At 37.3% G+C, this 57671-nt stretch carries 54 protein-coding genes, 4 tRNA genes, 1 rRNA gene and 1 riboswitch (1 of these 60 running past the window's edge); of the genes, 31 read left to right on the forward strand and 28 right to left on the reverse strand.

Annotated elements, in window-relative coordinates:
• From PCY11_RS05490 to ychF, 13 genes are all read right to left on the reverse strand, one after another.
• Window positions 1–61: ribosomal RNA gene (locus PCY11_RS05490) — 16S ribosomal RNA — on the reverse strand; the annotation flags it as partial.
• Between the two features lie 242 nt (window positions 62–303).
• Entirely contained in the window at window positions 304–783 is a 480-nt protein-coding gene (locus tag PCY11_RS05495; protein ID WP_003009261.1) for a sigma-70 family RNA polymerase sigma factor, read from the reverse strand.
• 154 nt (window positions 784–937) lie between these two features.
• Window positions 938–1009: transfer RNA gene (locus PCY11_RS05500), tRNA-Glu, on the reverse strand.
• A gap of 92 nt (window positions 1010–1101) precedes the next feature.
• Window positions 1102–3075 carry an ATP-dependent zinc metalloprotease FtsH gene (gene ftsH, locus PCY11_RS05505; protein ID WP_049485696.1) on the reverse strand — a complete coding sequence of 658 codons (1974 nt, stop codon included), beginning with the start codon at window positions 3073–3075 and terminating at the stop codon, window positions 1102–1104.
• A 10-nt stretch (window positions 3076–3085) separates the two neighbouring features.
• On the reverse strand, window positions 3086–3628 hold the full coding sequence (gene hpt, locus PCY11_RS05510; protein WP_021154179.1) for a hypoxanthine phosphoribosyltransferase: 543 nt from the start codon (window positions 3626–3628) through the stop codon (window positions 3086–3088).
• A gap of 4 nt (window positions 3629–3632) precedes the next feature.
• Window positions 3633–4907: a tRNA lysidine(34) synthetase TilS gene (gene tilS, locus PCY11_RS05515; RefSeq protein WP_023920007.1), complete on the reverse strand. Its 1275-nt coding sequence runs from the start codon at window positions 4905–4907 to the stop codon at window positions 3633–3635.
• On the reverse strand, window positions 4907–6172 hold the full coding sequence (locus PCY11_RS05520; RefSeq protein WP_231065220.1) for a serine hydrolase: 1266 nt from the start codon (window positions 6170–6172) through the stop codon (window positions 4907–4909). The genes tilS and PCY11_RS05520 overlap by 1 nt, the downstream gene beginning before the upstream one ends.
• Entirely contained in the window at window positions 6165–6293 is a 129-nt protein-coding gene (locus PCY11_RS05525; protein ID WP_003009253.1) for an SP_0009 family protein, read from the reverse strand. Before PCY11_RS05525 ends, PCY11_RS05520 begins: the two co-directional genes overlap by 8 nt.
• Before the next feature lie 3 nt (window positions 6294–6296).
• On the reverse strand, window positions 6297–6665 hold the full coding sequence (locus PCY11_RS05530) for a septum formation initiator family protein (RefSeq protein ID WP_003009251.1): 369 nt from the start codon (window positions 6663–6665) through the stop codon (window positions 6297–6299).
• Window positions 6658–6924, reverse strand: coding sequence for an RNA-binding S4 domain-containing protein (locus tag PCY11_RS05535; RefSeq protein WP_003002258.1), 267 nt, complete (start codon window positions 6922–6924; stop codon window positions 6658–6660). The genes PCY11_RS05530 and PCY11_RS05535 overlap by 8 nt, the downstream gene beginning before the upstream one ends.
• A gap of 68 nt (window positions 6925–6992) precedes the next feature.
• Window positions 6993–10487, reverse strand: coding sequence for a transcription-repair coupling factor (gene mfd / locus PCY11_RS05540; RefSeq protein WP_061590651.1), 3495 nt, complete (start codon window positions 10485–10487; stop codon window positions 6993–6995).
• A gap of 4 nt (window positions 10488–10491) precedes the next feature.
• Window positions 10492–11061, reverse strand: a complete 570-nt coding sequence (pth, locus tag PCY11_RS05545) for an aminoacyl-tRNA hydrolase (RefSeq protein ID WP_021154173.1) — start codon at window positions 11059–11061, stop codon at window positions 10492–10494.
• Window positions 11062–11129: 68 nt separating this feature from the next.
• Window positions 11130–12245: a redox-regulated ATPase YchF gene (ychF, locus tag PCY11_RS05550; protein ID WP_049523091.1), complete on the reverse strand. Its 1116-nt coding sequence runs from the start codon at window positions 12243–12245 to the stop codon at window positions 11130–11132.
• A 178-nt stretch (window positions 12246–12423) separates the two neighbouring features.
• On the opposite strand from ychF, the gene PCY11_RS05555 reads away from it, so the two are divergent.
• Window positions 12424–12921 (forward strand): DUF1307 domain-containing protein, encoded by a 498-nt coding sequence (locus tag PCY11_RS05555; protein ID WP_049507418.1) that lies wholly within the window; start codon window positions 12424–12426, stop codon window positions 12919–12921.
• Between the two features lie 35 nt (window positions 12922–12956).
• Here the strand turns inward: PCY11_RS05555 and PCY11_RS05560 are convergent, their stop codons facing one another.
• The 5 genes from PCY11_RS05560 to PCY11_RS05580 all read right to left on the reverse strand — a co-directional run bounded on the left by PCY11_RS05560 (window position 12957) and on the right by PCY11_RS05580 (window position 18097).
• Window positions 12957–13148: a DUF951 domain-containing protein gene (locus tag PCY11_RS05560; RefSeq protein WP_003002008.1), complete on the reverse strand. Its 192-nt coding sequence runs from the start codon at window positions 13146–13148 to the stop codon at window positions 12957–12959.
• Window positions 13149–13160: 12 nt separating this feature from the next.
• On the reverse strand, window positions 13161–14297 hold the full coding sequence (gene dnaN, locus PCY11_RS05565; protein ID WP_021154169.1) for a DNA polymerase III subunit beta: 1137 nt from the start codon (window positions 14295–14297) through the stop codon (window positions 13161–13163).
• Between the two features lie 159 nt (window positions 14298–14456).
• Window positions 14457–15815, reverse strand: coding sequence for a chromosomal replication initiator protein DnaA (gene dnaA / locus PCY11_RS05570; protein ID WP_070449645.1), 1359 nt, complete (start codon window positions 15813–15815; stop codon window positions 14457–14459).
• A 267-nt stretch (window positions 15816–16082) separates the two neighbouring features.
• Window positions 16083–16844, reverse strand: coding sequence for a ParB/RepB/Spo0J family partition protein (locus tag PCY11_RS05575; protein ID WP_049495811.1), 762 nt, complete (start codon window positions 16842–16844; stop codon window positions 16083–16085).
• A gap of 71 nt (window positions 16845–16915) precedes the next feature.
• Window positions 16916–18097 (reverse strand): S1C family serine protease, encoded by a 1182-nt coding sequence (locus PCY11_RS05580; RefSeq protein ID WP_021154166.1) that lies wholly within the window; start codon window positions 18095–18097, stop codon window positions 16916–16918.
• A 204-nt stretch (window positions 18098–18301) separates the two neighbouring features.
• On the opposite strand from PCY11_RS05580, the gene rlmH reads away from it, so the two are divergent.
• From rlmH to PCY11_RS05610, 6 genes are all read left to right on the forward strand, one after another.
• On the forward strand, window positions 18302–18781 hold the full coding sequence (rlmH, locus tag PCY11_RS05585) for a 23S rRNA (pseudouridine(1915)-N(3))-methyltransferase RlmH (protein WP_021154165.1): 480 nt from the start codon (window positions 18302–18304) through the stop codon (window positions 18779–18781).
• A gap of 42 nt (window positions 18782–18823) precedes the next feature.
• Window positions 18824–18897, forward strand: a tRNA-Arg gene (locus tag PCY11_RS05590).
• 349 nt (window positions 18898–19246) lie between these two features.
• On the forward strand, window positions 19247–20587 hold the full coding sequence (locus PCY11_RS05595; protein WP_021154164.1) for a GHKL domain-containing protein: 1341 nt from the start codon (window positions 19247–19249) through the stop codon (window positions 20585–20587).
• Window positions 20584–21342, forward strand: a complete 759-nt coding sequence (locus PCY11_RS05600) for a LytTR family DNA-binding domain-containing protein (RefSeq protein WP_070449643.1) — start codon at window positions 20584–20586, stop codon at window positions 21340–21342. Before PCY11_RS05595 ends, PCY11_RS05600 begins: the two co-directional genes overlap by 4 nt.
• A 50-nt stretch (window positions 21343–21392) precedes the next feature.
• Window positions 21393–21464, forward strand: a tRNA-Glu gene (locus PCY11_RS05605).
• Window positions 21465–21472: 8 nt separating this feature from the next.
• Window positions 21473–21546: transfer RNA gene (locus PCY11_RS05610), tRNA-Asn, on the forward strand.
• A 98-nt stretch (window positions 21547–21644) separates the two neighbouring features.
• Here the strand turns inward: PCY11_RS05610 and PCY11_RS05615 are convergent.
• Together PCY11_RS05615 and PCY11_RS05620 are read right to left on the reverse strand one after the other, a co-directional pair.
• Window positions 21645–24212: a YfhO family protein gene (locus PCY11_RS05615; protein ID WP_070449637.1), complete on the reverse strand. Its 2568-nt coding sequence runs from the start codon at window positions 24210–24212 to the stop codon at window positions 21645–21647.
• A 49-nt stretch (window positions 24213–24261) separates the two neighbouring features.
• Window positions 24262–25887 carry an ATP-binding cassette domain-containing protein gene (locus tag PCY11_RS05620; protein ID WP_049486042.1) on the reverse strand — a complete coding sequence of 542 codons (1626 nt, stop codon included), beginning with the start codon at window positions 25885–25887 and terminating at the stop codon, window positions 24262–24264.
• A 205-nt stretch (window positions 25888–26092) separates the two neighbouring features.
• Between PCY11_RS05620 and trpS the strand changes: the two genes are divergently transcribed.
• Together trpS and guaB are read left to right on the forward strand one after the other, a co-directional pair.
• Window positions 26093–27121 carry a tryptophan--tRNA ligase gene (gene trpS / locus PCY11_RS05625; RefSeq protein WP_021154159.1) on the forward strand — a complete coding sequence of 343 codons (1029 nt, stop codon included), beginning with the start codon at window positions 26093–26095 and terminating at the stop codon, window positions 27119–27121.
• Between the two features lie 141 nt (window positions 27122–27262).
• A complete protein-coding gene (guaB, locus tag PCY11_RS05630) occupies window positions 27263–28744 on the forward strand; it encodes an IMP dehydrogenase (protein WP_003009220.1) in 1482 nt (493 codons plus the stop codon).
• A gap of 45 nt (window positions 28745–28789) precedes the next feature.
• Here guaB and recF read toward each other — a convergent pair whose 3' ends face one another.
• On the reverse strand, window positions 28790–29884 hold the full coding sequence (gene recF / locus PCY11_RS05635; protein ID WP_024054764.1) for a DNA replication/repair protein RecF: 1095 nt from the start codon (window positions 29882–29884) through the stop codon (window positions 28790–28792).
• Entirely contained in the window at window positions 29884–30246 is a 363-nt protein-coding gene (gene yaaA / locus PCY11_RS05640) for a S4 domain-containing protein YaaA (RefSeq protein WP_024054765.1), read from the reverse strand. The genes recF and yaaA overlap by 1 nt, the downstream gene beginning before the upstream one ends.
• 155 nt (window positions 30247–30401) lie before the next feature.
• Between yaaA and PCY11_RS05645 the strand changes: the two genes are divergently transcribed.
• The 8 genes from PCY11_RS05645 (at window position 30402) to PCY11_RS05680 (ending at window position 37181) form a co-directional block, all read left to right on the forward strand.
• A complete protein-coding gene (locus PCY11_RS05645; RefSeq protein WP_049522633.1) occupies window positions 30402–31649 on the forward strand; it encodes a pitrilysin family protein in 1248 nt (415 codons plus the stop codon).
• 8 nt (window positions 31650–31657) lie between these two features.
• Window positions 31658–32932, forward strand: coding sequence for a pitrilysin family protein (locus PCY11_RS05650; RefSeq protein WP_024054767.1), 1275 nt, complete (start codon window positions 31658–31660; stop codon window positions 32930–32932).
• Between the two features lie 26 nt (window positions 32933–32958).
• Entirely contained in the window at window positions 32959–33366 is a 408-nt protein-coding gene (locus tag PCY11_RS05655; protein WP_023919990.1) for a helix-turn-helix domain-containing protein, read from the forward strand.
• Between the two features lie 31 nt (window positions 33367–33397).
• On the forward strand, window positions 33398–33937 hold the full coding sequence (pgsA, locus tag PCY11_RS05660) for a CDP-diacylglycerol--glycerol-3-phosphate 3-phosphatidyltransferase (RefSeq protein WP_003009208.1): 540 nt from the start codon (window positions 33398–33400) through the stop codon (window positions 33935–33937).
• Window positions 33938–34762, forward strand: coding sequence for an energy-coupling factor ABC transporter ATP-binding protein (locus PCY11_RS05665; protein WP_021154153.1), 825 nt, complete (start codon window positions 33938–33940; stop codon window positions 34760–34762).
• Window positions 34747–35589: an energy-coupling factor transporter ATPase gene (locus PCY11_RS05670; protein ID WP_021154152.1), complete on the forward strand. Its 843-nt coding sequence runs from the start codon at window positions 34747–34749 to the stop codon at window positions 35587–35589. Before PCY11_RS05665 ends, PCY11_RS05670 begins: the two co-directional genes overlap by 16 nt.
• Window positions 35582–36379, forward strand: a complete 798-nt coding sequence (locus tag PCY11_RS05675; RefSeq protein ID WP_024054768.1) for an energy-coupling factor transporter transmembrane protein EcfT — start codon at window positions 35582–35584, stop codon at window positions 36377–36379. Before PCY11_RS05670 ends, PCY11_RS05675 begins: the two co-directional genes overlap by 8 nt.
• 157 nt (window positions 36380–36536) lie before the next feature.
• Window positions 36537–37181, forward strand: coding sequence for a LysM peptidoglycan-binding domain-containing protein (locus tag PCY11_RS05680; RefSeq protein WP_021154150.1), 645 nt, complete (start codon window positions 36537–36539; stop codon window positions 37179–37181).
• Between the two features lie 25 nt (window positions 37182–37206).
• On the opposite strand, the gene PCY11_RS05685 is transcribed toward PCY11_RS05680, so the two are convergent.
• From PCY11_RS05685 to sdaAB, 3 genes are read right to left on the reverse strand one after another with little or no spacing between them, the layout of a single operon-like run.
• Window positions 37207–37836, reverse strand: a complete 630-nt coding sequence (locus PCY11_RS05685; protein WP_049522615.1) for an HAD hydrolase-like protein — start codon at window positions 37834–37836, stop codon at window positions 37207–37209.
• A gap of 1 nt (window position 37837) precedes the next feature.
• Complete coding sequence (sdaAA, locus tag PCY11_RS05690; protein ID WP_003002222.1) at window positions 37838–38710, reverse strand: L-serine ammonia-lyase, iron-sulfur-dependent, subunit alpha; 873 nt, start codon at window positions 38708–38710, stop codon at window positions 37838–37840.
• 9 nt (window positions 38711–38719) lie between these two features.
• A complete protein-coding gene (gene sdaAB / locus PCY11_RS05695) occupies window positions 38720–39391 on the reverse strand; it encodes an L-serine ammonia-lyase, iron-sulfur-dependent subunit beta (protein ID WP_003002135.1) in 672 nt (223 codons plus the stop codon).
• 228 nt (window positions 39392–39619) lie between these two features.
• On the opposite strand from sdaAB, the gene PCY11_RS05700 reads away from it, so the two are divergent.
• The 13 genes from PCY11_RS05700 (at window position 39620) to rpsD (ending at window position 52299) form a co-directional block, all read left to right on the forward strand.
• Window positions 39620–40162 (forward strand): LysM peptidoglycan-binding domain-containing protein, encoded by a 543-nt coding sequence (locus tag PCY11_RS05700; protein ID WP_003009194.1) that lies wholly within the window; start codon window positions 39620–39622, stop codon window positions 40160–40162.
• Between the two features lie 204 nt (window positions 40163–40366).
• Window positions 40367–41488, forward strand: coding sequence for a tRNA 2-thiouridine(34) synthase MnmA (mnmA, locus tag PCY11_RS05705; RefSeq protein WP_024056473.1), 1122 nt, complete (start codon window positions 40367–40369; stop codon window positions 41486–41488).
• A 21-nt stretch (window positions 41489–41509) separates the two neighbouring features.
• Window positions 41510–41932, forward strand: a complete 423-nt coding sequence (locus tag PCY11_RS05710; protein ID WP_024056474.1) for an SseB family protein — start codon at window positions 41510–41512, stop codon at window positions 41930–41932.
• 146 nt (window positions 41933–42078) lie between these two features.
• The gene (locus PCY11_RS05715) at window positions 42079–42534 is read left to right on the forward strand and encodes an NUDIX hydrolase (RefSeq protein WP_024056476.1); all 456 of its coding nucleotides are present in this window, start codon (window positions 42079–42081) and stop codon (window positions 42532–42534) included.
• 10 nt (window positions 42535–42544) lie between these two features.
• The gene (gene mnmG, locus PCY11_RS05720; protein WP_024056477.1) at window positions 42545–44455 is read left to right on the forward strand and encodes a tRNA uridine-5-carboxymethylaminomethyl(34) synthesis enzyme MnmG; all 1911 of its coding nucleotides are present in this window, start codon (window positions 42545–42547) and stop codon (window positions 44453–44455) included.
• Between the two features lie 194 nt (window positions 44456–44649).
• On the forward strand, window positions 44650–46629 hold the full coding sequence (locus PCY11_RS05725) for a DHH family phosphoesterase (RefSeq protein ID WP_042760252.1): 1980 nt from the start codon (window positions 44650–44652) through the stop codon (window positions 46627–46629).
• On the forward strand, window positions 46626–47078 hold the full coding sequence (gene rplI / locus PCY11_RS05730; RefSeq protein WP_024056479.1) for a 50S ribosomal protein L9: 453 nt from the start codon (window positions 46626–46628) through the stop codon (window positions 47076–47078). Before PCY11_RS05725 ends, rplI begins: the two co-directional genes overlap by 4 nt.
• A 25-nt stretch (window positions 47079–47103) precedes the next feature.
• Window positions 47104–48462: a replicative DNA helicase gene (gene dnaB, locus PCY11_RS05735; RefSeq protein ID WP_014714093.1), complete on the forward strand. Its 1359-nt coding sequence runs from the start codon at window positions 47104–47106 to the stop codon at window positions 48460–48462.
• 1 nt (window position 48463) lies between these two features.
• Window positions 48464–48736, forward strand: coding sequence for a Veg family protein (locus PCY11_RS05740; protein WP_003009183.1), 273 nt, complete (start codon window positions 48464–48466; stop codon window positions 48734–48736).
• 34 nt (window positions 48737–48770) lie between these two features.
• A riboswitch (TPP riboswitch) is annotated at window positions 48771–48872 on the forward strand.
• Between the two features lie 74 nt (window positions 48873–48946).
• Window positions 48947–49705, forward strand: coding sequence for an ABC transporter permease (locus PCY11_RS05745; RefSeq protein ID WP_021154138.1), 759 nt, complete (start codon window positions 48947–48949; stop codon window positions 49703–49705).
• 57 nt (window positions 49706–49762) lie between these two features.
• Window positions 49763–50758, forward strand: coding sequence for an ABC transporter substrate-binding protein (locus tag PCY11_RS05750; protein WP_049475071.1), 996 nt, complete (start codon window positions 49763–49765; stop codon window positions 50756–50758).
• Complete coding sequence (locus tag PCY11_RS05755; RefSeq protein WP_024056481.1) at window positions 50751–51482, forward strand: ABC transporter ATP-binding protein; 732 nt, start codon at window positions 50751–50753, stop codon at window positions 51480–51482. Before PCY11_RS05750 ends, PCY11_RS05755 begins: the two co-directional genes overlap by 8 nt.
• Window positions 51483–51687: 205 nt before the next feature.
• Window positions 51688–52299 (forward strand): 30S ribosomal protein S4, encoded by a 612-nt coding sequence (rpsD, locus tag PCY11_RS05760; RefSeq protein ID WP_003002210.1) that lies wholly within the window; start codon window positions 51688–51690, stop codon window positions 52297–52299.
• A gap of 151 nt (window positions 52300–52450) precedes the next feature.
• Here rpsD and PCY11_RS05765 read toward each other — a convergent pair whose 3' ends face one another.
• Complete coding sequence (locus PCY11_RS05765) at window positions 52451–52984, reverse strand: TetR/AcrR family transcriptional regulator (protein ID WP_003001962.1); 534 nt, start codon at window positions 52982–52984, stop codon at window positions 52451–52453.
• Between the two features lie 134 nt (window positions 52985–53118).
• Between PCY11_RS05765 and PCY11_RS05770 the strand changes: the two genes are divergently transcribed.
• On the forward strand, window positions 53119–55914 hold the full coding sequence (locus tag PCY11_RS05770; protein WP_024055447.1) for a YhgE/Pip domain-containing protein: 2796 nt from the start codon (window positions 53119–53121) through the stop codon (window positions 55912–55914).
• A gap of 86 nt (window positions 55915–56000) precedes the next feature.
• Here PCY11_RS05770 and PCY11_RS05775 read toward each other — a convergent pair whose 3' ends face one another.
• Window positions 56001–56684 carry a DUF4947 domain-containing protein gene (locus tag PCY11_RS05775; protein ID WP_083324087.1) on the reverse strand — a complete coding sequence of 228 codons (684 nt, stop codon included), beginning with the start codon at window positions 56682–56684 and terminating at the stop codon, window positions 56001–56003.
• Between the two features lie 89 nt (window positions 56685–56773).
• Window positions 56774–57671, reverse strand: partial view of a carbohydrate-binding domain-containing protein gene (locus PCY11_RS05780; RefSeq protein WP_070846093.1) — the 3' portion only. Its footprint extends 350 nt past the window's final position; only the last 898 of its 1248 coding nucleotides appear in the window; its start codon lies off the right edge, out of view; it ends in the stop codon at window positions 56774–56776.

A 57671-nucleotide genomic window follows, 5' to 3' on the forward strand; every position in this document is an offset into this window, starting at 1 on the left:
CTTGCATGTATTAGGCACGCCGCCAGCGTTCATCCTGAGCCAGGATCAAACTCTCATTAAAATAATTGTTTGTCTTAAACTCATTCTGTCACTGACAGATTTATTGTTTTTTATTGTTCAGTTACTACAACTTTTGTTGTAGCGCCCTGCACATTGGTTCGTCTTGTTCAGTTTTCAAAGGTCTTTGTCGCTCTCGCGCGACAACTATATTAGTATATCATGACCTTCTCTTACTGTCAATACTTTTTTCCAAAAAATTTTATTTTTTTGAAAGTTCATTTATTCACTGTCAACTTTCAGTTTTTAAATTGAATTTTTAAAGTCCTTTAAATAGTTCTCTAATTTCTTTTTCATTTTTGTTTTTCCTAGACATCTTCTGTTTGCTAGTAATGCTTCATATTGTTCTTTTTCTTTTACGGTTAATTTTTCTTTAAAACGTTTTAATGCATCTCTCAGAACAACCAGCTCATCTAAATATATTTTTCTTGATGAAATTCTGTGACTAATTTCTCCAATTTCAATATATGGAAGTCTATTAATTTTTCTTTTATCACTTTCCTGTTGTCTTATTTTATCTTTAATATGATTTCTAAATTTTGTTTTGAAATATGTATAAAGTAATTCTTCATTTGTTTCAATTTCAGGATTTTTTTGATAAAGTTCAAAGAGTGTTAGCTGTCCTTCTTGTTCCCAATCATCCTTTTCCCATAATTGAATATAATATTCTTTTTCACATTTTCTTACGATATATTTTACTTTTTGATACATTTTATTAAATTCCATAAGCTCTCCTTTACTTTTATCTGTATTTTATAAAAATAAAGAAGCCCATTGGACTTTTTTTCTATTCTGCACGTTTTTTTAACTATTTGGTTATTATTTTTAGCTATTTTGTCCAAATACACAAAAAAACTGCCACTTGGTGACAGTTTATCGATAGTCCGTACGGGATTCGAACCCGTGTTACCGCCGTGAAAAGGCGGTGTCTTAACCCCTTGACCAACGGACCATTTTTACAACATATTCTATTATACAGAATATTTTTACTCTGTCAACACTTTTTTTAATAAAAAAAGAAGGAAATATTTTCCTTCTTTTGAATTAGTTATTTTCTTCTAATTTTGACTTAATCTCATCATATGATAGAGGTTTTGCTTCTTCTTCTAATTCATGCTCTGAATTTTCAGGCATTTTTCCTGTTTCATATAATGATTTAATTTGAACACTATCCAAGGTTTCATATTTTAATAGAGCTTCCGCAATTAATTTATGCGTTTCTCTATTTCCTTGAATAATTTCTGCCGCTTTATTACGGGCTTCATTCAACAGACTACGAACTTCTTCATCAATTTCGTAAGCTGTTCGTTCTGAAATCATTTTTTGTGGACTTTGAGCACCAAACATTGCATGATTTCCTTCATATTGGACCGGTCCAAGTTTTTCACTCATACCATATTCTGTCACCATTGCACGCGCCATTTGGGTAGCTTGTTCAAAGTCATTTGAAGCACCCGTTGTTTGCGAATTGAAAATAATTTCTTCGGCAACACGTCCTCCCATGAGCCCAGCTAATTGTTCTTTCATATCTTCTTTAGAAAGTAACATTTGATCTTCTTTAGGAAGGGCAATCATGTAACCGCCTGCACGACCACGTGGAACAATCGTAACTTTATGAACTACACGAGCATTTGATAAGACCAGACCAACAATTGTATGACCAGCTTCGTGATAAGCAACCATTTCACGTTCTTTTTGTGAAATCGTCCGATCTTTCTTAGATGGACCTGCAATAACACGATCTTCTGCTTCATCGATATCAGCAGCATCAATTACTTTTTTATTTCGACGAGCTGCAACCAAGGCTGCTTCGTTCAAAACATTTTCGAGATCAGCACCGACAAATCCTGGTGTTTGTTGAGCAACCAATTTCAAGTCCACATCTTGAGCAAGTGGCTTATTCTTAGCATGAACACGAAGAATTGCCTCACGACCTTTCACATCTGGACGTCCAACCAATACTTTACGGTCAAAACGGCCAGGACGAAGAAGGGCAGGGTCAAGGACATCAGAACGGTTAGTTGCTGCGATAACAATGATTCCTTCGTTGCCTTCAAAACCATCCATCTCAATCAAGAGCTGGTTAAGGGTTTGTTCACGTTCATCATTTCCGCCACCAAGACCTACACCACGTTGGCGCCCAACAGCATCAATTTCATCGATAAAGATAATGGCTGGTGCTGCTTTTTTAGCATCTTCAAAAAGTGAACGAACCCGGCTAGCGCCGACTCCGACAAACATTTCAACGAAGTCAGAACCAGAAATACTGAAGAATGGCACTCCAGCTTCACCAGCTACTGCTTTTGCTAAAAGGGTTTTACCAGTTCCGGGAGGGCCTTCAAGAAGCACACCTGCTGGGATTCTTGCACCCAATTTAGTAAAGCGTTTTGGATCTTTTAAAAATTCAACAACTTCAACAAGTTCTTGTTTTTCTTCTTCAGCTCCTGCTACATCTGAAAAACGAACTTTAATATCTTCTTTATTAGCAGCGCGGGCTTTATTACGACCAAAGTTCATGGCACCGCGGGCACCTCCGCCACCGCCTTGGTTCATCATTGAGAAGAAGAAGAACATGACGATAACAAATGGAACAATTGAAGTCAGAATGGTTATCCACATGCCACTTGAGCTTTCACGTTTGATAGTGATTTCCGCTTTGTGGTCAGCTGCTAATTTTTGTAATTCATTGACAGTGATGTCAGATGGAAGGATGACACTAGTAAAGCGAGATACTTTTTGAACACTTGGGGTAAAAAATTGAATTCCTGTATCATCTTTTGATTCTTTAGCTTTATTATAGGTCCCTGCAATTTCAATCACACTACCATTTGGTTGGTAACTGATCGTTTTTACATTATCATTTTTAATTTCTTTGACCAATTCTGTGTAGTTGATTTGCTGACTTTGACCAACTCCATTACCCGCAAAAAAGTACTGGAACCCTGTCACAGCCGCTACAATAATCAACAAATACAGAAATGGATTTCGAACAAAACCGTTATTTTTTCTGTTATTCATCTAGTCTCCTCTATTTTGAGTACACTTCCTCTTTTAATACACCAACATAGGGTAGGTTACGATAATTTTCATCATAGTCTAAACCATATCCTACAACAAACTCATTTGGAATCGTAAAGCAGGTATAATCTGCTTCAATCTCAACCAAACGTCCTTCAGGTTTATCCAGTAAGGTAGCAATCTTCACAGATCCTGCATTTCGTTCTTCAAAGAGTTCTTTTAGACTCTTGAGGGTTTTACCTGTATCGATAATATCTTCTACAAATAAAATATCTCTACCAGTAATATCTTGGTCGATATCCTTGATAATATTAATAATACCTGAGCTTGCTGTACCACCATGATAACTTGAAACCAGCATAAAATCCAATTCAATATGTGTATCCACGTGGTTGATCAACTCTGCCATAAATGGAACAGAGCCTTTCAAAATTCCAACAAAAATTGGATTTTTTCCTTGGTACTCTTTTGTTAGGGTTTCCCCCAATTTCTTTGCTGCTTCTACAATTTCATCATGTGAAACCAATACTTTTTTTATATCTTTTTCTAACATGTTTTTACCTATCTATTTTTTGAATATAAAGATCATCTTTCATTATACCACTTTTTGAGGGCTTACTCAAATCACTCGTTACCAATCCCACTACAGAAAGAATATTATGATTCTGTTCTATAATGAGAGCCTTTTGCCGAAGAGAAATTGGAATTTTATGGTTGATAAACCACCGCCTTAATTTTTGATGGTGGCCATTAACAAGCAGCTGATCTCCTTCCTTTCTCCTTCTAATTAAGATGGGAGTTTCGCGTGAAACAGAAAGAATTTCTACATTTTCCCCTACTAATGGTTGTCCAAAAGATAGTTTATAATTTGCAATTTCAAAAATATTCCCAAATTCTAACAAAAATGGGAGGGGTTGGTCATCCGACTTTTGACTGATTTTTTGTATTTCAAAGAAATCATATTCTTGATGTAGTTCATAATTCGACTTTAAATAATGAACGCAATTTCTTTTTTTTCGCAGTAAATCTAATAATTCTTGAAACTGTACCCTACCAAGTTGCAAATCTGGAAATTGTGCCAAATACTCTTCTAATAAGAATGATTGTACAGAATCAGAATACGTTCTAAAAGAAGCTAAATCTTGAATACTTAACTCGCTAGTCAATTCTTTCAGGGCTTGGTGCCAATGAGTCACTTCCTCTGCTAAATAACGAAGACTTGCTTGCATTTGAGGATTTTCTTTTTCAAATTCAGGAAGGTATTGATGGCGTACACGATTTCGGAAATAGTCCTGTGAGTCATTGCTACTATCTTCAAAGTGAGGGATTTCCATCAACTCATCTTTGGTAAAAATTAACAAAGGACGGATTAGCTCACCCTTGCCAAATGGTTGGCGTACAGGAATGCCACTTAAATGGCGTAATTTTGTTCCTCGTATCAAGCGCATGAAAGTTGTTTCAGCTTGATCATTTGCATGATGACCTGTTACTAAAGCAGTGCAATCTTCTTTCTCCATAATCTGTTTAAAAAAATCATAACGAAAGGTACGAGCTTTTGCTTCCGTAAAATCACCCGAATAGTGAGCCACATGAATACGTGTCTCTCGCCTATCAGCTAGCGTTCGAAGTTCACTTTCTTCTAAATCTGATTCTGGTCTTTGTCCATGATTGATATGAGCGAGTACCAGATGGATTTTCAATCGTTCTTTATTCTTATATAAAAGTTCATACAGATTCATTGAATCCAATCCACCAGATAAGGCAACTAAAACACGGCGATGGGGAGTAAATAGATCTTGTTTTTCACAAAACTCTAAAAATCGCTTTTCCATTATTTCAATACCTCATAGATATCCTTTGAAATGTTGGAAATCGTATCATAATTCGAATGATCTGTAAAAACGACTAGTACATAGGGTGAATTTGTGTATACAATCGCAACATCATGTCTAAAATCATAGGCATCTCCAATTTTATGAGCAACTTTTACTGGAAGGTCACGCGCAATCCGTTGATCATCATATTTTGTAGAGGAGAGTGCATCAATAATAGAGCCATTTTGTTGATAGACAGCCTCCATGACATTGCCAGCCATTTCAGCGGATGCTTCTCTTTTTTCAACATCCCAATGTTTCTTTGCAATTTTATCCAAAGTTTTTTGGAAGTCTTGATCTGATTGATGAGTGACATAATAATTCAAGATATTATGTCCAACATTATCTGATTCTTTTGCAATTTTATCTACCAACTCTTGAACACTATATTCTTTTCCATCTGGTGTTTTTGAAAGGCTACCACTTCCTTCTGGTTCATAGCCACCTTTGAAATCATTGACTTCTGGAATATATTTGTAGGTTGTAGTTGGAGAAATGGCTTTTTTATTGAGCTGTTCTTGGACGTAGTACAAGTATGGTAATTTCGTTACACTGGCAGAATACATTTCTTTTTGCGGATTGATTCCAGCAGTATTTCCAGTCTCTAATTGTTTTACATAGATTCCATACGAAGGAGAATTGTATTTACTATTTAACAAGTCCTGGACTTTTTCCATTCGATTATCTTTTTCAGTAACGAATGGTTTGTTCACCCAGCCCTGACCTTCAATCTCCACAAATTCATCTCGTAAAGTCTTAGCTGTACGTAAGACTGTCACTTTTGTATAAGGAGAAAGAGGTGTATTTTTTTCTTTTGCACCATTTATTAAGGGTCGGTCATACACTTTAAAACCAGGTTTTAGCCACATGTCTTGTTTTTTTTCTTGTGTTTCTTGTACAACATCAGAAAAAATGACAGAAGAATCTGCTAATACATATCCTTTATCTACTATTTTAAATACAGCTTTCCCTTCATCATTTACAAAGAGTTGTTCGATTGTAAACGGTGTGTTGGGAAGAATTTCTCCTTTTGCTTTTTTCAACTGAGGATCAGAAAAAACAGAAATTTTGCGATAGACATTCGGGTTCGCTGGAATTGAAGAAAAATAAAGTTCTGATGGATGAGCCATTGTCTGAGAAGACTCAGACTGCTCGATACTCGCTGCTTGAGACCCAATAAATAAAATTGGAACTAACAATAGGAGCAGAAATCGTTTAGACACCTGTATTCCTTTCCTTTTCATCCTTTTGAAGTTTAATCATTTGGTTTTTCTTTTTTAATTCCTCTAATTTTTCATCCGAAAATTCAAGGAATTGTTTAACTGTTTGTAAGATATTTTCCATCGGTTATTGGGGGAGTAAATCTGGGATGGTATAAACATATTCACCATCTTTTGAAAAAGAATACTTAGCGCGTGCATATTTTGTTGCATAATCATCGTCTTTTAATTTTTTAGCGATGTCTTGTTGGTATTCTTTTTGTTCACTTGTTTCTTTATACTCTTTTTCCAACTGTTTGTATTGTTCTTTTTTATCTTGTAGCGATTGATAGCTCTGGGCTAAATTATAAGTTGGAAGAATAAACAATAACATGACCAATATCAAAACGAGCCCCAGAAAACGATTGCGTTTTTTTCTTTCTTCTTCTAAAAAACGTTTTCGCTGACTTTCGTCTTTGATATATTTATTGTTCATTTGAACGATATTTTTAGGCATCTTCTTCTATCCTTGTTTCACTAATTATTTCGTACATTTTGGATGCATCTTCTTTTTTTGTACTATCCAACATTTCCAAGACTTTAACCGTCAATACTTTATTTCCAAAACGAACTTCAATTTGATCATTCACTTTCAAATCCGTTGAACTTTTGGCTAATACTCCATTAACTTTGATCCGCCCTTTATCTGCAACTTCCTTTGCAACAGGGCGACGCTTAATAATGCGAGAAACTTTTAAATATTTATCTAATCTCATACTGTCACCTCTAACATAGTATTGTATCATTTTTTATACATAAAATGCGAAAAATGAGCTGAGAACTGCTAGTTCTCTTCTTTTTCCTGTTTAATTTCCAATAAGGTTTGACCAAATTGCTTCAGAGCTTCTAAAATTTCAAAATCTTTCTTGTTTCGAATATCAAAGATCACTTCAATCAATCCCTTTTCTTCTGCAATCTGTGCCTTCAACTGTGTCATTGACAGAGCTTTGAAATAATCCTGTGTTAAAAACAGTTGTTTGGCAATAGGTTCAAATTTCACTGTCACTTTTTGTTGTTTTCTCTCAACAAGACGGACAAAGACTTGATCTAAGTAAGCTTTCACTAAACCAATTTCAAGTAGATAGGCCACAACATCTGGGTATTCTCCAAAACGATCAATCAATTCATCTTGCAAGTATTCATAGTCCGTTGTAGAATTCATTTCACGAATTTGTTTGTAAATTTCAATTTTTTGACGTTGATCTGAAATATATTCATTAGGTAAATACGCATCTATTTGAAGGTTCAACTCTGCATTGCTCTTTTGCCGACGATGCTCTTGGCCTTGTTTCTTAGCAATAGCTTCTTCTAACAATTGAGAATACATTTCAAAACCAACTGAATCGATGAAACCAGATTGAGAAGCTCCAAGGATATTCCCTGCTCCACGGATCGATAAATCTCGCATAGCAATTTTAAATCCAGACCCCAACTCAGTAAAACCTTTAATCGCTTCTAAACGTTTTTCAGACACTTCTGTAAGAGATTTGTCTGGACGATACATCAAATAGGCATAAGCAATTCGATTGCTTCGTCCCACACGACCTCTTAGTTGATAAAGCGTTGAAAGTCCCATATGATCCGCATTTTCAATAAAGAGCGTATTGGCATTTGGAATATCCACACCTGTCTCAATAATGGTTGTCGTCACTAAGACATCGTATTCGCCATTAATGAAATCCAACAGGGTATTTTCTAAGCGAACCTCACTCATCTGACCATGAACAAAGCCAATCGAAGCCTCTGGAATCAACTCTTTTAATTCAGACACCTTTTGTTCAATTGTATCTACCTTGTTGTAAAGATAATAGGCTTGTCCTCCACGATCCATCTCCCGCAACACAGCGTCTCGAATAATGGTTGGATTGGTCTCTAATACAAAAGTTTGCACAGGATACCGATTGGTCGGAGGTGTTTCGATGACAGACAAATCTCGAATTCCTAGCATAGACATGTGAAGAGTTCGAGGTATAGGGGTAGCTGTCAAGGTAAGCACATCCACCTTTTTTTTCAATTCTTTCAAGGTTTCTTTGTGCTTCACTCCAAAACGTTGTTCTTCATCGATCACGATTAAACCTAAGTCTGAAAAAACAACATCTTTGGACAAGAGACGGTGAGTTCCAATAATAATATCCACTCGTCCTTTTTTCAACTTTTCAAGCGTTTCTTTCTGCTCTGCCTTACTCTGGAAACGACTTAAAACAGCAACCTCTACTGCAAAAGATTCAAAACGCTCCTTAAAATTGGCATAATGTTGTTGGGCAAGAACAGTGGTAGGAACCAGCACTGCTACTTGTTTATGATCATTTACTGCCTTAAAGGCTGCTCGCATAGCGACCTCTGTTTTTCCAAAACCGACGTCTCCAACCAGCAATCGGTCCATCGGACGATTCGATTCCATATCTTTTTTAATTTCTTCAATGGAACGTAATTGGTCATCTGTTTCAATATATGGAAAATCTTGTTCAAAAGCCTCTTGATTTTCATCATCTTGGGAATAGGCAAAGCCTTCTAATTGACTACGCTCCGCATAAAGTTTTATCAAATCATCCGCAATGTCCTCTACCTGGGTCTGAACCTTTTGCTTCGTTTTTTGGAAACGCCCATCGTTTAACTTGTTAATTTTTGGCGTTTTTCCATCACTTGCAACGTATTTGGACAACATCTGAATCTGATCGACAGGAATCGAGATGCGATCTCCATTTTGATATTGAATTGAAACATAATCACGATGGACACCCGAAATTTCAATCGTTTCAATTCCCAAATATTGACCAATACCATGAACTTGGTGAACAACATAGTCCCCTTTTTCCAATTCATTATAATTTTTTAGGCGTTCTGCATTGGAAATATTTTGCCTGCGAATCTTTCGTTTGATCTTTTTCTGATAAATCTCTGATTCTGTAATGTAGACAATTTTTTCATCAACAAATTGAAAACCGTGAGCTAATCCTCCAACGACTAATTGACTAGCTTGAGGAATGATCGTATCCCCATCAATATAATCTAATCGAATCCCATACTCTTCTAAATTTTTATGGAGCTGTTGAAGATTGTGATGAGAAGTTGCTTGGACAATAACAGTATAGTTTGATTTTCGATACCGTTCAATTTCCTCTTTTAGTAAATCAAATTGTCCAAAAAACTCCTGCATGGGATATTGATTGAATTGATACAAATGATCAAACTTCAGATTTCCTAATCCTTTTTGAAAGTTTGAAAAATAAGTTGCAGGCGTATATTTTCGTAATGTTGTACTGGTGTCTGCAAAATACACTTGGCGAGAAGAAGCTCTATTTTTATGTAAATCTTCCGTCAAGAGATTAGCTGTATCTAGTTCAAATCTCGCTATTTGGTCTGCTATTTTTTGATAATCATCCAGAAAGACTGGAGTATGTTTAGGGAGATAATCGAATAGGGTATATTGCTTTTTGTAAAAGAAACTAATAAATTTCCTAAGATCCGGATGGAGTTTCCTTTGAGAAATATCTCCCAGAATTTCTGCTAGATAAGATTTAAATTCTTCATTTGCACTCTGTTCTTGCAATTGTTCTATTTGCTGCTGACCACGGATAAAATCTTCCTCTTGCAACAATAGATCACTCACTGCCTTCAGTTGAACTTCTTCAACATTTTCAACAGAACGCTGACTTTCTGGGTCAAAGATTCGGATTCCATCAATCTCATCTCCGAAAAATTCAATCCGATAGGGTTGGAGTTGGTCGATCTCAAAGATATCTAAAATATCTCCTCGTAGACTAAACTCTCCCTGTTGCAAAACTTGGCTCACCTTTTGGTAGCCAATTTTCTGTAATGTTTCACTCAGAGTAGTTAAGTCTATTTCTTGACCAACCTTCAATTGAAAAATGCTAGATGCAAAAACTTTAGGAGAAGGTAATAGTAGTTTTATACCACTCACATTGGTCACAAGGATGCCTTGACGATCTTCTTGGCATAAAAAGTTCAAAGCCTCTAATCGTGCAAATTGCCTTTCTTGTGAAGCAAAAACAAATTCTGCTAAAGGGTTATCATCTCCCAAAAATGTATGGACTTTCTCTTCTCCAAGTAAGGCAATAAAATCACTGGCCAATCGTTCTGCTTCGTTATAACTGGAAGTGATGAGGACTGCTTTTTCAATAGAATCAAAGGCTGAAGCCATTACAATAGCCTTTGTGGTCGCAGATAATCCTAAGATCAATTCCCTATTATTTTTTTGCAAACCTTGTTGCCAGGATAGAAGGTTGGAGTTTTGACTCACTAAATCAATTACATTCATCTACTTACCCGTTGTATTTCTGCATGCTTCTTTCAAAATTTTCTTCTACCAAGTAATCGTTAACCGCTTCTTCTACTCGATCGATTGTTTGTAGAATAGTGATGTAATCGCCTTTATCAAATTTTCCTAAGACATGATGAACAACTGACATGCCCTGCTTAGGTCTTCCAATTCCAATCTTAATTCGATAAAAAGTCTGAGTTCCAATATGATTGATAATCGATTTGATTCCGTTATGACCTCCAGCTGATCCTTTAGCTCGAAGACGAATCTTACCAACTTCCATATCTAAATCATCGTAAATAACCAAAAGATCTTCAATATCCAGACCATAATAAGTCAGAAGGGCATGGACTGCTTTTCCACTCTCATTCATGAAAGTGGTCGGCTTTACAAAATAGACCTTTTCTCCATTCAAAAATGTTGAGGCGATATCAGCTTGAAAAATCTTATCATGGGAGAAAGTAAGATTTAAAGACTTTGCCATTTGATCAACTAACATAAAGCCTACATTGTGTTTCGTTTCAAAATACTTATCACCTGGATTTCCCAATCCAACAATTAATTTCGTCATCTCTTTCCTTTCAAAACACTAAAAGGGTTGGAAATATTTTTTCCAACCTTTACATTTTTTTAACTATCTTATACATTAAAACGGAATTCCATGATGTCCCCGTCTTGGACAACATATTCTTTTCCTTCTTCGCGCAAGCGTCCTGCTTCTTTTACAGCCTTTTCAGAACCGTATTTAACTAAATCATCATAGGACATGGTCACGGCACGAATAAATCCTTTTTCAAAATCAGAGTGGATGATTCCAGCAGCTTGAGGAGCTTTCATACCACGTTTGAAGGTCCAAGCACGCACTTCTTTTTCACCAGCTGTGAAATAAGTGCCAAGTCCCAACAAGTGGTAAGCTGCACGCGTGAGTTTATCAACTCCAGACTCTGTTAGGCCAATTGCCTCTAAAAATTCTTGTTTATCTGCATCATCTAGCTCAGAAATTTCTTCCTCAGCACGCGCAGAAATCACCACGACTTCCGCATTCTCTGTTGCCGCAAAGTCACGAATTTGCTTCACATACTCGATAGAATCTGGATCTGCAACAACATCTTCATCCACATTGGCTACATAAAGAACTGGTTTGGTAGTCAAAAGGAAAAGTCCTTTCACCACTTTTTGTTCTTCCTCCGTGAATTCAATGGTCCGAGCTGATTTACCATCTTCAAGAACTGGTTTGATTTTTTGTAGAACATTAAATTCCGCAACAGAATCCTTATCTTTTTGTGTACGAGCGATTTTTTCTACACGCGCATAGCGTTTATTGACAGACTCTAAGTCGGCTAAAATTAATTCTAAATTGATGGTATCAATATCTGCCAGTGGATCAACAAAGGCATCTTCACGACCTTGCTCCCGCATGACATTTTCATCATCAAAAGCACGCACTACATGGACAATGGCATCTACTTCACGGATATTGGCCAAGAATTTATTACCAAGTCCTTCTCCCTTAGAAGCCCCTTTCACAATCCCAGCAATATCTGTAAATTCAAAAGTAGTCGGAACTGTCTTCTTAGGAGTAATCATTTCCGTCAATTTTTGGAGGCGTTCATCTGGAACTTCTACCATCCCGACGTTTGGATCAATGGTTGCAAAGGGATAGTTTGCGGCCTCTGCTCCTGCTTTTGTAATTGCGTTAAATAGGGTTGATTTACCAACATTTGGTAAGCCAACGATACCTGCTGTTAATACCATTTTTCTTTTTTCTCCGTTCAAATTTCAATCTCTTTTATTATAACATAATTCAAAAGATAAGTAATGAAAAATAAAATATTTCATGACCTTTGAAACTAGATTTTTTCATCAAACTGTAACGTTCTAAAAAGATAAAAATGATATACTATATTTAACAATGAACAAAGGAGTTTTTCAGATGAAAAAACAAATATGGAAATCTATTTTTCTTTCTTTAATCGCTATCTTTACGCTCTTTCTTCTTGGAGCTTGTGGACAACAATCTGTTCAAAAATCCTATCTTCAGGCAATCAACCAAGAAAAGAAAACAGATGTTCGTATTACACTAGAACATAAAGGTGATAAAGCGATCAGTAACCAAACCACCACTACTATTTATTACAAAGAGGCGGGAGTTACGAAAGATCAATTAAAGGAAATGATCGATAAATATGATGAAGAATACAAAGATGTCAAAGGATTCACACATTCTGCTGAATATAAAGATGATTATTTGGTTGAAAAAACAACACTAAATTATGAAAAGGCAGACTTAGATCAGCTAATTGAAAAGAAATTAGTAACGACACAAAAAGATAAAAAAGTCGACTATATCAGCTTCAAATCAACTTTTGATATGATGAAACAGGGTGGTTTCAAAGAAGTTAAAAATGGAAAATTTGAAGAATTAAAATAATCGAAAAGGTTCGGTCACATAAGTGACTGAACCTTTTATAGTACTTTCTTCATTTTCTGTTCAAAATCATGGCGACTCATCATGACCACATGATCACAATTGCTACACTTGATTTTTATGTCTGCACCAAGTCGCGTAATTTCCCAACGATTTGCCTTCTTGCCTGTTTCTTTAATCACACAAGCGTGAGGCTTTTTCATTTCTACAAAATCACCTAACGTATACATGATTCACCTTTGTTAATTTGTGCGAACTGGCGTAATCAATTGAATGAACCCTTGTTCATTTCCTTCTGGAACCAATGTAAACGGTCTAACAGAAGAAATAAAACGAATAACAACTTGTTCACTGTCAATAGCTTTGAGCGCTTCAATCAAATAAGTTGGATTAAAGCTAATAGACAAATCCTCTCCTGAAACGGCGCTCGTATCGATCTCTTCATTTACTCGCCCAACTTCTGGTGAATGAACGTGGGAAGAAACCACTCCATTTTTGAACTCTAATTTAACCGTTCCGTTTTGAGTCGCATTTGAAAGAAGACGAGCACGCTCCATTGCAAATCGAAGGTTGGCCACATTGAAGGTTGCCTCTGTATTGAATTCTGTTGGAATGAGACGGTCTGTATCAGGATAATTTCCTTCTAGCAAACGGGTATAAAAACTAATGTGTTCACTTCTAAAGAGAATTTGATTGTTAGCAAAGAAAACCTCAACTGTTTCAATATCATCAGAAAAAACAGAGGTGAATTCACGAAGAGAGCGACTTGGGATGACAACATCAAAGTTGTCTCCATTTTTCTCCAGTGTAATCACTTTTTGACTCATACGGTGAGAGTCTGTTGCTACTGTTTTTAGCTCTTTATTATCCGATAAAACAAAGTGAACACCTGTCAAAATTGGACGACTTTCTTGTACACTTGCTGCAAATGCTGTTTCATTAATTAATTGTTTTAATAATTTTGTTTCCAAAACTAATGGATTACTTGCAGCAATTTCTTGAATACGTGGATATTGATCTGCATCTTTTCCTTTAAGTGTAATTTCTGATTTTCCACTTGTTAAAAGAACCTGTTTTTGTTCAATCTCTTTAAAATCTAAAGTAACATCTGGTAAACTTGAAACCACATTAATAAAGAAAGTTGCTTCCAATAAAATAGAACCTGGAGAGGTCACTAGTAAACCAGCATTTTCATCTTTGATAGAAATAAAGTTTTCAATTGAAATTTGGCCATTCGATCCAGATAAGGCAACTCCTTCTGGAGTGACATCAATTTTAATCGTGGAAAGAATTGGGATAGCATTTTTTGAACTGATCGCTCTTTTGGTAGTATTTAGTGCTTGTAAAAATAAAGTTTTGTTAATAGAAAAATTTATCATGGTCATTCCTTTTATTTATTTTATGATTAGTAAGATAATAGTAATAGTAGATTGTGTGGAAGTTGTGGAAAACTCTCAGAATCCTATCTATGACTTAAAAAGTTACTTGTTTAAAAATTGTGCATAACCCTTAGAAGTTTAGAGGAAGTTATCCACAGATTAATTTAACTTTTTCTTGATACTTTGAATTTCGAGTCGTAGATTATCATCTGTGTCGACCATACTTTTAATTTTTTCATAAGCATGAATGACAGTCGTGTGGTCTTTTCCACCGAATTCTTTTCCGATTCGAGGAAGTGAGTTGTCCGTCATCTCTCTTGAAAGATACATGGCCACTTGTCGTGCTAGGACAATATTCTGAACTCTTCGAGAACCTTTGATTTCTTTTACACTGACTCCATAAAAGGCTCCAACTGCTTCCTGAATTTTTTCAATGGGGATGACAAGCGTCTTGCTATTATCATTTTTACGAGCTCGAATAGCTTCAGCTGCAACATCGATCGTAATTTCTTTTAGTTTCTTCACCTTCGCCATTAAAGAAATATCATTTAAGGCACCTTCTAAGTCTCGGACATTTGAATCAAACTGACCAGCTAGATATTCTAGTGTGTCATTAGGAAAAATATAGTCTAGATCTTCAATTTTATTCCGTAAGATGGCAATCCGAGTTTCAAAATCAGGTGGTGTTATATTTTGCGTTAGTCCCCATTTGAAACGAGTAACCAGCCGCTCTTCAAGACTGTCTAAATGATCCGGACTTCGATCGCTTGTTAGAACAATCTGTTTGTTGTCGCTATGGAGGGCATTAAAGGTATTAAAGAATTCCTCTTGAGTCGTGACTTTTTTCCCGCCGAGTGACTGGATATCATCGATCAGTAAGAGATCAAGACTTCGATAGGTATTCTTGAACGTCTTCATTTCTCCTAATCGAAGGTGTTCTAAAAATTCATTAATAAAGGTTTCTGCTGGGACATACTTAACCCGTGCGTTTGGAATATTTTCTAGGATTTGATTTCCAATTGCGTTCAATAGGTGAGTCTTTCCAAGCCCTGGTCCACCATAGATAAAGAGAGGGTTGTAAGTTGTTGCAAGATTTTCAGAAACTGCAAGCGCTGCTGCTTTCGCCCAAATATTTCCATCCCCTTGCACAAAATTATCAAAGGTGTACTTTGATTTCAGACCTGTATCAATTTTAGGCAACGGTTCGGTTGTTAAGCTAGCTGAAGATAATCTCCTACTCTCACTGCTATGACTACTAGGAATTTCTTCGGTATCTTCAAAAACGAAATGGAACTTCAAATCTGTATTGTAGACTTCAAAGCTGGCTGTGATCAAAGCATTTTTTAGATTTGTTTCCCAAAATAATTCTTTATAATTTCCATCAAGATAAATGGTAGCCGTTTCTCCATCGATTTTGACTAATTTTGAATCGGCGACAAAAAAATCATAGGCACTATCTTTTAGTTGTAATTGGGCTAATTCTAAAAAACGAGACCAAAATTGCTCTTCTTGTGACACTATCAGACTTCCCTCCTTTTCTTGAATTGTATCAAATCATACGTACTCCTATTCTACCACAAACAAAAATAGTTTTCCACAGGCTAAATTTCATGAAATTAAATTATAGTTTTAAACTTTTCCACAAGTTGTGGATTTAAATTCACATTGTTTTTAAAAGTTATCCACAAAGTGGGGATAACTAGAGAATATCCTTATTTTTCTGCTATTTACAAAAGATTTTTATGGTGGAAAAGCTTGTCAATACAAAAAATAAAAATAACAGCCTTATTTAAGGCTGTTGATAATTCGTTGGTATTCATCAAGACTGGAAAAAGAAATTTGGATAGTTCCTTTATTTTGAGAAGAGGAGTGTATCGTCACATCTGTTCCTAATATTTTTTTCAATCGCTGTTCCTCTTCCAGTAGGAAGCTCTCTTTTGCTTTTTTATTTTTCTGTTTTCTTTTTGAACTGATCTTGCTTTCTAATGTTCGAACATTTAAATGATCCTGTTTGATTCGCTCCAACCAAAAGCGCTGCTCTTCTTCATCAAGAGGAACAAGAACACGCGCATGAGCCGAAGAAATATCATTTTGAATGACTGCTTCTTGAACAGAGGGAGCTAGATGTAACAAGCGAAGCATATTGCTGATATAGGGTCTAGATTTCCCCATAAATTGAGCGATTTGGTCGTGCTTATAGCCATGATCAACGAGCTTCTGGTAGGAGATGGCTTCTTCAATTGGATTGAGATCTTCTCGTTGAAGATTTTCAATAATGGCTTGTCGCATCATTTCTTGATCCGTTAACTCTTTAATAATCGCAGGAACAAGCTCTAATCCAGCAATTTTTGAAGCTCTAAAACGTCTTTCACCTGCAAGCAATTCAAAACCAATTATTGGAGATTTTCTGACAATAATGGGTTGAATTAAGCCATTTTCTTTGATTGACTGAGCCAGTTCTTCTAATTTTTCTTGATCAAATACTTTTCTTGGTTGGAAAGGATTGGTTCGAATGTCCTTTACCGCTATTTTTTCTAATTTTTCCATCTTATGAATAGAATAACACACCTTTACAAATTCGTAAAGGTGTGTTTACAAGTATGTCAAGAAAGTGAAAGTTAATCGCTCAGATCCTCAGTTGATTTTGTCAACTTGATAGAAGTTGTTTGTTGTTTTCCATCACGATAGAATGTGACCTTGATTGTATCATTGATTTGGTGAGAATAGAGGGCGGATTGTAAATCTGCCGTTGACTCGATATCTGTATCATCGATCTTTGTGATGACATCATAACGTTGCAATTTATCTGAAGCAGGCATATTTTCAAGTGTTGAACGAACTAGTACTCCTCCAGAGATTTTTTCAGGAAGTTTTAATTGGCTTAAATCAGAAGTTGAAAGGTTGGATAAATCCATCATTTGGATTCCAAGAGCTGGTCGAACTACTTTTCCTTTTTCTTCTAGTTGCTTGATAATATTGACAACATCATTTGCAGGAATTGCAAATCCCATTCCTTCTACTGACGTTTGTCCGTTATTTGAAATTTTACTTGAGGTAATCCCGATGACTTGTCCTTGAATATTGATTAATGGGCCTCCAGAATTTCCTGGGTTGATGGCTGCGTCTGTTTGTAGGGCGCGTGTAGAGATATTTTGTCCATTATCGGCTTTCAATTTCACATTGCGGCCTTGGCTGGAAATAATTCCTTGGGTAACAGAATTCGCATAATCTGTTCCAAGAGGGCTACCAATTGCAATTGCAGTCTCACCGACTGTTAATTGGTTTGAATCTCCGAATTCAGCTACTGCCTTTGCTTTATCCGCACTAATACGAACGACTGCAATATCAGAATAGACATCTGACCCAACTACTTCTCCGGGGACTTTATTCCCATCTGCTAAAAGAATATCTACTTTTTTAGCACCATTGATCACATGGGTGTTGGTAACAAGGTAGGCATATTTTCCTTCTTTTTTATAAATGACCCCAGAACCTTCACTAGAAATTTGTGAGTCAGAGTTTTCTTCTTTTTCAAATAACCCTTGATTCGAAGAATCAGAATAAGTAATCACAGAAACTACAGCATTTTTCACCTTGTCTACGGCCTCACTAGTTGAGGTTGTATTTTTATAAGCTGTTTTAACAGTGGTTGAGTGGACTTGCTTACTTTCAGTATTTGAAGTAGAAGAATGAGATGTTTGTAAGGTTAAAAAGGTTCCAAGAATACCACCTAGAAAACCTACAACAAAAATGAGGGCTATGTTTCCAACTTTTTTCAGTAAATTAGATGAAGATTTCATATTTTCCTCCTAAGGATATCAAATTGTCTAGAGTATAGAAAAACTTTCTTAATTATATCTTAAATAACTAAAGTTATCCACAAATTGTGGATAACTTGTAGAATTTAGTTGAGAAATGGCTTTAAAAAGGACTTTATAGAATAGATTTCCTTTCTATAGCTGTGGATTATTTGTGGAATTGAAGAATTATGCTACAATAGGGGAATGAAAATTAAATTGATAACCGTTGGAAAATTAAAAGAAAAATACTTAAAAGATGGGATCGCGGAGTATATTAAAAGGCTTGGTCGATTTGCAAAAGTAGAACAGGTTGAGTTAGTTGATGAAAAAACTCCAGATCGTGCCAGTCAACTCGAAAATCAACAAATCCTTGAAAAAGAGGGACAACGAATTCTCTCTAAGATTTCAGATAAGGAATATGTGATTGTATTAGCCATCGAAGGAAAACAATTTCCTTCAGATAAATTTAGTCAAACGATTGACCAGATTATGACATCTGGTTATTCAAACCTTACTTTTGTTATTGGAGGCAGTCTTGGTCTGTCTCCTGAAGTGAAAAAAAGAGGAAATCTATTAATGAGCTTTGGTCAATTAACTCTTCCTCATCAGTTGATGAAATTAGTGTTGGTGGAACAAATCTATCGTGCTTTCATGATTCAACAGGGGAGTCCTTACCATAAATAACCTTGACGCTCCTTCCTTTTTCTGCTAAAATGAAGTAAGTTCGGTCTCATAGCTCAGCTGGATAGAGCATTCGCCTTCTAAGCGAACGGTCGCAGGTTCGAATCCTGCTGGGATCAAATGAGAGATGCAGCTTTTGCTGCATCTTTTCTTTTATGTTAAAATGTATAAATTTTCATTATCTATTAATTTTTGTATACTTTGCTATAGATTAATAGTGATGAAATGATTTATTAGGAATATTTTAAAAAAGAACTAACAATCCCTATATAGTGCAAAGTGTAGATTATATAAATTGTGTAAAATAGTTTTCATTCATGTAACAAAAACATTAAAAACATTACAATTTTACCTATTCCCTTTAATTTTAGGCTATTTTATATTATAATTTTTTGTATATAAAATTTTATTTTTTTATAATAATACTAGAGTATAATAAAATAGAAAAAACAAAGTGGGAGAGTTTGTGTGATTCAGTCATTAATCTTGTCTTTTCTCTTGGGAGGGATCATTGTTCTGACGTTTGCATTAGTGGACGAAAAAATCTATCAGGAACATCAATTTGCATTTATCTTTCTGCTGAGCACCTTTGTTCTTCTTTTTGAAAGTCTCTTAGTATTTTTAGATGTGACTTTATTTTCAAATATTCGACTCTCTGATTTAAATATGCTCTTATGGCCGGTTTATTTATATCCTTATTATCATTATGCCAATCGGACGAATCGCTTGTGCGCCATTTTTTATTCTTTTTTTACTTATTTAGCGGTTGAAGGAACAGCAACTTTTCTGACGATAATTGTCTCTTCAGTATTGGGGGATGCTGTTGTAGCAGCTTACTCGATTGTCTACAATATGTGCATTCGTTTGATTTCTTTAGGAATCATTTTGAAGTTAATTGACCTATTTGAATTTGATTTCACTCCTTTTTATGAGAAAGAATTTGAAAAATATTTAAAGAGACTCATCTGTGTCTATTTTGCTATATTTGTAGTGATTAATTTTGCTTTATGGATTAGTGAACAAGCGCAATATAAAAATTTTGGGAGTATGTTGGCAACGATTTGTTTTTTCTCTTTTGTAGTCAGCTTATTCCATATGAAAATCGAGCGAGATCAGTATCGTAAAAATTTAGAACTGGAGTATAAAGAATTTTCTGAGCAACAAATGAGTCGGTATATGGCTGAAATTCAAAGTCTCTATTCTATTGTCAGGGGATTTCGTCATGATTTGGGAAATTTAGTTATTTCTATGTCGTTAGCCATTGAGGAAGAAAATATTCCAGAAATACAGAGAATCCATAGAGAAGTATTGGAAAAAGGTTATAAAGAGATCAATACAGAAGCATTATCAGGATTCAACTTGGTCAATATCAAAGATTCTGCTTTACGAAGTATTTTGATTCGAGGCTGGTTGGATGCAAGAGATGCTGGGGTAGAAATGACCTTTGAAACGAGTGAACCAATCGAGCAACTACCAGTTGATTTATTAGATATCGTGAGAATCGTTGGGATTCTAGTGACAAACGCTTTGGAAGCTTCAAAAGAAGCAGAAGAAAAGAAAGTTCATATTGCTATTTTCTCTATTTCAAAAATTGTTTACTTAGTGATTCATAATACAACAAATGAAATCACTTTTGATATTAGAAAAATATATGAAGAAGGCTATTCGACAAAAGGAGAAAATAGAGGACTAGGATTAAATAATGTGAGAAAAATCTTAGCAAATTATGGAACGATGTTTTTAGAAACGGAATTGCAAGGAAATCGTTTTTTACAAGTTTTGAAGATTGGAGGATACGAACAAGAATGAAGATTTTTTTATTAGAAGATGAGCTCTCTCAACAGATACGGGTAGAAAAACATATTGCAGAAATTGCTAAGGAATTAGAAATTAAACTTGAAGTGATTTCTACCGGTAAAATTTCGGAATTTGAAAATTATATCCAGCATTCGGATATCCACCAATTATATTTTCTAGATATTCATATCCAAGACAATGAGTATTGTGGGTTGGAAATTGCTCAAAAAATACGAGAAGCAAATCCTTATGCTATTATTGTTTTTATTACTACAAAATCAGAATTCGCTTCGATTACCTATCGTTATAAAGTATCTGCCTTGGATTTTATTGATAAAAATTTGAATGAAGATTTATTTAGATTAAAAATCAAGGAGTGTATTGAGTACCTAACAACTATTCAAATTGGAAATGATGATTTGACAGATTATTTTGAGTATGACTTTAAGGATAAAAAGATAAAAATTCCATTTAAAGATATTCTTTATATTGAAACTGTTGGTTCTGCTTATAAATTAAACTTAGTTGGGAAAAATTTTCAAAAAGAAATTGCAGGAAGTTTATCAGATGTCTTGGAGAAAGATGTGGAGGAGAGATATTTCAGTCCCCATCAATCTTATATCGTGAATAGAAGTATGATCGTTGGAATGGATAAGAAAAGGAAACAGTTGTTGTTGAAAGAAGGGTATTCTTGTCCAATCTCAAGAAGCAATATCAAACGTGTCAAAAAATTAATCGAAGAGCAAAATTTAGAATTTAGTGCTTGACAATTAGTTAAATTCTGATATAATGGGATATGTTCTGTTAATGAATATATGGTCCGTTGGTCAAGGGGTTAAGACACCGCCTTTTCACGGCGGTAACACGGGTTCGAATCCCGTACGGACTATATCTCATTCCGCCATAGCTCAGTTGGTAGTAGCGCATGACTGTTAATCATGATGTCGTAGGTTCGAGTCCTACTGGCGGAGCTAGTATAGCACCCATTTGGGTGTTTTTTTGTTTTGAAAAAGGCTAGGATAATGACTATCCTAGCCTTTTATTTATAAGTGAACGATGGTTAGATTCCTTAGCTTTTTCGTCTTTTTATTTGTCTCCATTCGTAGAGGAAGAAGAGAATGATTCCAACGAAAAAGGCAATGAGTCCTTCAATGAAGCCTTGGGGAACAAATGTTAAGGTGACTGTTCCGGATCCTTTTGAAACACGAACTCCCAATAATCCTTTCTGGATGCGATGAATTTGGATAGGTTTTCCATTTTGTTTAGCTGACCAGCCTTTATCATAAGGGAGTGTAAAAATAAGGGTAGTGTCTCTATTTGCGTTATAGGCTGCTACCAATTTGTTTTTCTTTTTGTGAATAGCAACTTCTTGCTGACGAATACTAGCGATAGCTTGTGTGTATTGGTCAAGATCCAGAGCAAAAAATTCTGGTGTATCAAAGGAGACTGTCGAATTTTCTGGAAAACTCAAACGAATAGTAACTGTTTCCTCTGTGTCAAAATGGCCAATCGAAAAGAATGGAAAGGCATTATCAATGGTATAGCGTTGGGTCTGTCCATTGTAGCTGATTTCAATATCTTTCCGATCATCGTTTGAAAATTGTAAATTTGGAACATTGACATATAGTTGGCTATGGGCAGGAACCGTTACTTCATATTGAATACTTGCGTAGGATAGATGACTATCTTCTTCAATTTTTGCAGTTTGCAACGAAGATGTAGTATTTTGTGAAGTAGGCGAGAGAATATTTAATTTCTTATAAAATTTATATTTTTCATCTGTGATTTGATGGATGAATCGTGTCTGATTATCCAGTGTCAAATTCGTAAAGGAAGTATTTTTATAAGGTTTTGCTGACAGAAAGGCGATTGGTAAGGCATATTCGTTTTCTGAAAGTGAGACTCCATTTTTGGTTGCAATCTCTTTAAATCCAAATTTTTGAACAGGTTGTTGGCTTAAATTATAGCGAACACCAAATAGACTATCCATTAAAATAGAATTGTTTTGGTATCTAAGATTGAGGTTGGTTCCTTCAGATTTAAATCCAAGTTTGTCTAATGTCGAACTAGCATCCGTATTTCGTACAGATGAAAATTGAGAAATTCCATTATAACCATACTTCATGCTATCATTGCCCGTTTGTGGCTGTAGAATCTCAGTCCGATAATTAGAGTCTGTCTTCTCTCTTACTAAGGATTGGATGGCTTTTAAGTCTCGTTCGTAGGATGATCGAGAAGCAAAGACCCATTCATTCGCAATACCTTCCATTTGATAATAACTATTCACCGATAATTCAAAGATGGAGAAAAACAGGATCGAAAGATAGAAAAGTCTAGGCAGTATCTTTTTTAGGATAAATCCTAAACAGACCAAATAGAAAGCAATTAAAAACTCAAAAGTAACAATGAAATTGACTGCATCTAAAAATTTATAGTGACTGCTGTAAAGGACAGTTGCTCCAAATCCTAGAATAAGGAGAAAATTAGCAAGACTAAAACGAATCCAAGTGATCTCCTCTATTCGATTTAGTACTTCTCCTGCCATCAGAATAATCGTCAAAGAAAAGATCCAAGAGTATCGATGAAGAAACATATTCGGCGCGTGCATACCTTGCCAAAGGAGATCTAATAATTGAAAACGAAAACTCAAAATAAGAATGGTCAAGAGTATAAAGTAAGAAAGTTTCACGTGAAACTTGATCGACTTTACAAAGAAAAAGGTAATCGCTAAAAGAAGTGGAAATAATCCCACGTAGATCATTGGAATTGATCCATATTTAGTAGTGTCAAAACTTCCAATGAAATTTTTTGCAAATACGTCAAGATACCAACTTTTTTCTGTAAAGATACTGTCAACCTTTGAAAAACTTTCTCCATGAGTGCGTAAATCTAAGAAGGTTGGATATAACATCACAAGGCTTGTTATAACTGATAAAAGAGATACAATTACAAAATGAAAGAAGCGTTTTCCAATTACTTTGATGTCCCATGACAGTTGTGTCAAGTACCATAAAATAAGAAAAATAGACATCATAAACCCAAAATAATAATTTTGGATAAACAAGCTGGTTAAGCTGATAAAGTAGAGAATCTCTCCCTCATTGTAAATGAGTTTTTTGAATCCATAAAGAATTAATGGTGCTAGGATAAAAACATCTAGCCAAGTTTTGATTTCAATTTGGCTGATAGCAAAGCTCATAAGAGCAAATGATGTTGAAAGGGTAAGAACCAGGGATCTAGGAATTTTAGAAAACATTCCATGTAAACTAATATAAGTGCTTAACCCAATAGCTCCAAATTTAAGAAGAGTGATGAGGTAAACAGCATCCGGCATGGATTGTGCATTAAAGAAGTAGACGAGAGGAGAAAAGAAACTTCCTAGATAATAGCTACTGAGTGCATAGAAATTAATACCTAATCCACTTTGAAAACTGTAAAATAGGCTATCCGTCCCATGTAAAATATTTCGAAGTGTGGTATCAAAAATGACATACTGATGATAACCATCTCCTAATAATGGGGATGTATCACTGTTCCAGTAGATTCCTTGTGAGAGGTAAATAAAGAACATCATGATAGCTGGAATCAGGAAAGAAGATACTATAAAAAGGGATGTTTTTAGCTTTGTTTTATTCATATATTTCTACTGAAAGAGCCTGAAATCATTATTTCAGGGCTCTTTATTTTTATGATTGACTCCAAAGTTCTTTCACTTTTGCTTGAACTTCTTCATTTTCAAGAAACTCATCATAGGTTTCATCAATACGATCGATTACGCCGTTTTTTGAAAGAACGATAATATGGTTGGCGAGTGTTTGAATGAATTCGTGGTCATGGCTAGCAAAGATAATCGATTCTTTAAAATTCTTCAATCCATCATTCAAACTTGAAATAGACTCCAAATCCAAGTGATTGGTTGGATCATCCAGTACAAGAACATTTGACTTGAGGAGCATCAATTTAGACAACATGACACGAACTTTTTCTCCCCCTGACAAGACGTTGACAGACTTGTTAACTTCGTCACCCGAAAAGAGCATCCGTCCTAAGAAACCACGAAGGAAAGTATTGTCATCTTCTTCTTTACTTGCAAATTGACGAAGCCAATCAAGAATACTTTCACCACCTGCAAAATCACGACTGTTGTCTTTTGGTAGATATGATCGACTAGTTGTAACTCCCCACTTGACAGTTCCTTCATATTCAATATCATCCATCAATGCACGGATCAAAGCGGTTGTTTGAATATCGTTCTGTCCGATAAGGGCGGTTTTGTCACCAGGACGTAAGATAAAGCTGATATTGTCAAGGATAGTTTCACCATCAATCTTGACAGAAAGATTTTCAACTGTCAAGAGATCGTTACCAATTTCTCGTTCTGCCTTAAAGTTGATAAATGGGTACTTCCGACTAGATGGAACAATTTCTTCAAGTTCAATCTTGTCAAGCATTTTTTTACGCGAAGTTGCTTGTTTTGATTTTGAAGCGTTGGCTGAGAAACGTGCGACAAACTCTTGCAATTGTTTAATTTTTTCTTCAGCTTTTGCATTTCTATCTGCTTGTAATTTTGCTGCAAGTTCAGAAGATTCTTTCCAGAAATCATAGTTTCCGACGTAAAGTTTAATTTTTCCAAAGTCGAGATCCGCCATATGGGTGCAGACTTTATTCAAAAAGTGGCGGTCATGGGATACAACGATAACCGTATTTTCAAAATCAATCAGAAAATCTTCTAACCAGGTAATGGATTGAATATCCAATCCATTGGTCGGCTCGTCCAAAAGAAGGACATCTGGTTTACCAAAAAGGGCTTTAGCTAAGAGAACTTTCACTTTATCCCCATTGGCTAACTCGCTCATAGTTTGATAATGAAGGTCTTCTGAAATATTTAGATTTTGAAGCAATTGAGATGCTTCACTTTCTGCTTCCCATCCACCAAGTTCGGCAAATTCACCTTCAAGTTCAGCTGCACGGACACCATCTTCATCAGAGAAATCTTCTTTCATGTAGATAGCATCTTTTTCCTTCATAATGTTGTAGAGCTTTTCATTTCCCATAATGACAACATCGATGACCCGCTCGTCTTCGTAGTCAAAGTGATTTTGACGCAAAACAGACAAACGTTCATCAGGGCCAAGAGAAATATGACCAGTTGTTGGTTCAATATCTCCAGCTAAAATTTTTAAAAAGGTTGACTTTCCAGCACCGTTGGCACCGATGAGACCGTACGTATTTCCTTCTGTAAAGTTGATATTGACATCGTCAAACAATTTTCGATCACTAAAACGTAGTGAGACGTCTGATACTGTAAGCAATGATTTTCTCCTCTTTCTATAATGTCTTCATTTTACTAGAAAATAGGGGAAAATTCAACTTTTTTACTGTCAATTTGTTTTTACAATGATGTAAACGAAATTGACAGTTTAGTAAAGTGTTAATTCCTTACAAACATAGAGGATAGACTAACATTTTCAACTAGAAAGTGCTATAATGATAGGGATAACGATTAAGGAGAAGAGTATGACAAAACCCATCATTCTGACAGGAGATAGACCGACAGGAAAACTCCATATTGGCCACTATGTTGGTTCTTTAAAAAATCGCGTCTTGTTGCAAAATAAAGATGAGTATAATATGTTTGTTTTCCTAGCAGACCAGCAAGCTTTGACAGACCATGCAAAAGATCCAAAAACGATTGTAGAATCTATTGGTAATGTTGCTTTGGATTATCTGGCAGCTGGACTAGATCCTGAAAAAGTTACGATTTTCATTCAAAGTCAGATTCCTGAATTAGCGGAATTGACCATGTATTACATGAATCTAGTATCTTTGGCGCGACTTGAAAGGAATCCAACTGTAAAAACCGAGATTTCTCAAAAAGGTTTTGGTGAGAGTATTCCAACAGGATTTTTGGTATACCCTATTTCACAAGCAGCCGATATCACAGCATTTAAAGCGAATTTTGTTCCAGTAGGAAATGATCAAAAGCCTATGATTGAGCAAACTCGTGAGATTGTTCGTTCCTTTAATCATGCATACAACACAGATACTTTGGTGGAACCGGAAGGAATTTATCCTGAAAATGAAGCAGCGGGGCGCTTACCTGGTTTAGATGGAAATGCTAAAATGTCTAAATCATTGAATAATGGAATTTACCTAGCTGATGATGCGGATACTTTAAAGAAAAAAGTGATGAGTATGTATACCGATCCGGATCATATTAAAGTAGAGGATCCAGGAAAAATCGAAGGCAATATGGTGTTTCATTACCTGGATGTATTTGGCCGTCCAGAAGATTCAGCTGAAATTGCAGAAATGAAAGAACATTATCAACGTGGTGGACTTGGTGATGTAAAGACCAAACGATATCTTTTAGAAATTTTAGATCGTGAATTAAGACCAATTCGTGAAAGACGCCTTGAATTTGCAAAGGATATGGGTGAAGTCTACTCTATTCTTGAAAAAGGAAGTGAACGTGCTCGAAATGTAGCAGCTCAAACATTGGATGAAGTCAAATCTGCGATGGGAATTACCTATTTTAAAAAATAAAACGACTTCATTAATAGCGAACATTTTATACCGTTCATTGATAGTTACCAATAAATGATTGACAAATTGCCATAGAATGGTATGATATTAACAATAAAAATTCGAGCCTTGCTCAAATAAAAAGAAAAGAGGATCCAGCTAATGTCTAATTGGGACACAAAGTTTTTGAAAAAAGGGTTTACATTCGATGACGTGCTTTTGATTCCAGCAGAAAGTCACGTATTGCCTAATGATGCAGATTTAAGTACACAATTAGCAAGTAATTTACGCTTGAATATCCCAATCATTACTGCTGCTATGGATACGGTGACTGAAAGTCAAATGGCAATTGCTATGGCACGTGCTGGTGGACTTGGTGTGATCCATAAAAACATGTCAATTGAGCAACAGGCAGATGAAGTACGCAAAGTAAAACGTTCTGAAAATGGGGTTATCATTGATCCGTTCTATTTGACTCCGTCTCATACAATTGCAGAAGCAGATGAGTTGATGGGACGATACCGAATCAGTGGTGTTCCTGTTGTTGAAACACTTGAAAATCGTAAATTAGTTGGTATCCTTACAAACCGGGATTTGCGTTTTATTTCTGATTACAATCAACCCATTTCAAATCATATGACAAGTGAAAACTTGGTAACTGCACCGGTTGGAACCGATTTGGAAACAGCTGAACGCATTCTACAAGAGCACCGTATTGAAAAATTACCATTGGTAGATGAAAATGGTCGTCTTTCTGGCTTGATTACAATCAAAGATATTGAAAAAGTTATTGAGTTTCCAAATGCGGCTAAGGATGAATTTGGTCGTTTGCTTGTGGCTGGTGCCGTAGGGGTTACTTCAGATACTTTTGAACGTGCAGAAGCTCTTTTTGAAGCTGGTGCAGATGCTATTGTCATCGATACTGCTCATGGACATTCTGCGGGTGTTCTTCGTAAGATTGCAGAAATTCGTGCTCACTTCCCAGATCGTACCTTGATTGCAGGAAATATTGCAACCGCTGAAGGTGCTCGTGCATTATTTGATGCAGGGGTAGACGTAGTTAAGGTCGGAATTGGTCCAGGATCAATATGTACAACTCGTGTTGTTGCAGGGGTTGGTGTTCCTCAAGTGACTGCCATTTATGATGCAGCCGCTGTAGCTCGTGAATATGGAAAAACGATCATTGCTGATGGTGGTATCAAGTATTCAGGAGATATTGTCAAAGCACTAGCAGCTGGTGGAAACGCGGTTATGCTTGGCTCAATGCTTGCAGGTACAGATGAAGCACCAGGTGAAACAGAAATCTTCCAAGGTCGTAAATTTAAAACATACCGTGGTATGGGATCTATTGCAGCAATGAAGAAAGGTTCTAGCGACCGTTACTTCCAAGGATCTGTCAATGAAGCCAATAAATTGGTTCCTGAAGGAATTGAGGGACGTGTTGCTTATAAAGGTTCTGTAGCAGATATGGTATTCCAAATGATCGGTGGTATTCGTTCAGGTATGGGTTATGTTGGTGCAGCAACCATTCAAGATTTACATGATCATGCACAATTTGTTGAAATGAGTGGTGCAGGATTGAAAGAAAGCCATCCTCATGATGTGCAAATCACAAACGAGGCTCCTAACTACTCAGCACAATAAATTTACACATTTGTAAACAAAAATAACAGCATCTTGACAATTCTGTCAAGATGCTGTTTTGATATGACCGGCTTGAACAGTGAAAATTTTCAACTCTTCAGGCAGGTCTTTTAAATGATCGAGAGTGGTCGTTGTAATAAATGTTTGAATATTATTAGAGATGGTTTCAAGTAGTTGAAGTTGACGATAATTGTCAAGTTCGCTCATGACATCGTCAAGTAATAAAATAGGCTTTTCTCTTGTGATTTCTTCCATCAATTCAATTTCTGCTAATTTTAGAGAGAGAACAACACTTCGATGCTGGCCCTGACTACCAAAGGTAGCATTCATATTATTGATAAAAAATGCCAAATCATCCCTGTGAGGCCCAATACTTGTTGTTTTCCTAAAAATATCCTTCTGACGGTTTTTTTCCAACATAGAGAGAAACTGCTCTTCTATATCATTTCCTTCTTCAGAAAAAACAGTTGACTGATATTGAATCGATAGGTCTTCTTTGTTGTCAGAAAGTCGAGTGTGTTTTTCTTCTGCTTTAGCTTCTAATTTTTTAATAAACTCAAGCCGATGATGGATGACGCGACTTCCAAAATTAGCTAGTTGTGAATCTAAGACCTCCAAAAATGTAGCATCAATTTTTTCCGAATTTTTTAGATAACTGTTTCTTTGTTTCAGTACATGGTTGTATTGAGATAAGTCGGATAAATAGAGAGGTTTCATCTGACCTAATTCAATGTCAATAAACTTTCGACGCCCTGCAGGTGATCCTTTGATCAGTTGCAAATCTTCGGGTGCGAAAAGGACAACATTCATATGGCCAATATAGTTTGATAATTTGGCTTGTTTCAAATGATTTACCTTAGTTATCCGACCTTTTGGTGTCAAGGAAATTTCTAATGGAAGGGGACCAGTTTCTCTTTGCAATTGACCAGAAACTTTAAAATCGGTGGATTCAAAATAGATGAGATCTCTATCATTTCGTGTTCGATGACTTCTGGTTAAAGCTAGAAAATAAATTGATTCGAGAATATTGGTCTTTCCTTGAGCATTTTGACCTAGGAAAATATTTAATCCAGGATGAAACTCGACTTCTAGTTCTTGATAATTACGAAAATGTTGAATGGATAAGTGTTTTAACCACATTAGGAGATACCAGGAAAGCGAATTGCTTTTTCTTTTTTGTTAGTCTTTGTCGGTTGTTTCTTTTGTTGTTGATTGAGTTGCTTGACAAGTTTAGCAACACGTTCCTTTTCTTCCTTCTCTTTAAGATGTTCTTCTATTTCTTCTTGAGAAGGTTCAAGAATGGTGATAGTCATGCTCAGTTCAGGAATGTCAATCTGATCATTGACACGAAGTTTACGGCCTCTCCGTTGTTCTAATTCACCATTCACAAAGACTTCTTTTTCTTGAAGAAAGGCTTTGATTGCACCACCACTCTGTATAATGCCGAGTTCTTTTAAGATTGCTTGTAATGTAATAAAGTCATCAAATAATTTGTAATTCATAGTTCACCTCTTTGCGTGTTATTATACCATATTTTTAGTTTTTCTAGGGTAGAGAATGTTGAGTGATTTGAGGAGCTTTTTCACAGTTTGAATTAGGATTTTAGTGTGATTTCGTGTTATAATGAAAGTTACTATTGAGTAGAACGAGGATGAAAATGGAATTAGTAAAGGGCGTGAATCTTCACTTTCTTCAATCAAAAAAATTTAAAACCAATAAAATTAAGGTCCGTTTTTCATCACCATTAGATGAAAATACCGTGGCTGCGCGTGTTTTAGTAGCCTGTATGATGGAAACTGCAAATCAAAAATATCCAACTTCACAATTATTCCGTGAAAAATTAGCGAGTCTATATGGGGTAGAATTGTCAACCTCAGTCTCTAAGAGGGGGCGTGTTCATTATGTTGATTTGAATATTTCCTTTGTGCGCGATGACTTTTTGAGCAAGAAAAATGTTCTTACGGATGAGGTTTTGGACATTATAGAAACTATCTTCTTTTCACCTTTGGTAGTAGAAGATCACTTTGACAGTGATACATTTGACGTTGAAAAGAAAAATACGATTTCCGATTTGGAGTCAGAAATTGAAGAGCCTTATTATTATGCACATGGGCAATTGAATCAACTATTTTTTGAAGACGAAACAATCGGGATGTCAAGATTGGGGAAAGTTGATTTAGTGAGACAAGAAACAGCTCAAAGTTCTCTTGAACAGTTTCATCAGATGCTCCAATTAGATAACATTGACTTCTTTTTCATAGGTGACTTTAATGAGGTCGCTATTGTGGATCGAGTGAACCAGTTTGAATTCAAGCCACGTGATAACAATTTGTCTGTCACCTATCAACAACCTTTTACAAATGTTGTAAGAGAAAAGTTAGAGCAAAAACAAAACCAACAATCTATTTTAGAATTAGGTTATCATTTTTCTACCCAGTATGGAGAATCTCTCCATATCCCTCTAGTTGTATTAAATGGGATGCTGGGAGCTTTCTCGCATTCGAGACTTTTTCAAATAATACGTGAGAAAGAAGGCCTTGCTTATACTATCTCAAGCCATTTTGATATTTTTACAGGCTTCATGAGAGTTTTTGCAGGTATTGATAAGGAATCTCGTACGAAAGTAATGACCTTGATTATGCGACAGTTGAATGATTTAAAACGAGGCAAGTTTACAGAGTCAGAGCTTCAATTGACAAAAGAAATGTTGGTGAATACGACCTTATTAGCACAGGATCGGCAAAATACCTTGATTGAAAGGGAATATCTGAAAACGATCCTAGGAAAGAAAGTCCTTTCTTTAGAAGAGTGGTTAGAGTCCATCGATAAGGTTAGTAGAGAAGAAATTATTGAAGTGGCAAAAACAATTAATTTACAGTCTGTTTATTTTATGGAAGGAAAGTAGTGTAAAGATTGAAAATTAAAGAAAAATATTATGAATCAGTTGGTGAGCAAGTTTACTTTACACGCTTGTCAAATGGGTTGACTATTCATTTAATTCCCAAAGAAGATTATTATGAAACCTATGGAATAATCACAACTAAGTTTGGCTCAGTGGATACACGAATTCTAGTGAATGGTGATGAAAGGCAATATCCTGCAGGAATTGCTCATTTCCTAGAACACAAAGTATTTGAAGATGAAAATGGTCAAGATTATTTAAAAAAATTCGTTCATTTAGGATCGGAAAGTAATGCCTTTACAAGCTTTACAAAGACAAGTTATCTTTTCTCAACAACTTCAAAAGTCCCTGAGAATATTCAATTGTTATTGGAGATGGTTTCAAAGGCTTCCTTTACAGAAAAATCTGTATCTAAGGAAAGAGAAATCATTCAACAAGAAATTGGAATGTATCAAGATAGTCCAGACTATCGATTATTTTTTGGTGCTTTAGAAAATTTATATCCTGGAACACCGTTAGCAGATGATATTGCTGGGACTAGGGAGTCTATTTCCAACATTACAATAGATAATCTCCGTGAAAACTTTGATCTATTCTATCATCCCTCTCAAATGCACTTATTAGTGATCGGAAACTTTGATGTTGATGAAGTATTGCAAGTAGTAAAGAAATATGATCTAGTTCCTCCTCATCCATCTGTGGAGTTAGAACGTTTTCCTGTAGAAAAAAATGAAGTAAGATTGAATCAATCTTGTAGAATGGAAGTTGCTACTCCGAAGTTGGCAATTGGAATTCGAGGAAATGATATCATTAAGAAAGAGGAAAAATTTCGTTATAAATTGATGTTGAAATTACTATTTTCGATGATGTTTGGTTGGACTTCGCAACGGTTTCAAAGTTTATATGAAGCTGGGAAGATTGACAACTCATTGACACTTGAAGTCGAGGTTGAGGAATTATTTCATTTCGTTATTTTGACAATGGATACTCAAGAACCGGTGTCCTTATCTCATCAATTTAGGTCAGCAATCAAACAATTTGAGAAGGATCCAGATGTCAATCAGGAACATTTGGATACGATTAAAAGCGAAATGTTTGGTGATTTCTTACAAGGTTTAAATTCGCTTGAGTATAGTGCCACTCAGTTTGAATATTTTTCAGACGGTAGCACTTCTTATGATCTTCCAAAGATTTTACAAGGTATTAGTTTACAAGATATCATCAAATTAGGGCGTCAGTTCATCGAACGGGCTGAGATGGTTGACTATATGATTTTTCAAAAGTAGTAAACAATGTATCAAGAAGGGGAAACATGAAGAAGAGAACGATTGGTCAAGTGTTAAGACTGTCAAGAGTAAATTTACACTTAAGTTTACAGGATGTGTCAAATAAGACAGCTATTGAAATTCCTTATATAGAAGCGTTGGAAAACGATGAGTTTGATCTATTACCGAGTCCCTTTTACGCTCAGATCTATCTTAAAAAATTAGCATGGGCTTTGGGATTAGATGAGTCCATCCTATTGACAGCTTTTCGTGAAGGAAAAGAATTGTTATTTGATGAAGAGATACTTGTAGATGACGAAGAGCTTCATTCAAGAAAATTAAGACAGAAAGCGAGCTGGTTACCAATCCTGTATTATCTACTAGTTAGTTTTGTCATTCTTGGTTTTGTGATTTATATCGTATATTTTTATGAGTTTACAGCATCTGTAAAATAGATGTAAAGATAGTTTATTTTTTGGAGGAAGTATGAAAAAAGAAAATATTCCTAATGCATTGACATTAATTCGGGTTGTGATGATTCCTATTTTTATTGCCATTTTAAGTTTAAGTCACTCTTACTTAGGACATATTGTAGCGGCAGTTATTTTTGCAATTGCTAGTATTACAGATTATTTAGATGGCTTTCTTGCACGAAAATGGAATGTAGTGAGTAATTTTGGTAAATTTGCCGATCCAATGGCAGATAAATTATTGGTCATGTCAGCCTTTATCATGATGATTGAATTAAAAATGGTTCCTGCTTGGATTGCAGCCGTTATCATTTGTCGTGAGTTAGCTGTTACTGGTTTGCGTCTTCTACTTGTTGAGACAGGTGGTACAGTTCTTGCTGCAGCCATGCCTGGAAAAATTAAAACCTTTAGCCAAATGTTTGCCATTATCTTTTTGCTTTGCCATTGGACTCTTCCAGGGCAAGTGTTGCTTTATATTGCATTGATTTTCACAATTTATTCTGGTTACGACTACTTTAAGGGAAGTAGCTATCTCTTTAAAGACACATTTAAATAAATGAAACAGATGATTGAGCTAAAAAATGTATCCTTTCGATACGATAAAACAGTAGAAGAGTATCAAATTGACACGGTTTCGTTTCACGTGAAACAAGGAGAGTGGCTTTCGATTGTTGGACACAATGGTAGTGGGAAATCTACAGTTGTACGCCTGATTGATGGTCTTTTGGAAGCTGAGTCTGGTGAGATTTACATTGATGGAAAACAACTGACTCGTGAAACCATATGGGAAATCCGTAGTAAAATTGGGATTGTATTTCAGAATCCTGATAACCAATTTGTTGGTGCGACAGTAGAAGATGATGTTGCCTTTGGTTTAGAAAATCAAGGAATTCCACGGGAAGAAATGTTTCAACGTGTGGAGAAGGCTATTGAGCAAGTTGGTATGCTGGAGTTTAAAGATCGCGAACCATCTCGTTTGTCAGGTGGTCAAAAGCAACGGGTGGCCATAGCAGGTATTATCGCCTTGAGACCAACGATTATTATCCTTGATGAAGCAACTAGTATGTTAGATCCAGAAGGTAGAGAGGATCTAATGGCGGTAATGAGAGAACTTCAGAAAAAATTTCAATTAACAATTATCTCCATTACCCATGATTTAACCGAAATTGCCTTAAGTGATCGAACACTCGTGTTTCAAAAAGGAAAACTAGAGTCTTCTATGACGCCGCGGGAATTGTTTTCAAGAAATGACCTCAATGAGATTGGACTAGATAAGCCTTTTAGTAAGCAGGTTCAAGAATCTCTCAGCTCGCATTTTCCGCTAAAACAGGATTATCTAACAGAAAGTGAGTTATTAGACCAATTATGGGAATCTCTTTAAAGAATGTCTATTATACTTATCAAGAGGGAAGTCCTTTTGAAGGGCAGGCGCTTTCTGATATTAGTTTGGAAATAAAAGATGGATCTTATACAGCCATTATCGGACATACTGGTAGTGGCAAGTCTACTTTGTTGCAATTACTAAATGGTTTACTGCGTCCGACTAAAGGAACGATTCAATTTGAAGATTTTGTTTTAGATAATCATTCTGAGCCAAAAGAAATGAAGTACCTGAGAAAAAAGGTTGGTTTGGTTTTTCAATTTCCAGAAAGTCAGCTGTTTGCAGAAACCGTTCTAGCTGATGTAGCCTTTGGACCACAGAATTTTGGGGTACCTAAGGACAAAGCGGAGGAAATAGCCAAAGAAAAATTAGCGATCGTTGGTTTAGAAGAGTCTATCTATGATAAAAGTCCATTTGAACTATCTGGTGGACAGATGAGACGGGTTGCGATCGCAGGTATTTTAGCTATCGAACCAGAGATTTTAGTATTGGACGAGCCAACAGCAGGTCTAGATCCTGCTGGAAGAAAGGAATTGATGGCGCTGTTTGAGACATTACATAAAAATGGGATGACCCTAGTTCTGGTAACTCATACGATGGATGATGTAGCAAATTTTGCTGATACTGTATTTGCTTTAGAAGCGGGAAAACTTGTCCTAAACGGATCCCCAAGGGAAGTGTTTCAACAGGTTGAGTATTTACAAAAACTTCAATTAGGAGTCCCACAAATTACGAATTTTGCTCTTCAATTGAAACGAAGAGGACTTCCTCTGGACAGACTACCAATCAAAATTGAGGAACTAAAGGAGCTGTTACTTCATGAATAATATGATTTTGGGAAGGTATATTCCTGGAAACTCCATTATCCACCAACTAGATCCTCGTGGGAAGTTGCTCTCAATGTTTTTATTCATATTTCTTCTGTTTTGGGCAAATAATATCCAGACAAATGTTCTTCTCTTTGGTTTTATTTTTGTTTTAATGTATCTAACGAGGATTTCGGTTAGTTTTTATATTAAAGGTTTAAAATCAATGATTTTTATCATTGCTTTTACAACCATTTTTCAATTATTTGCGACCTCTCAAGGAACTATTTTGTATCAATGGTGGTTTTTTAAATTAACCGACCAAGGATTGATGCAAGCCGCCATCATATTTTGTAGATTTATTTTAATCATTTTTTATTCGACGATTTTAACCGTGACGACGACACCATTGAGTTTAGCAGATGCTGTTGAAAAGATCCTCACACCACTAAAAATTATTAAAGTTCCAGCACATGAGATTGGGTTAATGCTATCTATGAGTTTGCGCTTTGTTCCAACTTTAGTGGATGATACGAATCGAATCATGAATGCGCAAAGGGCGCGTGGTGTTGATTTTGGTGAAGGAAATCTATTAAAAAGGATCCGTTCCTTCATTCCGATTCTCATTCCTTTGTTTGCCTCAAGTTTTAAACGCGCAGATGCATTAGCAATTGCGATGGAAGCGAGAGGGTACAAAGGCGGTGAAGGACGAACACGCTATCGGACTCTGCAGTGGGGAGTAAAAGATACCCTGGCATTGCTCGTTATTCTGTGCCTCATGTTGATAGTTTTTTATCTAAAAAATGGATAGAGCTAGTTGTATTGGTTCAAAAATAAGGAAAAAGCGCTATACAAAGCGCTTTTTACATTAAATTCACATATTCTTGTAACATTTGTAATATATTCTACAATAAACTGTAACATTTTGTGTGTATGATAGAATTATGTTCGAAAGGAGAATAGAATTCATGAACAGTAAAAAGTTCCAATGGACAGTCACTTCCCTACTTTCAGCAGCATCACTTTTCATTTCTGGTATTGCTACAGTGAATGCTGAAACTTACGAAGTGAAGTCTGGAGATACTCTATCAAAAATTGCACTAGAAAATAACACTTCAGTAGAAAATATTATTGCATCTAACAATCTGACCAATGAAGATTTGATCTATGCAGGACAAATTATTGAGTTAGGTGAGCGTTCAAAATCTATGATTGATAAAGTTGCTCCACAAGAGCAAGCAAAACCTGCTGAAAGTGCAACTACAGCAACTGCACAAACTGCTCAAAAACAAACAACTTATGCAGCAAATGCTGCAGTGACTTCTGCACAATCAACAAATGGTGGAATTGTTCTATCAAATGGGAATACTGCTGGAGAACAAGGATCTTATGCAGCTGCTCGTATGGCTGAAATGACTGGTGTACCTGCTTCTACTTGGGAAGCAATTATTGCCCGTGAATCAAATGGTCAAGTAAATGCAGCAAATGCTTCTGGTGCCAGTGGTTTGTTCCAAACAATGCCAGGTTGGGGTTCAACTGCAACAGTTGATGATCAAATCCAGGCTGCATACAATGCATATAGCTCACAAGGTTTATCAGCTTGGGGTTATTAAAAAAATAGGTTTACAACTTGTAAACCTATTTTTTTAATGTCTCAAGAATGTCAAGTGGAGAGTGACAAATAAAATCTGGTGAGTAAAGAAGTAGCTCTTCAAGATCTCCAAATCCCCAAGTGACGGCCATGGTTTTTATGCCAACTGTTTGACCTCCAATGAGGTCAAATTTTGTGTCTCCAATAATCACTGTCTCCTCTTTTGGAAGGTCATTGCTTGACAAGGCGTATCGAATGACATCGGCTTTGTGGATACGATCTGAATTTGATCCATAAATTCCTTTAAAGTATTTATCGATACCTAAATCTTGACACATCTGTAAAGCAACTGGTTCATGTTTTGAAGTAGTTACATAAAGAGGAATGTTTTCGTCTTGTAATGCTTTCAAAGCTTCTACTATCTGAGGAAACAGAGTTGATTTGTATTGACCTTTTTCATGATAATACTGGCGATAGATCATCACTGCTTGATCTACCAAAGTTTCAGGAAGGGTAGCTTCAAAACTAGAAATCAAAGGTGGTCCCATAAAACTACGGATAGTTTTGAGATCGGGTTGAGGAACCTTCAAAGTATCGAATGTATGTTGAAAGCTCTCTGTAATTCCCTTGGAACTGTCAACTAATGTTCCATCTAAATCAAAAAATAAGGCTTGCATGTTATTCTCCAAATATCTCTTTTTGTAATCTACGTCCGGTTGGTGTTGCTGCCAATCCTCCTTCAGCTGTTTCTCTAAAGGCAGTCGGAAGACTAGATCCAACTTGGTACATGGCGTCAATCACTTCATCAACAGGTATTTTTGATTCAATACCTGCTAAGGCCATATCAGCAGCAATGAAGGCATAGCTAGCTCCCATTGCGTTCCGTTTAACACATGGAACTTCCACGAGTCCTGCTACTGGATCACAAATGAGCCCAAGCATGTTTTTGATGACAAAACAGACTGCTTGACTCGCTTGATAAGGAGTTCCCCCAGCAGCTAGTGTCAATGCTGCTGCACTCATAGCTGAAGCAGAACCAACTTCTGCTTGACAACCACCTTCTGCACCTGAAATAGAAGCATTATTTGCGATCACTAAACCAAAAGCTCCAGCTGTCAGTAGAAAATCTAATTGTTGCTGACGGTTTAACCCTAATTTTTGAGTTGCTGCAGTGAGAACTGCGGGGAGGCAGCCAGCAGATCCTGCAGTGGGTGTTGCGCAGACCAGTCCCATCTTAGCATTGTGTTCGTTGACAGCAATAGCATTCTTCGCTGCGGTTAGGACGGTCAAGTCAGATAACGTTTTTCCTGATTTGATATAGCGATCTAATTTTGCGGCATCCCCACCGGTTAACCCACTACGAGAGTGGTTTTCATTTAACCCTAACTTTACAGAATCAATCATCACTTCTAAATTACGGGTCATTAATCGTAGGACTTCTTCTCGTTCACGACCGGTTAGTTCAAATTCAGTTGCAATCATTAACTCTGCGACGTTTCCTTCGTATTGTGTGCTTGCTTGTTCTACGAGGTCTACAATTGAATAAAACATATGAACTCCTTATTTGAAAAAGTTGACATTATGAAGATGAGGAATTTTACGGATATCTTCGATCGCTGCTTCACAACTTCTTGAGTCAACTTCTATAATCATAATCGCTTTTTCTCCAGCTTTTTCCCGTGTTACATTCATTTGTGCAATGTTAATATCATAGCGAGAAAGAGCTTCTGTCACATGAGCGATCATTCCAGGGACGTCCTGGTGAACAATGATAATGGTTGGAGTATTCATATTTAGCGAGATGGCAAAGCCATTTAACTCAGTAACCTGTATGTTCCCACCACCAATTGAGATTCCAGTGACAGAAATCGTTTTATGATCATTTTTAACAGTAATAGTCGTTGTATTTGGGTGAGGAGCATTGCTTTCTTTTTGAATAGACCAAACAATCCGAATGCCTCGTTCATGTGCAATTTTTAGACTATCTGGGATTCTAGGATCATCTGTGTCCATTCCTAAGATGCCCGCTACTAAGGCTAAATCTGTTCCATGACCACGATAGGTTTTGGCGAAGGAATTAAATAATTGGAACTCAACTTCTTTTGGTTCCTCTCCAAAGATAGAAGAAACAATTTTACCAATTCGAACAGCACCTGCAGTGTGACTACTGGATGGGCCGATCATCACAGGTCCAATAATATCAAAAACTGATTGGAATTTTAAAGAGTTCATGCTCTGCTCCTTTGTGATCACTTTACTTCATTATATCAGATATGGCTGATGATTTCTTCTATTTTTCCCGAAATATCTGAGAAATCTTAAAGGGGGCTTAAAGCATTTATATTATCCTGGATTTTTAGTATTTCTAACATCTGACTGAAATATTTGACACATTATTTCAATAAATATGAAATATTTCTTGTGTAGTATAGAGGTATACCAATAAAGGAGTACATAATAATGAATAAAAAACAAATGATGAAACGAATTATTGGACTTAGTTTACTTGCAGGACTTTTCCTTCCAATTGTAGCGAATGCAGATTCTTATACTGTAAAATCAGGTGATACTTTATCAGCTATTGCTAAAGAGAAGAACACAACGGTTGATGCGATTGCTAAGAAAAATAAGATTAGTAACGTGAATCTCATCTCAGTTGGTCAAGTTCTTGAGATTGAAGATGCAAATACAACGCAGAAAACCACGGAGCAAGCTCCTGCTAGTAAAACTGATACTACACAAGCAACAACTACTGTCTCTGCTTCAGATGGCTTGAGTGCGGAAGATGCAGCTGCTAAGGAATGGATTGCCCAAAAAGAGTCAAGTGGTAGCTATACAGCACAAAATGGCCAATATTATGGCCGTTACCAATTGACTATCACTTATTTGAATGGTGATTTATCACCTGCAAACCAAGAAAAAGTAGCCAATCAATATGTTGTCAACCGTTATGGATCATGGTCAGCAGCTAAAAATTTCTGGTTGGCAAATGGCTGGTATTAAATTCGTTTAAAAAGAGTTCTTGAATAGGACTCTTTTTAAATTTACAGACTTGTAAACCCATCGATCCTGATCAACAAAAAGAATAGTAAGATGCTTGTTTTCTAATATAAAGCGTGTTAAAATGGTAACTGCTCAAAACGACCTTCAATCGTTGAAGCAAACCACGACCTTCAATCGTGAGAAACGAAAAGATGGGAGAAATCTATGAGTGATAACTCGAAAACACGTGTTGTTGTTGGTATGAGTGGTGGTGTGGATTCATCTGTAACAGCTTTATTATTAAAGCAACAGGGTTACGATGTCATCGGTATCTTCATGAAAAACTGGGACGACACAGACGAAAATGGCATCTGTACAGCTACAGAAGATTACAAAGATGTAGCAGCGGTTGCAGACCAAATTGGCATTCCTTACTATTCTGTCAACTTTGAGAAAGAATACTGGGATCGTGTCTTTGAATATTTCCTTGCCGAATACCGAGCTGGTCGAACACCAAATCCGGATGTCATGTGTAATAAGGAAATCAAATTTAAGGCCTTTTTAGATTATGCTATGACACTCGGTGCAGATTATGTAGCGACAGGGCACTATGCGCGTGTGGCGCGTGATGAGGATGGCATTGTCCATATGTTACGTGGCGTTGACAACGGGAAGGATCAAACTTATTTCTTAAGCCAACTGTCACAAGAACAACTTCAAAAAACCATGTTCCCATTGGGACATTTGGAAAAGCCTGAGGTTCGCCGTCTAGCTGAAGAAGCTGGATTGGCAACAGCTAAAAAGAAAGACTCAACTGGAATTTGCTTTATCGGAGAAAAGAATTTCAAAGAATTTCTAGGGAACTACCTTCCTGCCCAACCAGGTCGAATGATGACCATCGATGGACGAGATATGGGTGAACATGCTGGTTTGATGTATTACACAATCGGTCAACGGGGTGGACTTGGAATTGGTGGCCAACAAGGTGGAGACAATGCTCCATGGTTTGTAGTTGGGAAAGACCTCAGTCAAAATATTCTTTATGTCGGTCAAGGCTTCTACCATGAAGCATTGATGTCAACAAGTTTACAGGCTAGTCAAGTTCACTTTACACGAGATATGCCAGAAGAGTTTACATTAGAGTGTACAGCTAAGTTCCGCTATCGTCAACCAGATTCTAAGGTAACTGTACACGTTAAAGGTGACAAGGCAGAAGTGGTTTTTGCAGAACCTCAACGAGCCATTACACCAGGACAAGCTGTTGTTTTTTACGACGGTGAAGAGTGTCTAGGCGGTGGCTTGATTGACAATGCTTATCGGGATGGAAAAGTTTGTCAGTATATTTAGAATTTTCTAGGAGGAACGAAAGTGTTTCAGTTCTTTAAGAAAAAAATAGAGAACACAAAGACTATCTCTGATTATAAGAAACAATATTTGAGGGAAAAAACGACGGAGTCAATTGAAGCTTTGTTCAAGGAATTGAAGAAATCTAAAGTTTGGGTTCCCTTTAATGCTTCTTTAATGGATGGGAGTGACGAACAAGAAGGTATTCGTCTAAAACCGGATATTCTACGAAAGGGAGACGACTACTTTTATCCTTGTTTCTTGACGGAACAGGATATTCCTAAAGATTATTACGATCGTTTTTCTTGGCTGCAATTACCTTTTACGGACTGTTTATTTACTGCAGAAAGGATAGGAAAGTTTCCAGTGAGAGGGATTGTTCTAGATGCATTCTCTGATCCAGTTGAGATTGACAAAGGAGTTTTTGAAGCAATCCGTCAGTCTTAGTATATTTAAATTGACAAATTTTCTCAATTTGCTACAATGATAAAAGCAATAGAAATGATGGTCAAAGCTCATGGATGTTGTAGGCTTTTTTGTCCTGCACTTCTCAGAGTTTTGACTATTTTTGTGTGATTTCGAAAGGAAGTAAAATGAGGCAACAGGATTTTCGGACGAAAATAGGTTCTACTGTTTTTGGTGTGAGAGCGACTGCTTTGATTGTAAAAGATAATCGCTTGTTCGTCATAGAAGATGAGGACGGCTGTTATACAATCGGAGGTGCTATTCAAGTCAATGAAACTACAGAAGATGCTGTAGTTCGGGAAGTAAAAGAGGAACTTGGTGTTACATCTAAAGCAGGTCCACTAGCTTTCGTGGTTGAAAATCACTTTGAACAAGCTGGAATCCACTACCATAACATTGAATTTCATTATTTTGTGGACTTGCTGGAAGATGCACCTTTGGTCATGCAGGAAGATACAAAGCAATTACCTTGCCGTTGGATTGCTTTAGATGAATTACATACTGTTGACCTGAAACCGGCTTTTTTAAAATCAGCCCTACCAGACTGGGACGGAAAATTACGACACATCCATCTTGAGAAATAGGAGAAATAGAATGAATAATAACTTTATAGAAGAATACGATATCATTGTAATCGGTGCGGGGCATGCGGGAGTAGAAGCCTCTCTAGCTGCTAGTCGTATGGGTTGTAAGGTCTTACTTGCGACTATTAACATTGAAATGCTGGCTTTTATGCCTTGTAATCCCTCTATTGGTGGTTCTGCTAAGGGGATTGTCGTGCGTGAAGTCGATGCCCTCGGTGGAGAAATGGCGAAGAATATCGACAAGACCTACATCCAAATGAAAATGCTCAATACTGGTAAAGGTCCTGCGGTTCGTGCACTTCGGGCTCAAGCAGATAAAGAACTTTACTCAAAAGAAATGCGGAAAACGGTTGAAAACCAAGAAAATTTAACTCTTCGCCAAACTATGATTGATGAGATTTTGGTGGAGAATGGTAAGGTTGTTGGTGTAAGGACTGCCACTCACCAAGAGTATGGGGCAAAGGCTGTTATTGTCACTACTGGGACAGCTTTGCGCGGAGAAATTATCATTGGAGATCTCAAGTATTCGTCAGGACCTAATCATAGTCTAGCTTCTATCAATTTGGCCGATAATCTCAAACAACTAGGATTAGAAATTGGACGTTTCAAAACAGGGACACCACCTCGTGTAAAGGCATCGTCAATTAATTATGACGAAACGGAAATTCAACCTGGAGATGAAGCTCCAAATCATTTTTCTTATACATCGCGTGATGAAGATTATGTAAAGGATCAGGTTCCTTGTTGGTTGACTTATACGAATGGGCATAGCCATGAAATTATCCAGAATAATTTACACCGGGCACCTATGTTTACAGGGGTTGTAAAGGGAGTAGGTCCTCGCTATTGTCCATCCATTGAGGATAAAATTGTCCGTTTTGCTGACAAAGAGCGTCATCAACTATTCTTAGAACCTGAGGGACGAAATACAGAAGAAGTCTATGTTCAAGGGCTGTCAACGAGTTTACCAGAGGATGTTCAACGGGATCTCGTCCATTCTATTAAGGGGCTTGAGAAGGCAGAAATGATGCGAACGGGTTATGCGATTGAGTATGATATGGTTTTGCCTCATCAATTGCGCGCAACTTTAGAAACCAAGAAAATTTCAGGTCTCTTTACAGCTGGCCAAACCAATGGAACGTCTGGCTATGAGGAAGCTGCTGGTCAAGGAATTATTGCAGGGATCAATGCGGCTCTAAAAATCCAAGGAAAACCAGAACTCATTTTGAAACGCAGTGATGGTTATATTGGGGTCATGATCGATGATTTGGTAACAAAGGGAACGATCGAACCGTATCGTTTGTTAACAAGCCGTGCAGAATACCGTCTGATTTTGCGTCATGATAATGCCGATATGCGCTTGACAGAAATGGGACGAGCAATTGGATTGGTAGATGATGAACGTTGGCAACGTTTCGAAACCAAGAAGTATCAGTTTGAAAACGAGATGAAGCGTTTAGATAGTATTAAGTTAAAGCCTGTAAAGGAAACCAATGAAAAGATTGCTGCAATGGGCTTTAAACCATTGACAGATGCTGTCACTGCTAAAGAATTCTTGCGACGACCAGAAGTCTCTTACCAAGATGTGGTAGAATTTATCGGTCCTGCAGCTGAAGAACTGGATGATAAAATCATTGAATTGATTGAAACTGAAATTAAATACGAAGGCTATATCTCAAAAGCAATGGACCAAGTCGAAAAAATGAAGCGTATGGAAGAAAAACGAATTCCTGCGAATATTGACTGGGATGATATTGACTCTATTGCAACCGAAGCGCGTCAAAAATTTAAATTAATTAATCCAGAAACGATTGGTCAAGCAAGTCGTATCTCAGGTGTCAATCCAGCGGATATCTCTATTTTAATGGTTTACTTGGAAGGTAAATCTCGGAGTATCTCCAAAAACAAAGCAAACCACTAATCAAATGGGGCTGAGATGATGTTTCAGCCTCAATTTTATGGATTGAAATCTGTTGTTACTATTTACACAGTTGTAAACCTTGTTTACAAAGTAGTGAAGCCGAGGAAGAGCTTTTACAGGTCGATCTTCTCTGTAATATAGAGAGAAACCTCGCTTTTTACCTCTATTTATGGTATAATTCCGAGAAGAGGTTTATGATGAAAAAATTTCGTTTATCGTTCATCCATTATGTGTTAATTGGTTTTATTTCATTTGCAATTTTAGCAATTTTTTTAAGAATCTTTGGCAAAGGCTATGTAACTCTCATTGCAATTTTTTTAGTCTTAGCTGGATTGATTGCTTTATTTGAATACCAGTTACAAATTTCAGAGTTAGATGAATTAGAACAAATACAATATGTTAACCATCAGGCAGAAAGCGGATTAGCATCCCTCCTTGATAAAATGCCTGTTGGAGTTATCAAGATTAATGAAGAATCAAATGAAGTAGAGTGGTTCAACCCTTATGCTGAATTGATTTTTTCAACAGATGATGGAGACTTTGATGTTGAATCCTTGAAAAAGTTACTCAATACTCTGTTTGAGGATAAAGGTCATTATGTCACTGTAGCCGATAAGAAATATTCTGTTTACTTTGATCAGACGTCTAGTGTTGTTTACTTTTTTGATGTTTCAAGTGAGTATGAAGCAACTGTGGGATTGGTGACAACTCGTCCCGTTATCGGTATTATTTCTGTTGATAACTATGATGATCTAGAAGATGTCATTTCAGACTCTGATATTAGCAATATCAATAGTTTTATTGCCAACTTTGTAGAAGAGTTTACAGCTCATTACCATATGTTTTACAGACGTGTGGGGATGGATCGTTTCTATTTGTTTACAGACTACACGGTCTTAGAACAGTTGATGGAATCAAAATTTTCTGTCATCGATCAATTCCGTGAAGAAGCTAAAAATCGTGAGCTACCTATTACCTTAAGTATGGGATTCTCGTATGGTGACGGGGAGCATGATGAGATTGGTAAAGTGGCTCTCTTGAACCTAAACCTTGCGGAAGTTCGTGGTGGGGATCAAGCAGTAGTCAAAGAAAACGATGAACAGAAAAACCCTATTTTCTTTGGTGGTGGAACAGCTTCTGCTGTGAAGCGGACGCGGACTCGCACACGCGCTATGATGACAGCTATTTCGGATAAGATTAAATCCGTTGATCAAGTTTTCATTGTTGGGCATAGAAACTTGGATATGGACGCTTTAGGAGCGTCTGTGGGAATGCAGTTTTTCTCTAGCAATATTTTGGCTTCCTCTTATGTGGTCTATGACCCGCATGCAATGGCTAGTGATATTTCAAGAGCAATTGCGAAACTAGAAGAAGAGCAGGTAACGAAAATCCTTCCCCTAGAGGAAGCCATGCAAATGGTGACGGATCGCTCTTTGTTAATTATGGTTGACCATTCTAAGACAGCCTTGACCCTTTCTAAAGAATTTTATCAGGAATTCCAACAGATTATTGTCATTGACCATCATCGTCGGGATGATGATTTCCCTGAAAATGTTCTGATCACCTATATTGAAAGTGGAGCAAGTAGTGCGAGCGAATTGGTTAGTGAACTTATTCAGTTCCAGAAGTCGAAGAAAAATCGGTTAACGAAGATTCAAGCTAGTGTCTTGATGGCTGGAATTATGCTGGATACTAAGAACTTCTCCGCACGTGTTACGAGTCGGACCTTTGATGTGGCGAGTTACCTTCGTTCAAGAGGTAGTGATAGTGTAACCATCCAGGAGATCTCTGCGATTCAGTTTGATGAGTACCGCGAAGTGAACGAACTGATCTTGACTGGTGAAAAGATTTTGCCGCATATCATCGTAGCTTGTGCCAATACGACTAAAGCCTATGATTCAGTAACTATTAGTAAAGCAGCTGATAGTATGCTAGCCATGTCTGAGGTGGAAGCAACCTTTGTCATTGCTTGTAATCAAAGTGGAACTGTCTCGATTTCTGCACGAAGTCGAAGCAAAGTCAATGTACAGCGTATCATGGAACAGCTTGGCGGAGGAGGTCATTTCAACTCGGCGGCTTCTCAAATTGAGGGTCAAGATTTAATGAGTATTCGTCAACAACTGATTGAGACTATTGAAAACGAAGTAACTATTGAAAAGGAGAATGTAGAATGAAAGTTATTTTCTTAGCGGATGTAAAAGGTAAAGGTAAAAAGGGCGAAATTAAAGAAGTGCCTACTGGTTATGCACAAAACTTTTTGATCAAAAAAAATCTTGCGAAAGAAGCCAATGCCCAAGCAATCGGTGAGCTTCGTGGAAAACAAAAGTCAGAAGAAAAAGCGCATGCTGAATTGTTAGCGGAAGCGCAAAAGATTAAAGCAAAATTAGAAGAAGAAGCAACTGTTGTTCAATTCACTGAAAAAATTGGGCCAGATGGCCGTACTTTCGGCTCTATTACTAATAAAAAGATTGCAGAAGAGCTTGAGAAACAATTTGGCATTAAAATTGATAAACGTCATATCCAAGTTTCCTCTCCAATTCGTTCAACAGGTTTGATTGACATCCCTGTAAAAATTTATCAAGATGTTACAGGTGTGATTAATATTCGTGTAAATGAAGGGTAAACACGATCGATAGAAAGGTTTTTTTATGGCTGAGATAGAGGAATTACGAACACAACCTCAGGATATCCAAGCGGAGCAATCAGTGTTGGGAGCCATCTTTATTGATGAGGGGAAATTGGTCTTTGTTCGTGAATATATCGAGCCTGGCGATTTCTTTAAGTACTCGCACCGTTTGATTTTTAAAGCCATGATCGATCTAGCTGACCGCGGGGATGCGATTGATGCGACGACTGTTCGAAATATTTTAGATAGTCAGGGGGATCTCCAAAATATTGGCGGTCTCTCCTATTTGGTAGAAGTCATTAATTCGGTACCAACTTCAGCTAACGCGGAGTATTACGCGAAGATTGTTGCCGAAAAAGCTGTCTTACGTCGATTGATCTCTCGATTAACGGAAAGTATTAATCAAGCTTATGATGGTGCAAGTCCTTCAGATGAAATCATTGCGGGTGCTGAAAAAGCTCTGATTGATGTTAGTGAAAACGCAAATCGTAGTGGATTTAAAAATATTCGAGACATCTTGAATATAAATTTTGGTAGCTTAGAAGCCCGTTCGCTTCAAACCTCTGATATCACGGGTATTGCGACAGGCTATCGCGATTTGGACCATATGACGACGGGGCTACATGAGGAAGAATTGATTATTTTAGCGGCTCGTCCTGCGGTAGGGAAAACAGCCTTTGCTCTAAATATTGCTCAAAATATCGGGACAAAGTTGGATAAGACAGTGGCTATTTTCTCATTAGAAATGGGTGCTGAAAGTTTGGTAGACCGGATGCTAGCTGCTGAAGGCTTGATTGAATCCCATTCGATTCGTACAGGTCAATTGACGGATGAAGAGTGGCGGAAATATGCCATTGCTCAAGGAAATTTGGCCAATGCGAGTATTTACATCGATGATACCCCAGGAATTCGGATCACTGAGATTCGTTCGAGAGCAAGAAAATTGGCGCAGGAAACAGGGAATCTCGGTCTTATCCTGATTGACTATCTGCAACTGATTACAGGGACTGGAAGAGAAAACCGTCAACAGGAAGTTTCAGAAATTTCTCGTCAGTTAAAAATTTTGGCGAAGGAACTAAAAGTTCCCGTCATTGCTTTGAGTCAGCTATCACGTGGTGTGGAACAGCGCCAAGACAAACGTCCTGTTCTTTCTGATATTCGTGAATCTGGATCGATTGAGCAGGATGCGGATATTGTTGCTTTCTTGTACCGTGATGATTATTATGATCGAGCTGGTGAAGAGGAAGAAGATGGAATGCCCAATAATACGGTTGAAGTGATTATCGAGAAAAACCGTTCAGGTGCGCGTGGGACAGTCGAATTAATATTCCAAAAGGAATACAATAAATTCTCAAGTATTTCAAAGAGAGAGGATCAATAAGATGAGTGATGCATTTACAGATGTTGCAAAAATGAAAAAAATTAAAGAAGAGATCAAGGCCCATGAAGGACAAGTGGTTGAAATGACGCTTGAAAATGGACGGAAACGTCAAAAAAATAAATTTGGACGCTTGATTGAGGTCTATCCTTCTTTATTTATTATCGAGTATACGAACGACAATAGCTTACCAGGTGAACCAGCTAATACATACGTGGAGTCTTACACCTATTCAGATATTTTAACAGAGAAGAATTTAATTCGTTATTTGGATTAATTTCTTGCTTTTATCGTCTAAATCAGTTATTATAATAAATACATATGGGAGTCTGTGTACAGTCTGAGAGGAAGTGTAAGCTTCGACCGCACCTGATCTGGGTAATGCCAGCGTAGGAAACAAATGAAATGTATTTTTCGTTATGAGTGACCTTGTGCAATCCGTCTCCTATTTTGGAGGCGTTTTTTATTTGTGAGAAAGGGGGTTACGATGTCTCTTGTAAAAAGATATTCAAAACAGTTGATAGGATTTGCAGGTTTTAGCAGCCTTCTTGTCTTATGGCAGTTAGCAGGTTTTTTAAATATTCTCCCCAAATTTGTATTACCAACGCCACTTGAAATTGGAAATGCCTTTGTACGAGATCGAGCTCTCCTGATTCATCACAGTTTGTCTACCCTTCAAGTGGCCTTGATCGGACTTGTTATAGGGGTTCTTCTTGCTGCCGGCTTTGCGATTCTCATGGATAGTTTTCAATGGGTGAATGATCTGGTCTATCCTTTTATGGTTGTTATTCAAACCATTCCGACGATTGCCTTGGCCCCTATCCTGGTTCTTTGGTTTGGTTATGGTATGCTTCCAAAACTGGTTTTGATCATTATTACGGTGGTATTTCCCATCGTAGTCAGTCTGTTAGATGGTTTTCGGCATTGCGATCAAGATATTCTGAGATTGTTTCAGATTATGCAAGCCAATCGCTTTCAGACCTTAGCTCATTATAAAATTCCTGCAGCGCTTCCTTATTTTTTTGCAGGTTTACGTGTGAGCGTTTCCTATGCTTTTATCAGTACGGTAGTTTCAGAATGGTTAGGAGGTTTTGATGGATTGGGGGTCTATATGATCCAATCGAAGAAGTTATTTCAGTATGATACGATGTTTGCGATCATTGTATTGATTTCTGCTATTAGTTTACTCGGTATGTTTCTCGTTGATCAATTAGAACGAACCATTCTAAAATGGAAAAAGGATTGACAAACTTGTAAATGGTGTAAAAATTAAATTGACAAAAATGTAAAAGAGGTATAGCTAATGAAAAAGTCAATAGGTTTATTTTTCTCAATAATATTGGGATTTGTTTTCTTGAGTGCTTGTCAAAATTCTGTCAAGCAATCGTCAAGTGGTTTGAAAAAGATTGATTTTATTCTAGATTGGACCCCGAATACCAATCACACGGGTCTCTATGTAGCAAAGGAAAAAGGGTACTTTAAAGATGCAGGACTGGATGTAGATATAAAACTTCCTCCGGAAGACAGTAGTTCTGATTTGATTATCAATGGGAAAGCTCCATTTGGTATTTATTTCCAAGATTCTATGGCCAAGAAATTGGATAAAGGTGCGGGTATTACCGCTATTGCAGCTATTGTCGAACACAATACGTCAGGGATTATTTCAAGAAAAGATGCAGCGATCACAAGTCCAAAAGATTTGGTTGGTAAGAAGTATGGTACCTGGAATGATCCGATTGAGTTGGAAATGATCAAATCGATGATGAAAAAAGAAGGGGCTGATTTTAATCAAGTAAAATTGGTTCCAAATAGTGATTCAAATTCCATTACTCCGATTGAAAATAAGGTCTTTGATGCTGCTTGGATTTATCACGGTTGGGATGGAATTTTGGCTGAGCAAAAGGGAATGAAAACCAATTTCTTCTATATGAAAGATTTTGTTCCTGCATTTGACTACTATTCGCCTGTTATTATTGCTAACAATGACTATTTGAAATCTCATAAAGAGGAAGCAAAAAAATTCATTCAAGCGGTGAAAAAAGGCTACCAATATGCTATAGAGCATCCAGAAGAAGCAGCAGATATCTTGATTAAACAGGCCCCTGCTTTGGCTAACCAGCGTGATTTTGTACTAGCTTCTCAAAAATATCTTTCCAGTCAATATGCTTCAGACAAGGATAAATGGGGACAGTTTGACTCCAAACGTTGGAATGCTTTTTATGCTTGGGCAAAAGAGCAAGGATTGGTTTCAAATGACTTAGAAGACAAAGGTTTCACAAATGAATTGGTAGGTGACTGATATTTTAACCGTAAAAGATGTAAGTTTCTCTTTTGGAGATAAAGCAGTTTTAAACAATGTATCACTAGAAGTGCAAAAAGGAGAAATCGTCTCTATTCTAGGTCCAAGTGGGGTAGGGAAATCAACCTTGTTTAATTTAATTGCTGGGATCCTTCCCTTACAAAAGGGCGCTATAGAAGTAGATGATGCCCCGATCTCCTTTGGAAAAGTCAGCTATATGCTACAAAAGGATCTTTTGTTAGAACATAAGACAGTATTGGGAAATATTATTCTTCCCCTTCAATTAAAAAAGATTCCTAAGGAAGAGGCAACATCTACAGCTCTAAAATTGTTAGATGAATTTAAATTGGGAAGTATCGCCAACCTTTATCCTAATGCGCTGAGTGGGGGGATGCGGCAACGGGTGGCGCTATTAAGGACTTATCTATTGGGTCATTCTGTCTTCCTATTAGATGAAGCTTTTAGTGCCTTAGATGAATTGACAAGGCAGGATCTTTATCACTGGTATCTAGAAAGCAAGGAACGTCTTGGTCTCACCACTCTAGTGATCACTCATAGTATCGAAGAAGCTTTGACATTGAGTGACCGGATCTATATCTTGAATCATAATCCCGGTGAAATTATTGCAGATCTTCCTTTAAAATGGGATCCAGCAACGGATAGAGACTGGCAACAATTGCAATATAAAAAACGAATCATAGAATTATTGTCTGAATTTCATTGAAATTGTTTTGAAGGACTTTACAAAGTTTCTATTCCGTGATAGAATAGAGTTTGTGCGAAATGACAGCAGGACAAAATGAAGCTCGTCAACAGGAAGTCAGCTAGAAAAGTAACCTTTGCTGTTTGGGCGAAGGCTTTCTGAACGAATCAGGTTTGTCTAAAACGTTATTTCCTACAAAAATTATTTTTATAGGAGGACATTTCAAATGTCACGTTATACAGGACCATCTTGGAAACAATCTCGCCGTCTTGGCTTGTCACTTACAGGTACAGGTAAAGAATTGGCACGTCGTAACTACGTACCAGGTCAACACGGACCAAACAACCGTTCAAAATTGTCAGAATACGGTTTGCAATTAGCTGAAAAACAAAAACTTCGTTTCTCTTACGGACTTGGTGAAAAACAATTCCGTAACTTGTTCGTACAAGCTACTAAAGTTAAAGAAGGAACTGTCGGTTTCAACTTCATGCTTCTTTTGGAACGTCGTTTGGATAACGTTGTTTACCGTCTTGGACTTGCGACTACTCGTCGTCAAGCTCGTCAATTCGTTAACCACGGTCACATCCTTGTTGACGGAAAACGCGTTGATATCCCTTCATACCGCGTAACTCCAGGTCAAGTGATCTCAGTTCGCGAAAAATCAGCTAAGGTTCCAGCTATCCTTGAAGCTGTTGAAGCTACAGTTGGACGTCCAGCATTCGTATCATTCGATGCTGACAAACTTGAAGGTTCATTGACTCGCCTTCCAGAACGCGATGAAATCAACCCAGAAATCAACGAAGCACTTGTCGTTGAATTCTACAACAAAATGCTTTAATTTTAAGATATACTTTGCAGAAAGCCTACTACAGTGGGCTTTTTGTTTTGTCTTAAAGGGTTGATTTCTGGCTTTGCTCCCCTTTTTGTTTTCTTAAAACCTAAACCTGCTAATAAAAAAACTCCTGATCTAGATCGATCAGGAGAGACTGTTACCGTAACATTTTCATTAAAAATTCAGCCATTTGTTGAGGACTTTCTTTTTTTCCGCGCGAAACCCACATCTGACAGACTCCGAAGAAGGCATTGGTCAGATAGACAGAACTGTAGACTCTTTCAATATCTGTTAATGATTTATGACTATAGCGCTCTTGCAAACTATCAACCAGAAGAATCTGTAATTTATGTCGTAAGAAGGTTTGGATCTCTTTGGTTCCATTCTCTGTCAGAAGAACTGCAAAGAGTGGCTCCTTGGTTAGGAATTCGAACACTTCTGTAATCGCTTGGCGCTTGTCGTCTTGGTGTTTGTCAAAGATATATTCAAGCTTGTGAAAGAGTGCTTGTTGGTAGCGCTCGATCATATCGTACTTGTCTCGATAGTGGGTATAAAAGCTAGAGCGACTAATGCCGGATTCTTGTGCTAACTCAACCGTTGTGATTTGGTCGAATGATTCCTTTTCTAGTAGTCGAACCATCGCCTCCTCGATATTTCGTTTTGTTTTTAATCGTTTATTGCTCTCAGTCATCTGTTAATCCTTTTTGCACAAAATTATACACAGTGTCTAAAAATAAAGATTTCCTACTTGTGAAAATTTCTAGAAACTGTATAATCTATTATATCAGAAATTTAGACAATGTGTATAAAAAGGAGACAAAAAATATGATGAAAGAATGGAAGGCTATTCTTAAAAAGCCAACATTTATCATTGTCATGATTGGGGTTGCTTTGATTCCAGCTCTTTATAATATTATTTTTCTATCTTCCATGTGGGATCCATATGGCCAAGTTTCGGATCTTCCTGTAGCGGTTGTCAATAAGGATCAATCTGCTACATATAATGGACAAAAGATGGAAATCGGAAAAGACATGGTGTCCAATTTGAAGGACAATGACTCACTTGATTTTCATTTTGTAGATGAGAAAGCTGCGAAAGATGGTCTTAAAAATGGCGATTATTATATGATTGTAACCCTGCCTGAGGATCTTTCAAAGAAAGCTAGCTCTATCTTAACCAATCATCCAGAACAGATGACCATTGATTACCAAACGTCCAGTGGTCATAGTTTTATCGCAGGAAAAATGAGCGACACTGCGATGACAAAGATGAAGCAGTCAGTGGCCGAAAAAGTGACCAATACGTATACAACAGCTTTATTTTCCAAAATGGGATCGCTTAAATCTGGTATGGGGACAGCGGCAGATGGAAGTGCTAAATTAGCAGATGGTGCAAGTAAATTGGAAGATGGTGGTCAAACACTGTCTACTAATTTGAATACATTGGCTCGTTCAAGCTTAGCATTTTCAGATGGTGCGACTACTCTTCGTACGGGTCTAGCAGCCTATACAGATGGTGTTGGTCAATTAGGAAATGGTCTCAATCAAATGGCTGGTCAACTTCCAAACTTGGTATCTGGCGTCAATCAATTAAATAATGGGTTTGGTACTTTTAATACAGGCTTGATGGCTTACGCTACCGGAGTGGATCGATTAGGAAATGGTCTCAATCAAATGGCGAGTCAAACCCCTCAGTTAGCTTCAGGAGTTGGTCAATTAACCAGTGGTATGGGGACCCTCAATGATGGTCTTGGGAATTATACCAATGGCGTGCGTCAATTGAATTCAGGCCTATCTAACTTTTCAAATGGTTTAGCAACCTATACAAATGGAGTCGCTACTTTATCAGAAGGAGCGGGTCAATTAAGTAGTCAATCTGCTACCCTTCGAAATGGGGTTTCACAATTAGAATCAGGTATTCAAACATTATCAAGCCAGCTACAAGCTTCTACAAGTCAATCTGCTCAGATTGATCAATTGGCAGCTGGTTTAAACCAATTAAATGCAGCGATTCAAAATGCTTCAGTAGATACCAGTCAACTTTCGTCTGGATTGACGAGTATTGCGAATTCAGCTCAATCAATCCTTGCTTCAGCCCAAGCGGATCGTGCAAATGCCCTTGCAAGTGTACAAGGGACAGCAGCCTATCAAGCAATGACAGCTGACCAACAAGCGGAAATCAATGCGGCGATCTCATCGAGCCCAAGCTCGAGTGAAACGGCGGCTCAAGGGATCTTGACTACGATTCAAACGATCCAAGGTAGTTTGAATACAGGAAATAGCTTGACACAACTGCAAACGGCAGCCAATCAAGTTTTACCGACAGCTTCTTCTACCTTGACAGACTTGTCAAGTGGTTTGTCTAAGATCCAATCCGCAGTTAGTGGACAATTGTTACCAGCTAGTCAAACCATCAGTCAGGGGATCGACGCTTATACAGCAGGTGTCGATAAAATCGCTAATGGAGCAACCCAACTTCAGACCAATAGTAGCACTTTAACGGATGGTGCTAGTCAGTTAGCAGCAGGTGTTGGCCAACTAGATAGTAAATCATCAGAATTACTTGCAGGAAGCAATCAATTAGCTTCTGGTCTAGGTGAGTTAAATGGGAAGATGCCTGCCTTGACATCAGGCATGAATCAACTGGCTTCAGGAGCGACTCAATTAACAGGTAAGTCGGGTGAATTGGTTGCCGGTGCTGGAAAATTAGCTGACGGTGTAGGACAATTGAACAGCAAAACTCCAGAGTTGGCAGGTGGTGTCAACAAACTTGTCACTGGTGTCAATCAGTTGACAGAAAAATCAGGTCAATTGGTGACTGGTGCTGATAAACTAGCCGACGGTGCAAATCAAATCTCAGATGGGTCCAGCAAATTAGCAGCAGGTGGCCAAACATTGACAAATGGTTTAGGTGAATTAGCAACAGGAAGCCAAACCTTGAGTCAAGGATTAAACGATGCTAAGGGACAATTGAATGTGGCTACAACTGAAAAAGAAAACGCTAAAACCTTAGCAGATCCTGTCACTTTGTCTAAAACAGACCGTGACAATGTCCCGGTGAATGGTGTCGGAATGGCTCCTTATATGATCTCTGTAGCACTCTTTGTTTGTGCCTTGTCAACCAATATGATCTTTGCAAAATTGCCATCCGGTCGTCATCCTGAAAGTCGCTGGGCATGGTTTAAATCTCGCTTTGAGGTCAACGGAACGATTGCGGTGATTGCAGGAGTCTTGGTCTATGGTGCCGTTCACTTGATTGGTTTATCAGCTAATCATGAGATGGCTACTCTCTTCCTTTGTGTGATTGGTAGTGTGGCCTTCATGTCTATCGTGACTGCTTTGACAACATGGCAAAGAAAGATCGGTGCTTTCCTTTCCTTGATCCTCTTGCTCTTGCAATTGGCTTCTAGTGCAGGAACCTATCCTCTTGCTTTGACAAATGGCTTTTTCCAAGCCATTCATCCATTCTTGCCAATGAGCTATACCGTTTCTGGTCTTCGTCAAACGATTTCGATGACAGGAGAAATTGGAAATCAAGTGGCCTTCCTTCTGATGACTATTGCTCTTTTTGCAGGGCTAGGAATGTGGTTCTATAATCCAAAACAATATGAAGAGGACTAATCTTCGGGAACTCCCAACAGAATGTGTTGGGAGTTTTTTGTTTCATGTGAAACAAAAATTCTCGCTTGTCTAAGCGAGAATGTAAATTATTTAAAGAAGACGACATCAGGATTTGGAGTAATATAGAGAAGTTGGTCGTTTTCAAAGACCAGTTGGATAGTGTTGTTTTTATAGGTGTAAATGGTGTAGTTTACTCCGAATTTAGAAGCTTGTTTGAGATCAACAGCTCCCATCAAAAAGGCGTGAGCTTGTTCCCCTGTGATTTTTCCCTCGTGGTAGAGCCCTTTAATATTTTCTAATTCGGTATTTTCAAAAGATTCGGCAATATAAGCAGGGTCTGTTATTTGTTTCTCTGGATTTCCAAGAATTGTTTGGACAAGAGCGGTGGTATATCCTTCATAATCCGGCGTCTGTGCAAAAATTTTATCGTCATTTCTAGAGTAGGCTACTTTTAGGTTTCCTGTCGCATAAATCTTATCTTTTGGAGCTTCTTGAGCATTTTTAGGGAGTCCTTCGGTCGTGACGATGTCAGAAGAGGTTTCCGTAGTAGTTGAGGGAGAGCTAGAGGAGTTGCTTGAGCTATTTGAACTGGTTGAGCGACTCGGGAGGCTAGAACGACTCGAGCTACTTTTTTTAAAGGTTTTCTTTTTTGAGCTGGTAGCAGTGGGTACTTTTTTAAAGTTGATCTTAAGGTCCGGCACACAGGCTGATAGAAAAAGAAGAGACAGCAAGAGTGTGAAGAAAAGAGGGAGTGTCTGTTTTTTCATCATGTTCCTTTCGATAAGCTGATTGAATTTCTATTCTATCATAAAAAAGGCAACAAAAAAAGGTCAGGAAGAAATCCTGCCTTTGTTTGTTATTATTGATGCCCGCCTCCAGGTCCACCGCCTTGAGGTCCGCCACCTCCGGGAGCACCACCGCCTCCAGGCATGGAGTTGACAATTTCCGTTTGTTTTTCACCGTTGATATAGATGTCTCCGCCAGTGTAGGTAGCTGTTCCATCAAAGTCGAATCCAGATTGACCCGTTAATTTAATGGTTCCTCCGGTAACAGTGATATTTCCATTCGAATCAATTGGATCGGTATCGCCTTGGCCAACTTCAACGTTGAGGGTTCCACCATTCATAGTGAAGAAAATTTCATCTTGGTTGGCATTAGCATTGGCTGCATTGACACCATCATCGGTTGCATAGATGGTGATATCACCACCGTTGATGGTGATCGATTTTCCTTCGAGACCTTCGACAGACTCTGTCACCTCATAGGTTCCGCTATCGATGATCAGATCTCCAGAAGCATGGATGCCATCGTCTCCTGCAGTGATGGTCATTTTGTTATCTGAAAGGTACATGGTTCCGACCGAAGTATCTTCATCATTATCCACCTTGACGGCATCTTCATCTGCATCGATGGTCATGGTCGTACCAGTGATATTGAGTTCGTCATTGACGTTGAAGGCATCTCCTACAGCCGTTATCTTATAGGTTCCACCTGTGATATGGAGAGTGTCATTGGCTTTGATACCGTTGTTCTTCTTAGCGTCAATGTTGAGCGTACCTGAACCATTGATGGTGAGGTCGCCTTTAGAGAAGATCACCGCATCGGCATCTTCATCATTGTTTGAACTTGAATCAGACAAGGTATTGGTCGTGCCATCTGCTAGAGTCAGGTAGACATGACCTGCTTTCGTAGCAGAAATTGGCGCGTTGGTGTTGGTCATGGTAACGCCTTTCAAGACGATGTGAACATCATCTGAG

Origin of the sequence: Streptococcus sp. SP8 (assembly GCF_030440045.1) — a bacterium.
Classification (GTDB): Bacteria; Bacillota; Bacilli; order Lactobacillales; family Streptococcaceae; genus Streptococcus; species Streptococcus parasanguinis_I.

Coding starts and splice junctions, on each gene's coding strand:
- hpt (WP_021154179.1), bottom strand. CDS start 3,628: ATGTTAGAAAAAGATATAAAAAAAGTATTGGTTTCACATGATGAAATT.
- PCY11_RS05740 (WP_003009183.1), top strand. CDS start 48,464: ATGAGTGATGCATTTACAGATGTTGCAAAAATGAAAAAAATTAAAGAA.
- PCY11_RS05700 (WP_003009194.1), top strand. CDS start 39,620: ATGAATAAAAAACAAATGATGAAACGAATTATTGGACTTAGTTTACTT.
- PCY11_RS05675 (WP_024054768.1), top strand. CDS start 35,582: ATGAATAATATGATTTTGGGAAGGTATATTCCTGGAAACTCCATTATC.
- ftsH (WP_049485696.1), bottom strand. CDS start 3,075: ATGAATAACAGAAAAAATAACGGTTTTGTTCGAAATCCATTTCTGTAT.
- sdaAB (WP_003002135.1), bottom strand. CDS start 39,391: ATGAACTCTTTAAAATTCCAATCAGTTTTTGATATTATTGGACCTGTG.
- PCY11_RS05775 (WP_083324087.1), bottom strand. CDS start 56,684: ATGATGAAAAAACAGACACTCCCTCTTTTCTTCACACTCTTGCTGTCT.
- PCY11_RS05715 (WP_024056476.1), top strand. CDS start 42,079: ATGAGGCAACAGGATTTTCGGACGAAAATAGGTTCTACTGTTTTTGGT.
- PCY11_RS05655 (WP_023919990.1), top strand. CDS start 32,959: ATGAAGAAGAGAACGATTGGTCAAGTGTTAAGACTGTCAAGAGTAAAT.
- PCY11_RS05615 (WP_070449637.1), bottom strand. CDS start 24,212: ATGAATAAAACAAAGCTAAAAACATCCCTTTTTATAGTATCTTCTTTC.
- PCY11_RS05765 (WP_003001962.1), bottom strand. CDS start 52,984: ATGACTGAGAGCAATAAACGATTAAAAACAAAACGAAATATCGAGGAG.
- PCY11_RS05530 (WP_003009251.1), bottom strand. CDS start 6,665: ATGCCTAAAAATATCGTTCAAATGAACAATAAATATATCAAAGACGAA.
- PCY11_RS05680 (WP_021154150.1), top strand. CDS start 36,537: ATGAACAGTAAAAAGTTCCAATGGACAGTCACTTCCCTACTTTCAGCA.
- pgsA (WP_003009208.1), top strand. CDS start 33,398: ATGAAAAAAGAAAATATTCCTAATGCATTGACATTAATTCGGGTTGTG.
- PCY11_RS05600 (WP_070449643.1), top strand. CDS start 20,584: ATGAAGATTTTTTTATTAGAAGATGAGCTCTCTCAACAGATACGGGTA.
- PCY11_RS05745 (WP_021154138.1), top strand. CDS start 48,947: ATGTCTCTTGTAAAAAGATATTCAAAACAGTTGATAGGATTTGCAGGT.
- PCY11_RS05580 (WP_021154166.1), bottom strand. CDS start 18,097: ATGAAATCTTCATCTAATTTACTGAAAAAAGTTGGAAACATAGCCCTC.
- PCY11_RS05525 (WP_003009253.1), bottom strand. CDS start 6,293: ATGGAAAATATCTTACAAACAGTTAAACAATTCCTTGAATTTTCGGAT.
- PCY11_RS05575 (WP_049495811.1), bottom strand. CDS start 16,844: ATGGAAAAATTAGAAAAAATAGCGGTAAAGGACATTCGAACCAATCCT.
- tilS (WP_023920007.1), bottom strand. CDS start 4,907: ATGGAAAAGCGATTTTTAGAGTTTTGTGAAAAACAAGATCTATTTACT.
- recF (WP_024054764.1), bottom strand. CDS start 29,884: ATGTGGTTAAAACACTTATCCATTCAACATTTTCGTAATTATCAAGAA.
- ychF (WP_049523091.1), bottom strand. CDS start 12,245: ATGGTATTAACAGCAGGTATCGTTGGCTTACCAAATGTTGGTAAATCA.
- PCY11_RS05725 (WP_042760252.1), top strand. CDS start 44,650: ATGATGAAAAAATTTCGTTTATCGTTCATCCATTATGTGTTAATTGGT.
- PCY11_RS05495 (WP_003009261.1), bottom strand. CDS start 783: ATGGAATTTAATAAAATGTATCAAAAAGTAAAATATATCGTAAGAAAA.
- rplI (WP_024056479.1), top strand. CDS start 46,626: ATGAAAGTTATTTTCTTAGCGGATGTAAAAGGTAAAGGTAAAAAGGGC.
- sdaAA (WP_003002222.1), bottom strand. CDS start 38,710: ATGTTTTATTCAATTGTAGACCTCGTAGAACAAGCAAGCACACAATAC.
- rpsD (WP_003002210.1), top strand. CDS start 51,688: ATGTCACGTTATACAGGACCATCTTGGAAACAATCTCGCCGTCTTGGC.
- mnmG (WP_024056477.1), top strand. CDS start 42,545: ATGAATAATAACTTTATAGAAGAATACGATATCATTGTAATCGGTGCG.
- PCY11_RS05750 (WP_049475071.1), top strand. CDS start 49,763: ATGAAAAAGTCAATAGGTTTATTTTTCTCAATAATATTGGGATTTGTT.
- PCY11_RS05645 (WP_049522633.1), top strand. CDS start 30,402: ATGGAATTAGTAAAGGGCGTGAATCTTCACTTTCTTCAATCAAAAAAA.
- pth (WP_021154173.1), bottom strand. CDS start 11,061: ATGACGAAATTAATTGTTGGATTGGGAAATCCAGGTGATAAGTATTTT.
- PCY11_RS05535 (WP_003002258.1), bottom strand. CDS start 6,924: ATGAGATTAGATAAATATTTAAAAGTTTCTCGCATTATTAAGCGTCGC.
- PCY11_RS05555 (WP_049507418.1), top strand. CDS start 12,424: ATGAAAAAACAAATATGGAAATCTATTTTTCTTTCTTTAATCGCTATC.
- trpS (WP_021154159.1), top strand. CDS start 26,093: ATGACAAAACCCATCATTCTGACAGGAGATAGACCGACAGGAAAACTC.
- PCY11_RS05770 (WP_024055447.1), top strand. CDS start 53,119: ATGATGAAAGAATGGAAGGCTATTCTTAAAAAGCCAACATTTATCATT.
- dnaB (WP_014714093.1), top strand. CDS start 47,104: ATGGCTGAGATAGAGGAATTACGAACACAACCTCAGGATATCCAAGCG.
- mfd (WP_061590651.1), bottom strand. CDS start 10,487: ATGAATGTAATTGATTTAGTGAGTCAAAACTCCAACCTTCTATCCTGG.
- PCY11_RS05665 (WP_021154153.1), top strand. CDS start 33,938: ATGAAACAGATGATTGAGCTAAAAAATGTATCCTTTCGATACGATAAA.
- mnmA (WP_024056473.1), top strand. CDS start 40,367: ATGAGTGATAACTCGAAAACACGTGTTGTTGTTGGTATGAGTGGTGGT.
- PCY11_RS05670 (WP_021154152.1), top strand. CDS start 34,747: ATGGGAATCTCTTTAAAGAATGTCTATTATACTTATCAAGAGGGAAGT.
- rlmH (WP_021154165.1), top strand. CDS start 18,302: ATGAAAATTAAATTGATAACCGTTGGAAAATTAAAAGAAAAATACTTA.
- yaaA (WP_024054765.1), bottom strand. CDS start 30,246: ATGAATTACAAATTATTTGATGACTTTATTACATTACAAGCAATCTTA.
- PCY11_RS05685 (WP_049522615.1), bottom strand. CDS start 37,836: ATGCAAGCCTTATTTTTTGATTTAGATGGAACATTAGTTGACAGTTCC.
- PCY11_RS05560 (WP_003002008.1), bottom strand. CDS start 13,148: ATGTATACGTTAGGTGATTTTGTAGAAATGAAAAAGCCTCACGCTTGT.
- guaB (WP_003009220.1), top strand. CDS start 27,263: ATGTCTAATTGGGACACAAAGTTTTTGAAAAAAGGGTTTACATTCGAT.
- dnaN (WP_021154169.1), bottom strand. CDS start 14,297: ATGATAAATTTTTCTATTAACAAAACTTTATTTTTACAAGCACTAAAT.